This is a genomic window from Achromobacter sp. 77, from assembly GCF_020541125.1.
GTDB classification, from domain to species: Bacteria; Pseudomonadota; Gammaproteobacteria; order Burkholderiales; family Burkholderiaceae_B; genus Achromobacter; species Achromobacter mucicolens.
In genome coordinates, this window is sequence record NZ_CP059848.1 from 1,362,662 (window position 1) to 1,418,943 (window position 56,282).

At 65.6% G+C, this 56,282-nt stretch carries 53 protein-coding genes (2 of these 53 running past the window's edge); 29 read left to right on the top strand and 24 right to left on the bottom strand.

What is annotated here, in order from left to right; all coding sequences use genetic code 11:
- From H4P35_RS06165 to ltaE, 6 genes are all read left to right on the top strand, one after another.
- On the top strand, positions 1-420 hold the 3' end of the coding sequence (locus H4P35_RS06165; RefSeq protein WP_255616265.1) for a propionate--CoA ligase. Its footprint begins 1,470 nt before the window's first position; the window shows 420 of its 1,890 coding nt (coding positions 1,471-1,890); the start codon falls outside the window, past its left edge; its stop codon occupies positions 418-420.
- Entirely contained in the window at positions 417-824 is a 408-nt protein-coding gene (locus H4P35_RS06170) for a heme-binding protein (protein WP_056321988.1), read from the top strand. Before H4P35_RS06165 ends, H4P35_RS06170 begins: the two co-directional genes overlap by 4 nt.
- Complete coding sequence (locus H4P35_RS06175) at positions 821-2,161, top strand: MFS transporter (protein ID WP_226848426.1); 1,341 nt, start codon at positions 821-823, stop codon at positions 2,159-2,161. The genes H4P35_RS06170 and H4P35_RS06175 overlap by 4 nt, the downstream gene beginning before the upstream one ends.
- Positions 2,162-2,488: 327 nt before the next feature.
- Positions 2,489-4,468, top strand: coding sequence for an acetate--CoA ligase (acs, locus tag H4P35_RS06180; protein ID WP_056321994.1), 1,980 nt, complete (start codon positions 2,489-2,491; stop codon positions 4,466-4,468).
- A gap of 166 nt (positions 4,469-4,634) precedes the next feature.
- Positions 4,635-5,483 (top strand): DMT family transporter, encoded by an 849-nt coding sequence (locus tag H4P35_RS06185; RefSeq protein WP_226849442.1) that lies wholly within the window; start codon positions 4,635-4,637, stop codon positions 5,481-5,483.
- A gap of 40 nt (positions 5,484-5,523) precedes the next feature.
- The gene (gene ltaE, locus H4P35_RS06190) at positions 5,524-6,534 is read left to right on the top strand and encodes a low-specificity L-threonine aldolase (RefSeq protein ID WP_226848427.1); all 1,011 of its coding nucleotides are present in this window, start codon (positions 5,524-5,526) and stop codon (positions 6,532-6,534) included.
- A gap of 51 nt (positions 6,535-6,585) precedes the next feature.
- Here ltaE and H4P35_RS06195 read toward each other — a convergent pair whose 3' ends face one another.
- From H4P35_RS06195 to H4P35_RS06210, 4 genes are all read right to left on the bottom strand, one after another.
- Positions 6,586-6,930, bottom strand: a complete 345-nt coding sequence (locus tag H4P35_RS06195) for an antibiotic biosynthesis monooxygenase (RefSeq protein ID WP_152383714.1) — start codon at positions 6,928-6,930, stop codon at positions 6,586-6,588.
- The gene (locus H4P35_RS06200; RefSeq protein ID WP_226848428.1) at positions 6,927-8,087 is read right to left on the bottom strand and encodes a cytochrome; all 1,161 of its coding nucleotides are present in this window, start codon (positions 8,085-8,087) and stop codon (positions 6,927-6,929) included. Before H4P35_RS06200 ends, H4P35_RS06195 begins: the two co-directional genes overlap by 4 nt.
- A 72-nt stretch (positions 8,088-8,159) precedes the next feature.
- Complete coding sequence (locus tag H4P35_RS06205) at positions 8,160-9,011, bottom strand: NAD-dependent epimerase/dehydratase family protein (protein ID WP_226848429.1); 852 nt, start codon at positions 9,009-9,011, stop codon at positions 8,160-8,162.
- Positions 9,012-9,085: 74 nt separating this feature from the next.
- Positions 9,086-10,732, bottom strand: a complete 1,647-nt coding sequence (locus tag H4P35_RS06210; protein ID WP_056322006.1) for an electron transfer flavoprotein-ubiquinone oxidoreductase — start codon at positions 10,730-10,732, stop codon at positions 9,086-9,088.
- Positions 10,733-10,842: 110 nt separating this feature from the next.
- Here H4P35_RS06210 and H4P35_RS06215 point away from each other — a divergent pair, with 110 nt between their 5' ends.
- The 3 genes from H4P35_RS06215 to H4P35_RS06225 all read left to right on the top strand — a co-directional run bounded on the left by H4P35_RS06215 (position 10,843) and on the right by H4P35_RS06225 (position 12,960).
- The gene (locus tag H4P35_RS06215) at positions 10,843-11,295 is read left to right on the top strand and encodes a thioesterase family protein (protein ID WP_108005086.1); all 453 of its coding nucleotides are present in this window, start codon (positions 10,843-10,845) and stop codon (positions 11,293-11,295) included.
- A gap of 300 nt (positions 11,296-11,595) precedes the next feature.
- Positions 11,596-12,294 (top strand): CoA transferase subunit A, encoded by a 699-nt coding sequence (locus H4P35_RS06220; protein WP_056322011.1) that lies wholly within the window; start codon positions 11,596-11,598, stop codon positions 12,292-12,294.
- 12 nt (positions 12,295-12,306) lie between these two features.
- Positions 12,307-12,960 (top strand): CoA transferase subunit B, encoded by a 654-nt coding sequence (locus tag H4P35_RS06225; protein ID WP_056322014.1) that lies wholly within the window; start codon positions 12,307-12,309, stop codon positions 12,958-12,960.
- A 127-nt stretch (positions 12,961-13,087) separates the two neighbouring features.
- On the opposite strand, the gene H4P35_RS06230 is transcribed toward H4P35_RS06225, so the two are convergent.
- Complete coding sequence (locus H4P35_RS06230; RefSeq protein WP_226848430.1) at positions 13,088-13,549, bottom strand: GNAT family N-acetyltransferase; 462 nt, start codon at positions 13,547-13,549, stop codon at positions 13,088-13,090.
- Positions 13,550-13,740: 191 nt separating this feature from the next.
- Between H4P35_RS06230 and H4P35_RS06235 the strand changes: the two genes are divergently transcribed.
- The 9 genes from H4P35_RS06235 (at position 13,741) to H4P35_RS06275 (ending at position 24,933) form a co-directional block, all read left to right on the top strand.
- The gene (locus H4P35_RS06235; protein WP_056322019.1) at positions 13,741-14,616 is read left to right on the top strand and encodes a MurR/RpiR family transcriptional regulator; all 876 of its coding nucleotides are present in this window, start codon (positions 13,741-13,743) and stop codon (positions 14,614-14,616) included.
- Positions 14,613-15,593: an isoaspartyl peptidase/L-asparaginase family protein gene (locus H4P35_RS06240; protein ID WP_063955283.1), complete on the top strand. Its 981-nt coding sequence runs from the start codon at positions 14,613-14,615 to the stop codon at positions 15,591-15,593. The genes H4P35_RS06235 and H4P35_RS06240 overlap by 4 nt, the downstream gene beginning before the upstream one ends.
- 46 nt (positions 15,594-15,639) lie before the next feature.
- Positions 15,640-17,526 carry a dipeptide ABC transporter ATP-binding protein gene (locus H4P35_RS06245; protein WP_226848431.1) on the top strand — a complete coding sequence of 629 codons (1,887 nt, stop codon included), beginning with the start codon at positions 15,640-15,642 and terminating at the stop codon, positions 17,524-17,526.
- Positions 17,527-17,563: 37 nt separating this feature from the next.
- On the top strand, positions 17,564-19,117 hold the full coding sequence (gene gsiB / locus H4P35_RS06250; protein ID WP_226848432.1) for a glutathione ABC transporter substrate-binding protein GsiB: 1,554 nt from the start codon (positions 17,564-17,566) through the stop codon (positions 19,115-19,117).
- Positions 19,118-19,206: 89 nt separating this feature from the next.
- Positions 19,207-20,127, top strand: coding sequence for a glutathione ABC transporter permease GsiC (gene gsiC, locus H4P35_RS06255; protein ID WP_056322028.1), 921 nt, complete (start codon positions 19,207-19,209; stop codon positions 20,125-20,127).
- A gap of 7 nt (positions 20,128-20,134) precedes the next feature.
- Positions 20,135-21,034: a glutathione ABC transporter permease GsiD gene (gsiD, locus tag H4P35_RS06260; protein ID WP_056322031.1), complete on the top strand. Its 900-nt coding sequence runs from the start codon at positions 20,135-20,137 to the stop codon at positions 21,032-21,034.
- 145 nt (positions 21,035-21,179) lie between these two features.
- Positions 21,180-22,274 carry a P1 family peptidase gene (locus H4P35_RS06265; protein WP_226848433.1) on the top strand — a complete coding sequence of 365 codons (1,095 nt, stop codon included), beginning with the start codon at positions 21,180-21,182 and terminating at the stop codon, positions 22,272-22,274.
- Positions 22,275-22,294: 20 nt separating this feature from the next.
- Positions 22,295-23,128, top strand: a complete 834-nt coding sequence (locus H4P35_RS06270; protein WP_179691170.1) for a M55 family metallopeptidase — start codon at positions 22,295-22,297, stop codon at positions 23,126-23,128.
- A gap of 14 nt (positions 23,129-23,142) precedes the next feature.
- The gene (locus H4P35_RS06275) at positions 23,143-24,933 is read left to right on the top strand and encodes an aminopeptidase P family protein (RefSeq protein WP_226848434.1); all 1,791 of its coding nucleotides are present in this window, start codon (positions 23,143-23,145) and stop codon (positions 24,931-24,933) included.
- A gap of 89 nt (positions 24,934-25,022) precedes the next feature.
- Here H4P35_RS06275 and H4P35_RS06280 read toward each other — a convergent pair whose 3' ends face one another.
- Positions 25,023-26,021, bottom strand: coding sequence for a hypothetical protein (locus H4P35_RS06280; protein ID WP_152383722.1), 999 nt, complete (start codon positions 26,019-26,021; stop codon positions 25,023-25,025).
- 222 nt (positions 26,022-26,243) lie between these two features.
- Between H4P35_RS06280 and H4P35_RS06285 the strand changes: the two genes are divergently transcribed.
- From H4P35_RS06285 to ftsB, 4 genes are all read left to right on the top strand, one after another.
- A complete protein-coding gene (locus tag H4P35_RS06285; protein ID WP_056322044.1) occupies positions 26,244-27,896 on the top strand; it encodes a CTP synthase in 1,653 nt (550 codons plus the stop codon).
- Between the two features lie 203 nt (positions 27,897-28,099).
- The gene (locus H4P35_RS06290) at positions 28,100-28,384 is read left to right on the top strand and encodes a DUF1330 domain-containing protein (RefSeq protein ID WP_056322046.1); all 285 of its coding nucleotides are present in this window, start codon (positions 28,100-28,102) and stop codon (positions 28,382-28,384) included.
- A gap of 4 nt (positions 28,385-28,388) precedes the next feature.
- On the top strand, positions 28,389-29,675 hold the full coding sequence (gene eno / locus H4P35_RS06295) for a phosphopyruvate hydratase (RefSeq protein WP_062838541.1): 1,287 nt from the start codon (positions 28,389-28,391) through the stop codon (positions 29,673-29,675).
- A gap of 66 nt (positions 29,676-29,741) precedes the next feature.
- Positions 29,742-30,209 carry a cell division protein FtsB gene (ftsB, locus tag H4P35_RS06300; RefSeq protein WP_062838542.1) on the top strand — a complete coding sequence of 156 codons (468 nt, stop codon included), beginning with the start codon at positions 29,742-29,744 and terminating at the stop codon, positions 30,207-30,209.
- Between the two features lie 41 nt (positions 30,210-30,250).
- Here ftsB and H4P35_RS06305 read toward each other — a convergent pair whose 3' ends face one another.
- The 14 genes from H4P35_RS06305 to H4P35_RS06370 all read right to left on the bottom strand — a co-directional run bounded on the left by H4P35_RS06305 (position 30,251) and on the right by H4P35_RS06370 (position 45,005).
- Positions 30,251-31,003, bottom strand: coding sequence for a pilus assembly protein (locus H4P35_RS06305; protein ID WP_226848435.1), 753 nt, complete (start codon positions 31,001-31,003; stop codon positions 30,251-30,253).
- 91 nt (positions 31,004-31,094) lie between these two features.
- Positions 31,095-32,027: an Hsp33 family molecular chaperone HslO gene (hslO, locus tag H4P35_RS06310; RefSeq protein WP_226848436.1), complete on the bottom strand. Its 933-nt coding sequence runs from the start codon at positions 32,025-32,027 to the stop codon at positions 31,095-31,097.
- Positions 32,028-32,123: 96 nt separating this feature from the next.
- Positions 32,124-32,645: a gamma carbonic anhydrase family protein gene (locus H4P35_RS06315; protein WP_063952693.1), complete on the bottom strand. Its 522-nt coding sequence runs from the start codon at positions 32,643-32,645 to the stop codon at positions 32,124-32,126.
- Position 32,646: 1 nt separating this feature from the next.
- Positions 32,647-34,362 carry an acyl-CoA synthetase gene (locus tag H4P35_RS06320; protein ID WP_226848437.1) on the bottom strand — a complete coding sequence of 572 codons (1,716 nt, stop codon included), beginning with the start codon at positions 34,360-34,362 and terminating at the stop codon, positions 32,647-32,649.
- Between the two features lie 125 nt (positions 34,363-34,487).
- The gene (locus tag H4P35_RS06325; RefSeq protein WP_128827694.1) at positions 34,488-35,360 is read right to left on the bottom strand and encodes a UDP-2,3-diacylglucosamine diphosphatase; all 873 of its coding nucleotides are present in this window, start codon (positions 35,358-35,360) and stop codon (positions 34,488-34,490) included.
- Between the two features lie 103 nt (positions 35,361-35,463).
- A complete protein-coding gene (locus tag H4P35_RS06330; protein WP_226848438.1) occupies positions 35,464-36,369 on the bottom strand; it encodes a DUF2167 domain-containing protein in 906 nt (301 codons plus the stop codon).
- A 147-nt stretch (positions 36,370-36,516) separates the two neighbouring features.
- Complete coding sequence (locus H4P35_RS06335; RefSeq protein ID WP_226848439.1) at positions 36,517-37,038, bottom strand: RDD family protein; 522 nt, start codon at positions 37,036-37,038, stop codon at positions 36,517-36,519.
- Positions 37,039-37,372: 334 nt separating this feature from the next.
- Complete coding sequence (locus H4P35_RS06340; RefSeq protein WP_008161862.1) at positions 37,373-37,561, bottom strand: hypothetical protein; 189 nt, start codon at positions 37,559-37,561, stop codon at positions 37,373-37,375.
- Between the two features lie 200 nt (positions 37,562-37,761).
- Entirely contained in the window at positions 37,762-39,531 is a 1,770-nt protein-coding gene (locus H4P35_RS06345) for a THUMP domain-containing protein (RefSeq protein WP_226848440.1), read from the bottom strand.
- 33 nt (positions 39,532-39,564) lie between these two features.
- Positions 39,565-39,993, bottom strand: coding sequence for a CopD family protein (locus tag H4P35_RS06350; RefSeq protein WP_172802131.1), 429 nt, complete (start codon positions 39,991-39,993; stop codon positions 39,565-39,567).
- A 126-nt stretch (positions 39,994-40,119) separates the two neighbouring features.
- Positions 40,120-41,571 carry a bifunctional 2-methylcitrate dehydratase/aconitate hydratase gene (locus H4P35_RS06355; RefSeq protein WP_226848441.1) on the bottom strand — a complete coding sequence of 484 codons (1,452 nt, stop codon included), beginning with the start codon at positions 41,569-41,571 and terminating at the stop codon, positions 40,120-40,122.
- Between the two features lie 58 nt (positions 41,572-41,629).
- A complete protein-coding gene (prpC, locus tag H4P35_RS06360; protein ID WP_226848442.1) occupies positions 41,630-42,823 on the bottom strand; it encodes a 2-methylcitrate synthase in 1,194 nt (397 codons plus the stop codon).
- Positions 42,824-42,913: 90 nt separating this feature from the next.
- Complete coding sequence (gene prpB, locus H4P35_RS06365; RefSeq protein WP_056322077.1) at positions 42,914-43,804, bottom strand: methylisocitrate lyase; 891 nt, start codon at positions 43,802-43,804, stop codon at positions 42,914-42,916.
- Between the two features lie 211 nt (positions 43,805-44,015).
- Positions 44,016-45,005, bottom strand: a complete 990-nt coding sequence (locus tag H4P35_RS06370; protein ID WP_056322080.1) for a malate dehydrogenase — start codon at positions 45,003-45,005, stop codon at positions 44,016-44,018.
- Positions 45,006-45,362: 357 nt separating this feature from the next.
- On the opposite strand from H4P35_RS06370, the gene H4P35_RS06375 reads away from it, so the two are divergent.
- From H4P35_RS06375 to H4P35_RS06405, 7 genes are all read left to right on the top strand, one after another.
- Complete coding sequence (locus tag H4P35_RS06375) at positions 45,363-46,142, top strand: GntR family transcriptional regulator (RefSeq protein ID WP_056322083.1); 780 nt, start codon at positions 45,363-45,365, stop codon at positions 46,140-46,142.
- A gap of 120 nt (positions 46,143-46,262) precedes the next feature.
- Positions 46,263-46,676 (top strand): succinate dehydrogenase, cytochrome b556 subunit, encoded by a 414-nt coding sequence (gene sdhC, locus H4P35_RS06380; RefSeq protein ID WP_056322086.1) that lies wholly within the window; start codon positions 46,263-46,265, stop codon positions 46,674-46,676.
- Positions 46,677-47,060, top strand: coding sequence for a succinate dehydrogenase, hydrophobic membrane anchor protein (gene sdhD, locus H4P35_RS06385; protein WP_056567857.1), 384 nt, complete (start codon positions 46,677-46,679; stop codon positions 47,058-47,060).
- Between the two features lie 3 nt (positions 47,061-47,063).
- Positions 47,064-48,842, top strand: coding sequence for a succinate dehydrogenase flavoprotein subunit (gene sdhA, locus H4P35_RS06390; RefSeq protein WP_056322092.1), 1,779 nt, complete (start codon positions 47,064-47,066; stop codon positions 48,840-48,842).
- An 18-nt stretch (positions 48,843-48,860) separates the two neighbouring features.
- Positions 48,861-49,577 (top strand): succinate dehydrogenase iron-sulfur subunit, encoded by a 717-nt coding sequence (locus H4P35_RS06395; RefSeq protein WP_056322095.1) that lies wholly within the window; start codon positions 48,861-48,863, stop codon positions 49,575-49,577.
- Between the two features lie 24 nt (positions 49,578-49,601).
- The gene (locus H4P35_RS06400; protein WP_226848443.1) at positions 49,602-49,862 is read left to right on the top strand and encodes a succinate dehydrogenase assembly factor 2; all 261 of its coding nucleotides are present in this window, start codon (positions 49,602-49,604) and stop codon (positions 49,860-49,862) included.
- 19 nt (positions 49,863-49,881) lie between these two features.
- Positions 49,882-51,192, top strand: coding sequence for a citrate synthase (locus H4P35_RS06405; protein WP_180099072.1), 1,311 nt, complete (start codon positions 49,882-49,884; stop codon positions 51,190-51,192).
- A gap of 80 nt (positions 51,193-51,272) precedes the next feature.
- On the opposite strand, the gene H4P35_RS06410 is transcribed toward H4P35_RS06405, so the two are convergent.
- The 4 genes from H4P35_RS06410 to H4P35_RS06425 all read right to left on the bottom strand — a co-directional run.
- Complete coding sequence (locus tag H4P35_RS06410) at positions 51,273-52,298, bottom strand: fimbrial protein (protein ID WP_226848444.1); 1,026 nt, start codon at positions 52,296-52,298, stop codon at positions 51,273-51,275.
- Positions 52,299-52,312: 14 nt separating this feature from the next.
- A complete protein-coding gene (locus H4P35_RS06415) occupies positions 52,313-54,937 on the bottom strand; it encodes a fimbria/pilus outer membrane usher protein (RefSeq protein ID WP_226848445.1) in 2,625 nt (874 codons plus the stop codon).
- Between the two features lie 85 nt (positions 54,938-55,022).
- Entirely contained in the window at positions 55,023-55,724 is a 702-nt protein-coding gene (locus H4P35_RS06420; protein WP_226848446.1) for a fimbria/pilus periplasmic chaperone, read from the bottom strand.
- Positions 55,725-55,839: 115 nt separating this feature from the next.
- On the bottom strand, positions 55,840-56,282 hold the 3' portion of the coding sequence (locus H4P35_RS06425; RefSeq protein ID WP_226848447.1) for a fimbrial protein. The gene runs 97 nt beyond the window's last position; the window shows 443 of its 540 coding nt (coding positions 98-540); the start codon falls outside the window, past its right edge; the stop codon is at positions 55,840-55,842.

Here is a 56,282-nt window from a genome sequence, read left to right on the forward strand (position 1 = left end):
TTCATCCTGGGCCGCACGGACGACGTGATCAACGTGGCGGGACATCGGTTGGGCACGCGCGAAATCGAGGAATCCGTCAACAGCCACAGCGGCATTGCCGAATGCGCGGTGGTGGGGGTGGCCGACCCGCTGAAGGGGCAGGTCGCCATGGCGTTTGCCGTGCTGAAGAATCCCGCCGGCGCCGACACGCCGGAAGCGGCAAAGCAGCTGGAAGGCGATATCATGCGCCTGGTGGAAGAACAGCTTGGGGCGGTGGCAAGGCCGGCCAGGATCCGGTTCGTGGGCGCCCTGCCCAAGACCCGTTCCGGCAAGGTGCTGCGCCGCGCGATCGTCGCGGTATGCGAGTCGCGCGATCCCGGCGACCTGACCACCATGGAAGACCCTAACGCCCTCGAACAGATCAAGGAGTCACTGCAATGAAAACCAAACCCGTGCTGAGCGCCGACGACGTCAAAAAGATCCTGGCCGCGGCCGAAGCACACGCCTTGCAGAACAAGTGGGCCGTCACCATCGCCGTGACCGACGATGGCGGCCATCTGCTGGGCATGCTGCGACTGGACGATGCGGCTCCCATCTCGTCGCACATCGCGCCCGCCAAGGCCAAGACGGCCGCGCTGGGCCGCCGCGAATCGCGCATCTACGAAGAACTTATCAACAACGGCCGCTACTCGTTCCTGTCGGCGCCGCTGATCGAAGGCATGCTTGAGGGCGGCGTTCCGGTCATCGCCGACGGCCAGGTCATCGGCGCGGTGGGCGTCTCGGGCGTGAAGTCGACCGAAGACGTGCAGATCGCACAAGCAGGCATCGCCGCGCTGGGCCTATGAGCCAGGCGCAGCCGCCGGAAACGCCTGCCGGCGTTTCCGCGCAGGACCCCCGGGGGGCGGGCGACGGTCCGCTGAACCCGGGCGTCACCCGCCGCGAAGTCCTGGCCTGGGCCATGTACGACTTCGCGAACTCCGGCTACACCACCGTGATCCTCACGGCGGTCTTCAGCACCTATTTCGTCGGCGTGGTGGGCGGCCGCGCCTCGTGGGCCACGCTGGCCTGGACGGCGGCGCTGTCGCTGTCGTACCTGCTCATCATGCTGACCATGCCCACGCTGGGCGCGCGCGCCGATGCGCGGGCCAGCAAGCGGCGGCTGCTCTACACCAGCACGATCGGCTGCGTGGCCGCCACGCTGGTGCTTACGCAGGCCGGACCCGGCGACGTGTGGCTCGCGCTGGCCGCCATCGTCGTCTCCAACTACTGCTATTGCGTCGGTGAATCCGTGGTCGCCGCCTTCCTGCCCGAACTGGCGCGGCCGCAGGCACTGGGCCGCGTGTCGGGCTGGGGCTGGAGCTTCGGCTATTGCGGCGGCATGCTGACGCTGGGCCTGTCGCTCGTCGTGGTGACGCTGGCCGAGGCCCGCGGCGCCACCGCCGAAGAATTCGTGCCGTGGGTCATCGTGGTCACTGCGTCTGTCTTTGCGCTGGCGGCGCTGCCGTCGTTCTTCCTGCTGCGCGAGCGCGCTCGGCCGCAGCCGGGCAATCCGGCCGCGCTGCACATGCTAAAGCGGCTGGCGTACGCCTGGCGTGAAACGGGCCTGCACTTTCCGGAATTCCGCCGCCTCTTGATGTGCATTGCCTGCTACCAGGCCGGGATCTCCGTCGTGATCACGCTGGCGGCCGTGTATGCGTCCGAAGTCATGGGCTTCACCACGCCGCAGATCATGCTGCTGGTGTTCACGGTGAACATCGGCGCGGCGGCGGGGGCGTTTTCGTTCGGCTACGTGCAGGACCGCATCGGCCACAAACCGGCGCTGGCCATCACGCTGGCCGGGTGGATCGTGATGGTGCTGGTGGCCTACTCGGCCGTGACCGCGCCCGTGTTCTGGGTGGCGGCCGCGCTGGCGGGGCTGTGCATGGGCACCACGCAAAGCGCGGGCCGCGCCATGACCGGCGCCTTGGCGCCCGCGGGACGGCTGGCCGAGTTCTATTCGCTGTGGACCTTTGCCGTGCAGCTTGCCGCCGTGATCGGTCCGTTGACGTACGGGCTGGTGACGTGGGGCACGGACGGCAATCACCGCCTGGCCATCCTCGTCACAGGGTTGTTCTTCGTCGGAGGATTGGCCCTGTTGTCGCGGGTGGACATGAAACGCGGCCTCGCCCGGCAGACCGGCTGAACGCCGTATTCGTCAAGCCTGATGCGGCTGCTATCCTTATGGACTGCCTTGCGCCGGCGCGTTTCGATGCGGCGGCGCATGCTGATTGCTTGGCATTGTTGGCGCGCCGCGTGACGGCGCGCCGTTGGCTTGTGCATGCTGCCCGGTTGGCGCCTTGGGGCGTCTTCCTGCCCGGATCCGGCGCAGACGCATCGCCTTGGGCCTCGTCAATCTGCGGGCTCCGGCCCGCATTTTGCGTAAGGTGCCCGTAAGAGCGCGGCGATACGGTTGCAGGTGGGTAATAAAAAAGCAGCATAAACAACAGAATCACCGTTTGGAGACAAGATCATGTCGAACGCTATTCAGTCCGTCCTGGTGGAAAACCGCGTGTTTCCGCCGCCCGAGCGCGCCGCGCAGGGCGCCGCGATTCCCAGCATGGACGCCTATAACGCGCTGTGCGCGCAGGTCGAGAACGACTTCGACGGATTCTGGGCCGGCCAGGCCCGCGACAATCTGCAATGGACCAAGCCGTTCACGCAGGTCCTGGACGAATCCGACGCGCCGTTCTACCGCTGGTTCGGCGACGGCGAACTGAACGTCTCGGCCAATTGCCTGGACGTGCACCTGACCAACGGCAACGCCGACAAGACCGCCATCATCTTCGAATCCGACGACGGCAAGGTCAACAAGGTGACCTACCGCGAACTGCTGGCGCGCGTGTGCCGCTTCGCCAACGGGCTGGCGGCGCTGGGCTACAAGAAGGGCGACCGCGCCATCATCTACATGCCCATGTCCATCGAAGCCGTGGTGGCCATGCAGGCCTGCGCGCGCCTGGGCGTGACGCACTCGGTGGTGTTCGGCGGCTTCTCGGCCAAGAGCCTGCAGGAGCGCATCGTCGACGTGGGCGCCTCGCTCATCATCACCGCCGACGAACAGGTGCGCGGCGGCAAGACCATCCCGCTCAAGCCCGCCGTCGAAGAGGCCATCGCCATGGGCGGCTGCGAGGCCGTCAAGAAGGTCGTCGTGTACCGCCGCACGGGCGGCAAGGTGCAATGGAACGACAGCCGCGACCTCTGGATGCACGAGGTCGAGGACGGCCAGCCCGACACCTGCGAGCCGGTTCCGGTCAACGCCGAGCACCCGCTCTTCATCCTGTACACCTCCGGTTCGACCGGCAAGCCCAAGGGCGTGCAGCATTCGTCCGCCGGCTACCTGCTGTGGGCGCTGCTGACCGTCAAATGGACCTTCGACGCGCGCAAGGACGACGTCTACTGGTGCACCGCGGACGTGGGTTGGGTCACCGGCCACACGTACATCACGTACGGTCCGCTGGCCGCCGGCCTGACGCAGATCGTCTTCGAAGGCGTGCCCACCTATCCGAACGCCGGCCGCTTCTGGGACATGATCGCGCGCCACAAGGTCACCACGTTCTACACCGCGCCCACCGCGATCCGTTCGTTGATCAAGGCTGCCGAGGCCACGCCGGAAGCGCACCCCAAGAATTTCGACCTGGACTCGTTGCGCATCATCGGCACGGTGGGCGAGCCCATCAATCCCGAAGCGTGGATCTGGTATCACAAGAACGTGGGCCGCGAGCGCTGCCCCATCGTGGACACCTGGTGGCAGACCGAGACCGGCGGCCACATGATCACGCCGCTGCCGGGCGCCACGCCCACCAAGCCGGGCTCTTGCACGCTGCCCCTGCCGGGCATTGCCGCGGCCATCGTCGATGAAACCGGCGGCGACGTCGAAAAGGGCAATGGCGGCTTCCTGGTCATCAAGCGTCCATGGCCGGCCATGATCCGCAACATCTGGGGCGACCCGGAGCGCTTCAAGAAAAGCTACTTCCCGGCCGAACTGCGCGGCTATTACCTGGCGGGCGATGGCGCGCAGCGCGATGCGGACGGCTACTTCTGGATCATGGGGCGCATCGACGACGTCCTGAACGTGTCGGGCCACCGCCTGGGCACGATGGAAGTCGAATCGGCGCTGGTGGCGCACGAAATGGTGGCCGAGGCCGCCGTCGTGGGCCGTCCCGACGACACGACCGGCGAGGCCGTGGTGGCCTTCGTGGTGCTCAAGCGTTCGCGTCCGGAGGGCGAGGAGGCCCAGGCCATCGCCAAGCAATTGCGCGACTGGGTGGCCCGCGAGATCGGCCCCATCGCCAAGCCCAAGGACATCCGCTTTGGCGACAATCTGCCCAAGACGCGTTCGGGCAAGATCATGCGCCGCCTCTTGCGCGTGGTCGCCAAGGGCGAGGAAGTGACGCAGGACGTCTCGACGCTGGAAAATCCCGCCATCCTGGAGCAGCTCTCCAAGCCGCTGTAGTCGCATCGGGCCGGATCCCACCGGCCATTTGCATCGCGACAGGCGCATAATGAAGACGCCCGTGCCGGCATGTTGCGGCACGGGCGTCTTCATTCCTGATCGCCAGATCCCCTTGCATGGAGCCACACTCGTGAGCAGCAGTTTCGATCGCGCAGGGCTTGCCCTGATGTTCAGCACCATCCTGGTCTGGGCCGGTAGCTGGATTGCGATGAAGCTGATCGTCCCCTACATCGGCCCCTTCGACTTCGTGGCGCTGCGCTACGTGGTGGGCAGCCTGGTGCTCTTCGCGCTGGCGATCGCAACGCGCCGGCCGCTGTCGATGCCGCCCTGGAAACTGACCCTCTTGATCGGCCTGACGCAGACCGCGGGATTCCAGGGCTTCGTGCAGACCGCGCTGGTGGACGGCGGGGTGGGCAAGGTGTCGCTCATGGCGTACACCATGCCGTTCTGGGTGGTGCTGTTTGCCTGGTGGCTGCTGGGCGAGCGGCCCACCGCCCGCCACGCGGCCGGCATCGCGCTGGCTGCTGTCGGGCTGGTCTGTTTCGTCGAGCCCTGGAACGGCCTGGGCGACATCCGCCCCGTGCTGCTGGGCCTGGGCAGCGGCCTGTGCTGGGGCGTGGGCACGGTGTTGTCCAAGCGCATGTTCGATCACCACGCGCCGGATGTGATGACGTTCACGGCGTGGCAGATGCTGTTCGGCGGCCTGGTCATGACGCCCGTGGCCTGGCTGGTGCCGCAGATGCCCGCCCATTGGGGTTGGCAGCTTTGGGCCGGCATGACATACATTGTGCTGATCGCCACCGCGGCAGGCTGGCTGCTGTGGCTGCAGGTCGTGCGCCGGGTGCCCGCGTCGATCGCCGGCCTGTCCAGCCTCGGTGTGCCGGTCGTCGCCATGCTGCTCGCGTGGGCATTCCTGTCCGAGCGGCCCACGCCGGTCGAGCTGGGCGGCATGGCGCTGATCCTGGCGGGCATTTTTGTCGTCAGCCGCGCGGCGCCGGCAGCGAAAGCCGATTGACCCTTCCGACTTCCCGTTTTCCCGTTTTCCTGGAACCTTCATGATTGATCTGCGTAGCGATACCGTCACCCGGCCCGGCGCCGCCATGTTGCAGGCGATGGCCACTGCCCCCGTGGGCGACGACGTGATGGGCGACGATCCCACCGTGATCCGCCTGCAAAAAACCCTGGCCGAACGCACCGGCAAGGCCGCCGGCCTGTTCTTTCCGTCGGGCACGCAAAGCAACCTGGCCGCGCTCATGGCGCATTGCGAGCGGGGCGACGAATATCTGGTCGGCCAGCTTGCGCACACCTACAAATACGAAGGCGGCGGCGCGGCGGTGCTGGGCAGCATCCAGCCGCAACCCATCGAGCACGCGCCCGACGGATCTCTGCCGCTGGAAAAGCTGGCCGCGGCCGTCAAGCCCAATGGCGATCCGCACTTTGCGCGCACGCGTCTGCTTGCGCTGGAGAACACCTTTCACGGCAAGCTGATCCCGGCCGCCTACATCCAGGCGGCCACGTCGTGGGCGCGCGAGCAAGGGCTTGGCACGCACCTGGATGGCGCGCGCGTGTTCAATGCAGCGGTCGCAAGCGGCAAGCCCGTGGCCGAGCTTTGCGCGCCCTTCGATACGGTGTCCATCTGCTTTTCCAAGGGATTGGGCGCGCCGATCGGGTCGGTGCTGGTCGGCAGCAAGGAACTGATCGAACGCGCGCATCGCTGGCGCAAGATGCTGGGCGGCGGGCTGCGCCAGGCGGGCGTGCTGGCGGCCGCGTGCCTGTACGCGCTGGAGCATAACGTCGAACGGCTGGCCCAGGATCACGACAATGCGCGCCTGCTGGCCGAAGGCCTGCGCGCCATCCCGGGCGTGGACGTGCTGAGCCAGGACACCAACATGGTGTTCGCGCGGTTCGAGCCGTCGCGCTGCGACGCGCTGACCGAGGCGCTGGGCAAGGAAGGCATCCTGATGCGCGCCGTCTACGGGGGTCCGACCCGCCTGGTGACGCACCTGGACGTGTCGGCCGAGGACGTGCGGCGCGTGGTCGAGACGGTGGGCCGTCTGCTGCGGTAGGCGGCCGGGGGGCAAAGGGATGGCGTCCCGGACGAGCGCGTCCCTGCAGTTTCACCCGTGGCGCTGGCGGCTGTCGGCGGGCGCCTCGTCCCGCTCCTGCATGCCGTAGTCGCGCACCACCTGCGCAACGCGCAGGCGGTAGTTCTGAAACACCCCGCCACGCCCGGCCTGCTGGGCGCGGCGGTGCGATTCCAGCGAACGCCAGCGCTTGACTGCCGCTTCGTCGCGCCAGAATGACAGCGACAGCAGCTTGCCTGGCGTGGACAGGCTTTGAAATCGTTCGACGGAAATGAAACCGTCCACGGTGCGCAGTTCATCGATCAGGCCGGCGGCGATGTCCAGGTACGGGGCAGGGTCGCCATGGGCGGGCTCGACTTCGAATATCACGGCAATCATCGGTTGTGGTCCTCGGGAAAATCAAACTGGGGCACGCGGGCGTTGGGCAGCGGACGATGGCGAAAGCGCGCCGCCAGCGGGGCAGGGTCCATACCCTGCCGCAACACGTGCAGCAGCGCATCGGCTGCATGGCTTCGCGCCAGCGACGCGCCGGGGCAGGCATGGCGGTGCGCGCCAAAGATCCATCCCGCCTCGGGTTCGATCATGGCGGCGGCGGCGAGCACCAGCAGGACGGTCTGGCCGGCTTCGATGCGTTGTCCGCCGACATCAAGCGGCGCAGCCATGAACCGCCGCGTGTTGTGCAAGGGCGGATCGCGGCGCACGGTGTCGTCGATGAGACGCAGGGCGTCCTCGCGTGTCTGCACGCACGCCGCGCCGCGCCGGCCGGCCATGATGAGCGCATTGCCCAGCAGTCCCGCGCCCGCTTCGCAAGATTGGAACAGCAGGCCCGCCAGGTTGGCGGCCAGCTGTTCGGGCGTAATGCCTGCTTGCAGTGCGTCTGCATGCAATGCGCGCAGTGCCGGGGTGGCCTCGGGCCCCGCCAGATGCGCCTGCATGCGGGCTTGCAGGCGCGCGGCGGCGGCATGGCCCGCCGAGGTCCGGTCTGCGCCCGCATCGGCGGGCAGGGCGGAAAGGAAAGCGGCGATATCGGCCGCGCAATCCGCATGAACGGCTTTGGATAGTCCCAGGAATGCTGCCTGCGCGTGCACGGGCGCCGTGTACAGATAGCGGTCGACGGCGGCGGGGTCGTGCGGCGCGGCGGCAAGCCAATCCTGCGATGCCGGGACGGCTGGTTGCAGCGGAAGGCGCGGCAATGGTCCTTCGTGATGCGCTTGCAACGGTTCCGACGCCCGGTGCGCGATGAACCCCGTCAGCAGCGGCTTCAAGCGCGCATGCGCCGCGCCGTCGTTCATGCGCACGAACCGGCCGAACAGGTCTCCCGCAGGACCTGGGCACAAGCCGCGCGGCACGGGCTCATCCGCGGGACGCACCTGTGCGCCGGGATGCCGCAGGATGGTCGCGATGGTGTCGGGATGCGAGGCGATCCACATGCCCAGCGCCGTATCCCGGTACAGCGGACGCTCGCGCGCCAGCTGGGCATAGTAGGGATACGGATCGGGGTGTGTGACGGCGGCCAGGGGATGGGCGGGCGGCATGGTGACGGCGGGCAATGGAGACGGCCACCAGTATCCGCCCGCGCCGGCGGCAACGATTCGGCGAGGACCGAACTATGCCTGCGACGCGCCGTCCTCAGCCAGCAGGGCGGCGTAGCCTTGGCGCGAGTCCGGCCATTGCAGCGACAGGCCGCTGGCGCGCAACCGGGCATTGCTGAGTTTCTTGCTGCCCACGTTGGCCGGCGCGGGCGCCTCGCGCGGCGCGGGGGCGCCGATCAGCGCGGCCAGTTCGGCATACAGCGTGTGCAGCGGCAGGGGCGTGTCGTCGCAGCCCACATACACCGGCGCAACCTGCGGCAGCAGCGCCAGATGCGCCACCGCGGCAGCCGCGTCGTCGATGTGGATGCGGTTGGCCCAGTGTTCGGGCTGTACCGGCGCGCCGGCCGCGCCGCTGCGCAACCGCTCGATGAGCTGCATGCGGCCGGGCCCATACAGGCCCGCCAGCCGCAATGCCGTCGACGAGACCGGCTGCGCCGCCAGCGCAGTTTCGGCTTCGAGCAGCATGCGGCCGTTGAAGCCTTGCGGTGCAGGCGGCGTGTCCTCGTCCACCCAGGCGCCATGATGCTCGCCATACACCGCGCTGGACGAGACGAACACGATGCGCTTGAGCTGGGATCGATCCAGCGCGTGCAGCACGTTTGCCAGCCCCTCCACGAACACGCCGCGGTAGGCCTGCGGATCGCGCGCGCCAGGCGTGGGCAGGTGGATGAGCCGGGTCACGCCTGGCGGCAGCGCGTGCAGCGTGTCGGGGCGGGTGATGTCGCCCTGCAGCCACTGGATGCCGCTCGTGTCGCCGGCGGGGGGATGGCGCCGCAGGGCATGGACCTCGTCGCCGCGCGCCAGAAAGCGTTGCGCCGCGCGCTGGCCCAGGTCGCCGCAGCCGATGAGAAGTACGCGTTCGCGCATGGTGTCGCTCCAGGCAGTCGGAAAAAAGGCGCCCCGCGGGGCGCCTTTCGGGTGGGCGCAATGCGCCCGGGGTATTACATGCCGCTGTAGACCGGCCCTTCACCGCCTTGCGGCGCCACCCAGACGATGTTCTGCGTGGGGTCCTTGATGTCGCAGGTCTTGCAATGCACACAGTTCTGCGCGTTGATCTGCAGACGGTCGTCGCCGTGGTCGTCCTTGACGAATTCGTACACGCCGGCCGGACAATAGCGCGACTCGGGGCCGCCGTACTTGGCCAGGTTCACCTTGACCGGCACGGACGGATCCTTGAGGGTCAGGTGGACGGGTTCGTTCTCGTCGTGGTTGGTGTTGGAGATGAACACCGAACTCAGTTTGTCGAACGTGAGCTTGCCGTCGGGCTTGGGATAGTCGATGCGCGCGCATTGCGACGCGGGCTGCAGACAGGCGTGGTCGGGCTTGTTGTGGCGCAGCGTCCAGGGCATCTTGCCCTTGAGCAGCAGTTGCTCGATGCCGGTCATCAGTGTTGCGACCGTGCGGCCCTTCTTGAACCACTGCTTGAAATTGCGGGCCTTGTTCAATTCCGCGTGCAGCCACGAGGCCTCGAAGGCCTTGGGGTATGCAGTCAGTTCGTCCTGGCGGCGGTCCGCAACCAGGGCGTCGAACGCGGCTTCGGCGGCCAGCTTGCCCGACTTGATGGCGGCGTGGCTGCCCTTGATGCGCGAGGCGTTCAGGAAACCGGCTTCGCAGCCGACCAGCACGCCGCCCGGGAACGTGAGCTTGGGCAGCGCCAGCAGGCCGCCCGCCGTGATGGCGCGGGCGCCGTAAGCGATGCGCTTGCCGCCTTCGAACGTGCCGCGAATGGCGGGGTGCGTCTTGTAGCGCTGGAACTCATCGAAGGGCGACAGCCACGGATTGGCGTAATCCAGGCCGACGATCATGCCCACGGCGACGAGGTTGTTGTCCAGGTGATAGAGGAACGAGCCGCCGTACGTGTCCGAATCCAGCGGCCAGCCGGCGGTGTGGATCACCAGGCCGGGCTTGGACTGGGCCGGATCGACTTCCCACATTTCCTTGATGCCGATGCCGTACGACTGCGGATTGCGGCCGTCGTCCAGCTTGAAGCGCTCGATGAGCTGGCGGCCGAGCTGGCCGCGCGAGCCTTCGCTGAACACGGTGTAGCGGGCGTGCAATTCCATGCCCGGCTGATAGTGGTCGGTGTGGCTGCCATCGCGGGCCACGCCCATGTCGCCCGTAGCCACGCCGCGGACGGCGCCGTTCTCGTCGTACAGCACTTCGACGGCCGCAAAGCCGGGGAAGATGTCCACGCCCAGCGCTTCGGCCTGCTCGCCCATCCACTTGACGACGTCGCCCAGACGGACGATGTAGTTGCCTTCATTGTGAAAGCAGGGGGGCAGCAGCCAGTTGGGCGTGGCGCGCGCGCCGGTCTCGGACAGGAACAGGAACTTGTCCTGCGTGACGGCCACGTTCAGCGGCGCGCCCTTTTCCTTCCAGTCGGGGATGAGCTCGGTCAGCGCCAGCGGGTCCATCACGGCGCCGGACAGGATGTGCGCGCCCAGTTCCGCACCCTTCTCAAGTACGCAGACGCCAATCTCCTGATTCTTCTCAGCGGCCAGCTGCTTCAGACGGATTGCTGTGGCCAGGCCGGCGGGACCACCGCCAACCACGACCACGTCATATTCCATCGACTCGCGTTCAGACATTTGCAAAGCTCCCCGTATGTATTCCATATATGGCTGGAAGTATTATCGGCGATTGTATTGCAGGCGAGGGTCCTGTATGCCTTCGCATTTCTTTTAGCCTTCAGGAGTTATTGGTGAACCCGGACAATCTGTCTGCGCGGCTGCTATCGGTGGGCGACACCCATCAGCTCGAATTGCCTTTGCGCTGGGGCGATTCAGACGCCCTGAACCATCTGAACAACACGCTGTATTTCCGCCTCATGGAAGAGGCCCGCATGCAGATTCTGTATAACGCGGGCTTCAAGCTGCCGGCCGACGATGGCGCGATCCTGGCGCATGCGTCGTGCGATTTCCTGCGTCCGCTGACCTATCCGGCCACCGTGCGCGTGACGCACAAGGTCACGCGCATCGGCCGCTCCAGCGCCGAATTCGAGCTGCTGCTCGAGAAGGTCGGCGACGACGCAGGCCCCTATGCGCGCGGCCGCAATGTGCTGGTCTGGATGGATTACGTGGCCAATACGTCCGCACCGTGGCCGCCCGAAGTCCTGGCGCAGATGGCCACGCAGTTCACGCCGGCCGAGTAAGCGCGCGCGGCCGCGGGCCGCGCACCGGCCAAAATAGCGCGTGCTTTGGCCGGTCATGCCGGTAAAATCTAGCGCAAAATCAGAAAAGCAATGAGGGCGCGCCACCCTCGGCGCCGCCGCTTCACGGAAATCGGGCTTCGCCGCGATGCCCGGGTAGCGGGCGCCAACAGCCGCGCCCCAAGGAACGACTGGGCTTGTCCCGATTCCCCAATTTTTCCGGGGCCCGAATACGCCTGACGGCAAACCGGGTAGCGGCGGGGCGGGCTCACTTTGGTTAGACCTTAACTAGGAGTTGGAGCGATGGACAAGGTTTATGCAAGCGCCCAGGAGGCGCTGGCAGGCATCGTCAAGGACGGTCAGATGATCGCCGTGGGCGGTTTCGGCCTGTGCGGTATTCCCGAGGCGCTGATCGCCGCGCTGCGCGATTCGGGCGTCAAGGATCTCACCTGCATCAGCAACAACGCGGGCGTCGATGGGTTTGGTCTGGGCCAACTGCTCAACACGCGCCAGGTGCGCAAGATGATCGCGTCCTACGTGGGCGAGAACAAGGAATTCGAACGCCAGTACCTGTCGGGCGAACTCGAGCTTGAATTCACGCCGCAGGGCACGCTGGCCGAAAAGCTGCGTGCCGGCGGCGCTGGCATTCCGGCGTTCTTCACCCGCACTGGCGTGGGCACCATCGTGGCCGAGGGCAAGGAAATCCGTGAGTTCGACGGCCAGCAGTACGTGATGGAACGCTCGCTGGTGCCGGACGTGTCGCTGGTCAAGGCGCACATCGCCGACCGCAGCGGCAATCTGGTGTTTCGCAAGACGGCCCGCAACTTCAATCCGAACGTCGCCATGGCGGGCAAGTTCACGGTGGTCGAAGTCGAGGAAATCGTCGACACCGGCAGCCTGGACCCGGATCAGATCCACCTGCCCGGCATCTATGTGCAACGGATCGTGCTGAACGCCACGCCCGAAAAGCGCATCGAACAACGCACCACTCGCCCGGCCTAAGGAGAAGACGACATGGCATGGTCCCGCGATGAAATGGCGGCGCGCGCCGCGCGCGAGCTGCAAGACGGCTTTTATGTGAACCTGGGCATCGGCCTGCCCACGCTGGTTGCCAACCACGTCCCCGCGGGCGTGGAAGTGTGGCTCCAATCCGAAAACGGCCTGCTGGGCATCGGCCCGTTCCCCACCGACGATCAAGTCGACGCCGACCTCATCAACGCCGGCAAGCAGACCGTCACGACGCTGCCCGGCTCCTCGATCTTCTCGTCGGCCGACTCGTTCGCGATGATCCGCGGCGGCAAGATCAACCTGGCGATCCTGGGCGCGATGCAGGTCTCCGAGAAGGGCGATCTGGCCAACTGGATGATCCCGGGCAAGATGGTCAAGGGCATGGGCGGCGCGATGGACCTGGTGGCCGGCGTCGGCCGCGTGGTCGTGCTGATGGAACACGTGGCCAAGAAAAAGGACGGCACCGAGGACATCAAGCTGCTGCCCGAGTGCAACCTGCCGCTGACCGGCGTGGGTGTGGTCGATCTCATCATCACCGACCTGGGCGTGATGGAAGTCACCGAAAACGGCCTGAAGCTGCTGGAAACGGCGCCCGGCGTGACGGTGGACGAGATCAAGTCCAAGACGGCGGCGAAGCTGGACGTGTCTGCGGTGCAGTAACGCTGCTGAACGCCAGGCAGGTCAGGCCGGCTGATGATGCCGGCCGCCGGCAGCCAAAATCAAAGCGCCCGTCCAAGACGGGCGCTTTTTTTTGTTCCTGCTTGATGCAGAGGCGGGGCGCCGCGCGCTACGCCGTCTCCTGCAACAGCATCCCCACATGCGGGATGCCGTCTTCCATGTATTCCACGGTGACCGGCACGAAGCCGTGGCCGCCGTAATAACCCTTCAATCGTGCCTGCGCGCCCAGGTATACGGGCTGATCCGGCCACAGACGCTGCACGGCTTCCTTGGCGCGGCGCATGAGTTCGTGGCCCAGGCCCGTGCCGCGGGCGGCGGGGGCGGTGATCACGCGGCCGATGACGGCGCGGCCGTCGTTCAGGGCCGGCTCCAGCAGGCGGCAATAGGCCACCAGTTCGCCGTCGTGCCAGGCCATCAGATGCTCGGTCTGCCCTTGCAGGTCCTTGCCGTCCATGTCGAGAAACACGCAGTTCTGTTCCACCACGAACACCTCCGAGCGCAGCCGCAGGATGGCGTAGAGCTCGGCGGGGGTCAGGTCGGCGTGGGGCTTGCAGATCCAGGCGGGTGTCATGCGGGTCATTCCAGATAGCGGGACAAAAAACAGGGCAACTAGCGTAACGCAAACCGGCCCCGATTTTTCAGGCCCCATTGTTACATCTATTTACGGGTATACCCTTAGTATGAAAATCTATTTTCTTAATTAAAATTTGTGTGTAAACAGATTTACATAAACCCGCCGCCTGATTTCCACCACGCTGTTCGATGACCAAGTCCGCCATTACGATCGCTGATCGGATCGCCCGGGCCCAGCCCGCGCTGAGCCGGACCCAGCACAAGATGGCCGAGTACGTGCTGGCGCACCAGTTCCGCGTCGCCACCATGACCATCGATGAGTTCGCGGCGGCAGTGGGCGTGTCGGTCGCCACGGCCAACCGGTTTGCGCGCGCCCTGGACCTACCGGGCTATCCGCAGTTCCGCGCCGAACTGGCCCGCGGCTTCGAAGCTGCGCTGGAACCGGTCGAGAAGCTGCGCACCGAGCTGGCCCACTCGGCCAGCGCCGTCCAGATCTTTGCGGCAACCCTCGAAGAAGACATCCGCAACGCGCAGCGCAACCTGCAGGCGTTGGATTCCGCGGCCTGTGAACAGGCAGTCGACGCCATCCTGGCCGCCGATCGCGTCTTCATCATCGGTTTCGGCGCCAGCGGGTTTCTCGCAGGCCTCTTGCAGCGCGGCCTGTGCATGCACCTGCATTCGGTGGAATCGCTGGCGGGTCCCGGCGGCGTGTCGCACGCGGCGCGTCAGATGTCGCGCATGACCAGCAACGACCTGGTGATCGCCATTGGCTTTCCGCGTTATCTGGCCGACACCGTGACGCTGGCCGGCGCGGCCAAGCAGGCCGGGGTGCCGGTGCTGGTGCTGACGGACAAGCCCACCTCGCCGCTGGCGCCCACGGCATCCGTCGTGCTGTACGCCTTCTCGGCGCGCCAGCTCATTCCCAATTCCGAAACCGCCGCGTTGGGGCTCATCGAAGCCCTGTCCGCGGCGGTGGCCTATCGGGCCAAGAATTCCGTTGCGGCCGCCGCTGGGGTGACCCAGTCCGTGATGCCGTGGCTCATCCATGGAGTAGGTAAACGATGATTCAACCCGTGATTGCCATTCACGGTGGCGCCGGCGCGATGTCCCGCGCGGCCATGTCTGCCGAGAAAGAACAGGAATACCTCGCGGCGCTGGAGTCGATCCTGACTGCCGGACAGGCCGTGCTGGCCAAGGGCGGCAGCGCCCTGGACGCCGTCACTGAAGCCGTGCGCCTGCTCGAAGACTGCCCCCTGTTCAACGCCGGCCACGGCGCCGTGTTCACCAGTGCCGGCACCCATGAACTGGACGCCGCCATCATGGACGGCGCCACGCTGCGTTCCGGCGCCATCGCCAATGTGAATCGCGTGCGCAATCCGATCTTTGCCGCGCGCAAGGTCATGGAAAATAGCAAGCACGTGTTCTTCGTGGGCGAGGGCGCTGAAGCGTTCGCCACCCAGGAAGGCGTGGAACTCGTCGACCCCTCGTATTTTTCGACCGAAGCCCGCCGCGAGCAGCTGCTGCGCGTGCAGCGCGAAACGCCGGACGCCGCCGTGCTGGATCACGACGGCCAGGCCATGGTCGCGCGCGGCCAGCCCGCGCCCGCCGATCCGCTGGACGCCGACAAGAAGTTCGGCACCGTGGGTGCAGTGGCCGTCGATGCCCAGGGCAACCTGGCCGCCGCCACCTCCACCGGCGGCATCACCAACAAGCAGGTCGGCCGCGTGGGCGATGCGCCCCTGATCGGCGCCGGCACGTATGCCAGCAACAAGACCTGCGCCGTGTCCACCACGGGCACGGGCGAAATGTTCATCCGCATGGTTGCCGCGTACGACGTGGCCGCCCAGATGGAATACTGCGGCGCCTCGCTGGAAGCGGCGGCGGACCGCGTCGTAATGGAAAAACTGCCCACCATCGGCGGCAAGGGCGGCCTGGTGGCCGTCGACGCCCAGGGCAATGTGGCCTTGCCGTTCAACACGGAAGGCATGTACCGGGGTTACGCCCGCGTTGGCGAGAAGCCGGTAACCGCCATCTACCGATGAGCGGCGGCGGTTTGGATCAGTAGGTTTATTTTGGGAATGAGAAGAGATGGTTGATCGCGCAAACAGCCTGGCGCTGCCGGATAACCGCGTGGTCCAGGTCGACGACCTGACGGTGCGCTTCGTGGGTTCCGAGCGCACGGTCGAAGCCGTGCGCAATCTGTCGTTTCATGTGGACCGGGGCGAGACCCTGGCCATCGTGGGCGAATCGGGTTCGGGCAAATCGGTGACGTCGCTGGCGCTGATGCGTCTGGTGGAACATGGCGGTGGCCGCATCGCCCAGGGCAGCATGGCCTTGCGCCGGCGCAACGGCTCCGTGATCGACCTGGCCAATGCCAGCCAGCGCGTGATGCGCGATGTGCGCGGCGCCGACATGGCCATGATTTTCCAGGAGCCGATGACCTCCTTGAATCCGGTGTTCACGGCCGGCGACCAGATCGCCGAATCGATCCGCGAGCACCAGGGCATGGATGGCGCCTCGGCGCGCGCCGAAGCGCTGCGCATGCTGGAACAGGTCCGCATTCCCGAAGCCAAGTCGGTGCTGGACCGCTACCCCCATCAACTGTCGGGCGGCATGCGCCAGCGCGTCATGATCGCCATGGCGCTGGCCTGCAAGCCGGCGCTGCTGATCGCCGACGAACCGACCACCGCGCTGGACGTGACGATCCAGGCCCAGATTCTGCAGCTCATCCGCCAGCTTCAAGATGAAATGCACATGGGCGTGGTGTTCATCACCCACGACATGGGCGTGGTGGCCGAAGTGGCCGACCGCGTGCTGGTCATGTTCCGCGGCGACAAGGTCGAGGAAGGCCCGTCGTACCGCGTGTTTGCCGCGCCCCAGCACAGCTACACCAAAGCGCTGCTGTCGGCGGTGCCCAAGCTGGGCGCCATGCAGGGCACGGACCTGCCCGCGCGCTTCCCGCTGCTGCAGGTCGATGGCAAGGCCCAGCCCGTGGCCGAGGCCGCCGCCGTCAGCACGCAGGAAGTGCCCGCCGGCAAGCGTGAGCCCATCCTGAGCGTGCGCAACCTGGTGACGCGCTTTGACTTGCGCGGCGGCATCATGAGCCGCGTCCAGCGCCGCGTGCACGCCGTGGAAAAGGTCAGCTTCGATCTGTACCCCGGCGAGACCCTGTCGCTGGTCGGCGAGTCCGGCTGCGGCAAGTCCACGACCGGCCGCTCGCTGCTGCGCCTGGTGGAAAGCCAGGGCGGCGAAATCCGCTTCGGCGGCCGCGACATCGTGCGACTGAAGAACAGCGAACTGCAGTCCCTGCGCCGCGACATCCAGTTCGTGTTCCAGGACCCGTTCGCGTCGCTGGATCCGCGCGTGACCGTGGGCTTCTCGATCATGGAGCCGCTGCTGGTGCACGGCGTGGCCAAGGGCAAGGATGCCGAGCGCCGCGTCGCCGAACTGCTCGAGCGCGTGGGCATGCCACCGGAAATGGCGCAGCGCTATCCGCACGAGTTCTCGGGCGGCCAGCGTCAGCGCATCTGCATTGCGCGCGCCCTGGCCCTGAATCCGAAGGTCGTGATCGCGGACGAGTCCGTGTCGGCGCTGGACGTGTCGATTCAGGCGCAGATCGTGAACCTGCTGATCGACCTGCAGCGCGACATGGGCATCTCGTTCCTGTTCATCTCGCACGACATGGCCGTGGTCGAACGCGTCAGCCACCGCGTGGCGGTGATGTACCTGGGCCAGATCGTCGAGATCGGTCCGCGCCGCGCGATTTTCGAGAATCCCCAGCATCCCTACACCAAGAAGCTGATGTCGGCCGTGCCGATCGCCGATCCGGCGCGCCGCCACATGAAGCGCACCTTGCTGTCCGATGAAATCCCCAGCCCGATCCGCAAACTGAACGACGAACCGGTGGTGCAGCCGCTGGTGCAGGTCGGTACGGATCATTTTGTAGCCCGCCATCCCGTCGGCGGCGCGTATTGACTCAGTAGTTGACCTTTTTTTGGAACCAGGAGTTGCAATGATGAAAGTTCTGCGCCCCACCAAGCTGATGGCCGCTGCCGCGCTGGCCTTCGGCGTGCTCGCCGCGCCGATGGCCCATGCCGCCAAGGACGTGACGTTCGCCGTTTCCATCGCGCTGGAAACGCTTGATCCCTACAACACCAACAGCACGCTGAACCAGGCGGCTGGCAAGGCCTACTACGAAGGCCTGTTCGAGTTCGACAAGGACCTGAAGGTGCAGAAGGTCCTGGCGACCGACTACACGGTCAGCGAAGACGGCCTGGTCTACACGTTCAAGCTGCGTCCCGGCGTGAAGTTCCACGACGGCACCGACTTCAACGCCGAAGCGGTCAAGATCAACTTCGATCGTCCGGCCAACCCCGACAACCGCCTGTCGCGCTACATCCAGTTCAGCGTCATCGAGAAGACCGAAGTGGTCGATCCGATGACCGTCAAGATCACGCTGAAGAAGCCGTTCTCGGCCTTCATCAACGCGCTGGCCCACCCGGCCGCCATGATGATCTCGCCCGCTGCCCTGGCCAAGTACGGCAAGGAAATCGGCTTTCACCCGGTCGGCACGGGCCCGTTCGAATTCGTCGAATGGAAGCCGGCTGAATACCTGAAGGTCAAGAAGTTCGACGGTTACTGGAAGAAGGGCTACCCGAAGGTCGACACGCTGACCTTCCGCACCGTGACCGACAACAACACCCGCGCCGCCGTGGTGCAGACGGGTGAAGCGCACTTCGCCTTCCCGGTGCCGTTCGAGCAGGCCGCCGTGCTGAAGAAGAACGAAAAGCTGGACGTGGTCGATCACAAGAACTCGATCATGGCCCGCTACCTGTCGATGAACACGCAGCAAAAGCCGTTCGACAACGTCAAGGTGCGTGAAGCCATCAACTACGCCATCAACAAGGACGCCCTGGCCAAGGTCGCGTTCTCGGGCTACGCCACCGTCATCGACGGCGTCGTGCCGCAAGGCGTGGACTTCGCGCACAAGATCGGCGCATGGCCCTACGACATCAAGAAGGCCAAGGCCCTGCTGGCCGAAGCCGGCTACCCCAACGGCTTCGAAAGCACGCTGTGGTCCGCCTATAACGACGGCACCTCGGTGAAGGTCGTTCAGTTCCTGCAGCAGCAGCTCGCCCAGGTCGGCATCAAGGTTTCCGTGGAAGTCCTGGAATCCGGCCAGCGCGTGCAACGCGTCCAACAGGTGCAAAAGCCTGAAGACGCCAAGGTCCGCATGTACTACGCCGGCTGGTCGTCCTCGACCGGTGAAGCCGACTGGGGCCTGCGTCCGCTCCTGACCACCGCCGCGTTCCCGCCGGTGCTGAACAACGTGTCGTACTACTCGAACAAGTCGGTTGACGACGGCGTCCAGCAAGCGCTGGCCACGACCGATCGCGCCAAGAAGACCGAGATCTACAAGAACGTTCAGGAAACCATCTGGAAGGACGCCCCGTGGGCCTTCCTGGTGACCCAGAACAACCTGTACGTCAAGTCGAAGAACCTGTCGGGCGTGTACGTGGAACCGGACACCTCGTTCTGGTTCGGCGACATCGACCTGAAGCAGTAAACCAAGCAGTAACTCTCGGGGCCTTCGGGCCCTTGTAAGGCCACATACGGCGGGGACGCGGTGTCCCCGCCGATGTTGCAGGAATTTCAATGCTGACCTACATCGTCAAACGTCTTTTGGGCATGATCCCCACGCTGCTGCTGGTAGCGGTGGTCGTGTTCCTGTTTGTGCACATGCTTCCGGGCGACCCGGCGCGACTGGCCGCCGGGCCCGAAGCCGACCAGCAAACCGTCGAGCTCGTGCGCAAGGAACTTGGGCTGGATCTGCCCCTGCCGCAGCAGTTCGTGCGCTACTTCAGCCACATGCTGCAAGGCGACCTCGGGACCTCGCTGCGCACCAAGCGCCCCGTCTCGACCGAAATCGCCGACCGTTTCATGCCCACCTTGTGGCTCACCCTTGCGAGCATGGTGTGGTCCGTTGGCTTTGGCATGATCATCGGCATTGTGTCGGCGGTATGGCGCAATCGCTGGCCCGACCGTCTTGGCATGACGCTGGCGGTGTCCGGCATCTCGTTCCCCGCGTTCGCGCTGGGCATGATGCTGATGCAGATTTTCTCGGTGAACCTTGGCTGGCTCCCCACGGTGGGCGCCTCGACCTGGCAACACTACATTCTTCCTTCCATCACGCTGGGCGCCGCCGTGGCCGCCGTGATGGCGCGCTTCACGCGGGCGTCGTTCGTGGAAGTCGTGCAGGAAGACTTCGTGCGCACGGCCCGCGCCAAGGGCCTGTCCGAGCGCCGCGTCATCATCAAGCACGCGCTGCGCAACGCGCTGATTCCCGTCGTGACCATGATGGGCCTGCAGTTCGGCTTCCTCCTGGGCGGCTCGATCGTGGTCGAGACCGTGTTCAACTGGCCCGGCCTTGGCCGCCTGCTGGTGGACGCCGTGACCCAGCGCGACTATCCGGTGATCCAGGGCCTCGTGCTGCTGTTCTCGCTGGAATTCATCCTGATCAACCTGATTGTCGACGTGCTGTATGGCGTCATCAATCCCAGCATCCGTTACAAGTGAGGCGGCCATGAGCAATACGACACCCGCCGCAACCATCGCCGCCGTTCCCAAGAACGACGTGCGCACGCCCGCCACCGAGTTCTGGCGCAAATTCAAGAAGCAGAAGCTCGCCGTCGGCGCGGGCCTCTTCGTTCTGCTGCTGGTCATCGTCGCGGTCTTCGCGCCGTGGATCGTGCCGTACGACCCGGAGAACTTCTTCGACTACGACGCGCTGAACGCCGGTCCGTCCCTCGCGCACTGGCTGGGCGTGGATTCGCTGGGCCGCGACATCTTCAGCCGCATCATCATGGGCGCGCGCATCTCGCTGGCCGCCGGCTTCCTGTCGGTCGCCATGGGCGCCATCGTCGGCACGTTCATGGGCCTGATGGCCGGCTACTACGAAGGCTGGTGGGAACGCATCACGATGCGTATCTCCGACGTGCTGCTGGCATTCCCCGGCATGCTGCTGGCCATCGGCGTGGTCGCCATCCTGGGCTCCAGCATGGTCAACGTGATCGTGGCCGTGGCCGTGTTCAGCGTGCCCGCGTTTGCCCGCCTGGTGCGCGGCAACACGCTGTCGATCAAGCAGATGACGTACGTCGAAGCCGTCAAGAGCGTGGGCGCGTCCGACTGGACGATCATCATGCGCCACATCCTGCCCGGCACGATCTCGCCGATCGTGGTGTACGGCACGATGCGGATCGGCACCTCGATCATCACCGCGGCCAGCCTGTCGTTCCTGGGCATGGGCGCTTCGCCTCCCACGCCGGAGTGGGGCGCGATGCTGAACGAAGCGCGCGCCGACATGGTCATCGCACCGCACGTCGCCATCTTCCCGGCGCTTGCCATCTTCCTGACGGTGCTGGCGTTCAACCTGCTGGGCGACGGCCTGCGCGACGCGCTCGATCCCAAGATCGACCGCAAGTAAACCTGCCGCCGGCCTGTTTGCCCAGGCCGGCGTGGAGGGCGATTCTTCCGCCGCCGCCTCCGTCCGCCACGCGCTGCCCCGCGCGTGTCCCGGACCCAGGGTGGCGGCGTTTTGCATTCTGGAGCGTGGCGACACGTAGACGAACATGGACAAACAAGCGCTGGACATCCCGCGGATCGGCGTACTGCCCTCGGGCCCGCTGGACTCGATCTGCGACGTGGGCGAGATCACCGTCGGCCATTGCACGCTGGCCGATGGCCCGCTGCAGACGGGCGTGACCGTCGTGCGCCCGCATGGCGGCGATCCCTTCCTGGACAAGACGCCGGCCGCGGCCACCGTGCTGAACGGCTTTGGCAAGAGCACGGGTCTGGTTCAGGTGCAGGAACTGGGCGTGCTGGAAACGCCGATCGCGCTGACCAATACGTTCGGCGTGGGCACGGTGGCCAATGCGCAGATCCGCGCCGCGGTCGCCGCCAACCCCGGCATTGGCCGCGGCATGGCGACCGTGAACCCGCTGGTGTTCGAGTGCAACGACGGCTTTCTGAACGACATTCAGGCGATGGCGGTCCAGGAATCGCATTACGCCGACGCCCTGGCTGCCGCCGGCAAGCGTTTCGCGCAGGGCGCCGTTGGCGCCGGCCGGGGCATGTCCAGCTTTTCGTTCAAGGGCGGCATCGGCTCGGCCTCGCGCGTGGCGCGGATCAAGGACGGGCCGCAGTACGCCGTGGGCGCGCTGGTGCTTTCCAACTTCGGCCGTTTGCCCAACCTGACGGTGGCGGGCAGGCCGTTTGGCCGCCGGCTGGCGGACCAGCTTGACGGCAAGCTGGCGCAGCAAGGCGAAAACGCGGTGATCGCGCCCGAGAAAGGATCGATCATCCTGCTGGTGGCCACCGACGCGCCGCTCGATTCTCGGCAGTTGCGCCGGCTGTCGCTGCGCGCGGGCGCGGGGCTGGCTCGCACCGGCTCGGTGTTCGGCCACGGCAGCGGCGACATTGCGCTGGCGTTTTCGACGGCATACACGATTCCGCAGCTGGCCGAGTCGCCCATGCCCGCGATCGCCATGTTGCACGAGGCCCGCATCGATCCGCTTTTCGAAGCCGCCGCCGAAGCCTGTGAACAGGCCATCATTGCCGCGCTGTGGCACTCGGAAAGCGTGACCGGGCGCGACGGGAACCACCGCGATTGCATCCGCCAGGCTGCGCCCGATTGGCGCCAGTGGCTGTCCGACACCGAACTCTGAACATTTTCAAGGCCCCTTTCATGAAGATCCTTATTTCCACCGATATCGAAGGCGTCGCCGGCGTCTTCCATGCCGAGCAGGTCCGTGCCGGCAACGGCGAGTACGAGCGGGCCCGCGCCTGGATGACCGCCGAGGCCAACGCGGCCGTGCAGGGCGCCATCGCGGGCGGCGCCGAAGAGATCCTGGTCAACGATTCGCACGGCGGCTTTCGCAACCTGCTACCCGATGGCCTGGACGAGCGCGCCCGCCTGGTGCTGGGCAAGCCGCGCTACCTGGGCATGATGGGCGGGCTGGAAGAGGCGTGCGACGCCGTCTTCATGATCGGCTACCACTCGCGCTCGCAAGGCCGCGGCATCCTGGCCCACACCATCAACAGCTTCGCGTTCGCGCGCGTCGTCATCAACGGCATGGAGCTGGGCGAAGCGGGCCTGTACGGCGCGCTGGCCGGCGAGTTGGGCGTGCCCGTCATCCTGGGCACGGGCGACGACGTGTTCATCGAGGAAACCCGCGACACCTTTCCTGGCGCCGAATGGGTGCAGACCAAGGTTGCGCACGGGCAGGGCAGCGGCATCACGTTGTCGCCCGCCGCCTCGCGCCGCGCGATTGCCGCGGCCGCTGAAACCGCGGTGCGCAATTTCATGCGCGGCGGCGACAAGAAAGCCGTTCCTTTCCGCATTCCCGCGCCTATAGAATGCCGGTTGCAGACGCAGAGCTCGGCGCTCGCCGATCTGTTCTGCATGTGGCCCACGCTCGAACGCGTGGACGGCGTCACCTTGCGATTCACCACGGATAGCATGCAGTCCGCCATCCGCACGCTGAACAGCCTGGCCGCCATGTCTTTCATGTTGCGCTAAGGATCCCATCTTCCATGTCTAGCACCGACGCCCGTATTGCCCAATTGCGGCAGGCCATGACCCGCCGCGGTCTGACTGCCTACGTCGTTCCTTCTTCGGACCCGCACCTGTCCGAATACCTGCCGGCCCGCTGGCAGGGGCGGCGCTGGCTGTCGGGCTTCACGGGGTCGGTGGGCACGCTGGTGGTTACGCCAAGCTTTGCCGGCCTGTGGGTGGACAGCCGCTACTGGGTTCAGGCCGAAGCCCAGCTTGCGGGCACGGGCGTGCAACTGATGAAGATTGCGCTGGCCACGACGCCGGGCCATGTCGATTGGCTGGCCGCCAACACCGGCGCGGGCGACGTCATCGGGGTGGACGGCCAGGTGCTGGGCCTGGGTGCTTTCCGCGCCTTGTCCGCTGCCGCGGCCGCCTCTGGCGCCGTGCTGGAGATCCGCGAAGACCTGCTGGACGAGGTCTGGACCGATCGCGCCGGCCTGCCGGACGCCAAGATCTACGAACACGTCGCGCCCGACGCCTGCGTGACGCGTGCCGACAAGCTGGCTCAGGTTCGCGACGCCATGCGCAAGCATGGCGCCGACGTGCATTTCATTTCCACGCTTGACGATATCGCCTGGCTGTTCAACCTGCGCGGCGCGGACGTGGACTACAACCCGGTCTTTGTCGGCCATGCGCTGGTCGGCCTGGACCACGCCACGCTCTTTGTGGCAGACGGCAAGATCGATGACAGCCTGCGCGCCATCCTGGCCGCCGATGGCGTCGAGGTCGCGGACTACGCCCAGGCCGCGGATGCGCTGGCCTCTTTGGAAGTGGATCAGAAGCTGCTGATCGATCCGGCCCGCGTCACCTGCGGGGTGTTCCATGCCATGGACCCGGCCGTGCCGCGCGTGGAAGCCATCAATCCGTCCACGCTGCTCAAGTCGCGCAAGACCGACGCCGAACTGGCGAACGTGCGTCAGGCGATGGCGCAGGACGGCGCCGCGCTCTGCGAATTCTTTGCCTGGTTCGAAGGCGCGCTGGGCAAGCAAACCATCACCGAACTGACCATCGACGAGCAGATCACGGCCGCCCGCGCGCGCCGTCCGGCGTACGTCTGCCCCAGCTTTGCCACCATCGCGGGCTTTAACGCCAACGGCGCCATGCCGCATTACCGCGCCATCCCGGAATCGCACGCCACGATCGAAGGCGATGGCCTGCTGCTCATCGACTCGGGTGGCCAATATCTGGGCGGCACCACGGACATCACGCGCGTGGTGGCGGTGGGCACGCCCAGCGCGGACCAGAAGGTCGATTTCACGCTGGTGCTCAAGGGCATGATCGCGCTGTCGCGCGCGTCGTTCCCGCGCGGCACGCCTTCGCCCATGCTCGATGCCATCGCGCGCGCGCCCATCTGGGAAGGCGGCGCGGAATACGGCCATGGCACGGGCCACGGCGTGGGCTATTTCCTGAACGTGCACGAAGGCCCGCAGGTCATTTCCTACCGCGCAATGCCGGGTCCGCACACGGCCATGGAGCCGGGCATGATCACCTCGAACGAACCGGGCATCTACCGCCCGGGACGCTGGGGCGTGCGCATCGAGAACCTGGTCGCCAACCGCAGCTGGCTGACCTCGGAGCTGGGTGAATTCCTGTGCTTCGAGACGCTGACAATGTGCCCCATCGACACGCGCTGCATCGAGCCCTCGCTGATGCGCGAGGACGAGATCGACTGGCTGAACGACTATCACAAGACGGTGTTCGAGCGCCTGTCGCCGCTGGTCGAGGGCGAGGCGTTGGCGTGGCTGACGCTGCGCTGCGCGGCGATCTGACCTGACAGTATTGCCGGCAGGGCCGGCGCAAAAAAAGGCCGCGGCGCAATGACGCCACGGCCTTTTTTCATGGCGCGGCGCGCCGCCGGTTACCGCGCCGGCGCGTCCTGCTTGCGGTGAAGCAGGCGTGTGGCCGTCAGGCAACCCAGCGCCAGCAGCGCGCCGTAAGCGAGCAGCGCCAGCGCGGCGGACGCGTGCGATTGGACGGCCCAGGCCAGTTGATCCCAGGTCATGGACTTGAGCACGGCAATACCCAGGCCAATGCCCAGCACCTGGGCGATCCAGAACGCCACGCTGCCCAGCGCCACGGCGCGGCCGATGCCAAAACGTTCCAGCGGGCGCGGCAGCACTTTCAGGCAAACGAGCGTGGTCAGCGCCAGCAGGGCGATGGGCAGCACCCAATATCCCAGCGCATACTGGGCCCAGCCCGCTTCCAGCGTCTGCATCTGCAGATAGCCGCCCAGCATGATCGACACGCTGGACTGCCAGATCAGGATGGTCAGCCCGCTGATCCATGCCGCATGCCGGCGGGTCAGCGCTGAGCCGGCGCCCGGGACGGCCGGGGTGGTGGTCCAGGCGGCGATGCGCAGCGCCAGGCAGATACCGGCGATCTCCAGCGCCACCGTGACGACGCGGATACCCAGGTTCATGACGATGAAACGTCCGGCGACATCCAGGCCGAGGGCCGTCTGGAGCCAGGAACCTTCCTTGATCAGGCCGCTCATCAACAGGTGCTGCGCGTAGGCCATGCCGCTGGACAGGCACAGCGTGTAGAGCGCCTGCAAAGCCAGGAACGTGCCCAGCAGCCTGCCCGGCTGGTCCACGGTTGCCGCATCGCGGCGCGCAAGCCACTGGCGCGTTGCGCCCCATGCCGCGAGTCCGACGATGAGCAGGGTCGAGACGATGTTGGCCAGCAACGGGGCCAGCACCGGCGGCTGCGTGTAGCTTTCACGCAGTTGCTCCACATAGGGCGTCGGGCTCAACAAGGTGTAGGCCTGCACCAGCGCGATATACGTCAGCCGCAACAGGACGGCGGCGACGGCGATGCGCCAGGCAAGGGAGGGAACGGGGCGGGAAAGGGCGGTCATCGGCGCGGGGGCGGGGATGGGAGGGCGCCGCCCGCACGGGCAGCGGTTCAAAATTAGGGAGCGACCATACCATGCGGGCGCCGTGGGGCTTGTGGCAATGGGCTTGCCGAGTGCAGCCAATTGTTACCCGCACAGCGCTAGGGGAAAACCCAAACAAGTCGCGTCGCCCGGCTATAATCCAAATTTCCCGCACGCGCCCGCTCGTCCCGGGTGCTCATTACGATGACCAAATACGTATTTGTCACCGGCGGTGTGGTGTCTTCCCTGGGCAAGGGCATCGCCGCCGCGTCGCTTGCCGCCATCCTTGAGTCGCGTGGTTTGCAAGTCACCATGCTGAAGCTCGACCCCTACATCAACGTCGATCCGGGCACGATGAGCCCCTTCCAGCATGGTGAGGTGTTCGTCACGGAAGACGGCGCCGAGACCGACCTGGACCTGGGCCACTACGAGCGTTTCATTTCCGCTCGCATGCACAAGGTGAACAACTTCACCACCGGCCAGATCTACGAATCCGTGCTGCGCAAGGAACGGCGTGGCGACTACCTGGGCAAGACCGTCCAGGTGATTCCGCACATCACGAACGAAATCCAGGACTTCATCGCCCGTGGCGCCGAAGCCGGCTGGAATGGCAACACCGACGTCGCCATCGTGGAAATCGGCGGCACGGTGGGCGACATCGAATCGCTGCCGTTCCTCGAAGCCGCCCGCCAGATGAGCCTGCGCATGGGCCGCAACAACGCGGCCTTCGTCCATCTGACGCTCGTGCCCTTCATCGCCTCCGCCGGCGAACTGAAGACCAAGCCCACGCAACACTCGGTGCAGAAGCTGCGCGAAATCGGCATCTATCCGAACGCGCTGCTGTGCCGCGCCGACCGCCGCATTCCGGACGACGAGCGCGCCAAGATCTCGTTGTTCTCCAACGTGCCCCTGGACGCGGTCATTTCCGTCTGGGACGCCGACTCCATCTACAAGATCCCGGCCATGCTGCACAAGCAGGGCGTGGACAACATCGTCTGCGAGGCCCTGGGCCTGACCCCGCCGCCGGCCGACCTGTCCATGTGGGACAACCTGGTCGAGGCGCTGGAACACCCCGAGCACCAGCTCACCATCGGCATGGTCGGCAAGTACGTCGACCTGACCGAGTCGTACAAGTCGCTGACCGAGGCCCTGGTTCACGCCGGCATCCACACGCGCTCGAAGATCAACATCGAGTACATCGACTCGGAAGACATCGAAACCCGCGGCACCGATCAGTTGAAGCACCTGGACGCCATTCTGGTTCCGGGCGGCTTCGGCAAGCGCGGCACCGAAGGCAAGATCGCCGCGATCCGCTACGCCCGCGAAAACGGCGTGCCGTACCTGGGCATCTGCCTGGGCATGCAGCTGGCGGTCATCGAATTCGCGCGTCACGTCGCCGGTCTGGGCGGCGCCAACAGCACGGAATTCGATCCCTCCGCGCCGCACCCGGTGGTCGCACTCATCACCGAGTGGATGGACCGCGAAGGCAAGGTCGAGAAGCGCGACACGTCGTCCGACATGGGCGGCACCATGCGCAAGGGCGCGCAACGCGTGCCGATCAAGCCCGGCACCCGTGCGCAGGCCATCTATGGCGACGAGGTGAACGAACGTCACCGCCATCGCTACGAGGTCAACAACGTCTACGTGCCCCGCCTCGAAGAAGCCGGCATGGTGATCAGCGCCCGCACGCCGACCGAGAACCTGCCCGAAATGATGGAACTGCCCAACCACCCGTGGTTCGTCGGCGTCCAGTTCCACCCGGAGTTCACGTCCACCCCCCGCGACGGCCACCCGCTGTTCTCCAGCTACATCCGCGCCGCCATCGAGCAGAAGGCTCGCCGCGGCCAGGAGGCCTGATGCGTGTCCGCGGTCCTGAGTTCCGTAAGCGGATCCTCGGGGCCGCGGGCCGATTCCCCAGCGCCGCCCTATACGGCGGCGCTTCTTTCGGATACAACCGATTAGCATCGGATATGCGTCGCCCGTGCGCCTTGCGCGACACTGGCGGCGGCGCCGTATCCGGCGTCAGACCGAAACCAACGCAACTGCTCTGAAGGAACCCCATGAGTGCCTATCTGATCGCCGACGTCAAAGTGACCAAGCCCGCGCAGTACGAGGACTACAAGCGTCTGTCCACGCTCGCCATGCGCGCGTACGATGCCAAGATCCTGGTGCGCGGCGGCGAATCCAAGCACCTCGAGGGGCGTGAACCCGGCCGCACCGTCGTCATGGAATTTCCGTCCATGGCCGCGGCGCAGGCGTTCTACGATTCCTGGCAGTACCGCCGTGCCCGCAATGCCCGCGAAGGCGCGGCCGTCATGAATATGTTTATCGTTCAGGGAATGTAAAGTCATGAGTGCAATCGTCGACATCATCGGCCGCGAGATTCTGGATTCGCGCGGCAACCCCACCGTGGAATGCGATGTGCTGCTGGAATCCGGCGCCATGGGCCGTGCGGCCGTGCCGTCGGGCGCATCCACCGGCGCCCGCGAAGCCATCGAGCTGCGCGACGGCGACAAGGGCCGTTATCTGGGCAAGGGCGTGCTGCGCGCCGTTGAAAACCTCAACACCGAAATCTCCGAAGCCCTGATGGGCCTGGATGCTCAGGAACAGACGTTCGTCGATCGCACGCTGATCGAACTGGACGGCACCGAGTCCAAGGAGCGCCTGGGCGCCAACGCCATCCTGGCCGCCAGCATGGCCGTGGCCCGCGCCGCCGCCGACGAGTCGGGCCTGTCCCTGTACCGCTATTTCGGCGGCAGCGGCCCCATGAGCATGCCCGTCCCGATGATGAACGTCATCAACGGCGGCGCGCACGCCAACAACACGCTGGACCTGCAGGAACTGATGATTCTGCCGGTGGGCGCGGGCAGCTTCCGCGAAGCCCTGCGTTGGGGCGCCGAAGTCTTTCACATGCTCAAGAAGCTGATCCACAGCCAGGGCATGTCGACCGCCGTGGGCGACGAGGGCGGTTTCGCGCCCAACGTGCCCAGCCATGAAGCCGCCATCCAGCTCATCCTGAAGGCCATCACCGAAGCCGGCTACGAGCCGGGCACGCAGATCGCCCTGGGCCTGGACTGCGCCAGCTCCGAGTTCTACCGCGACGGCAAGTACACGCTGGCCGGTGAAGGCGGCATCTCGCTGTCCTCGCAAGAATTCACGAACCTCCTGGCCACGTGGTGCGACAAGTACCCGATCATCTCGATCGAAGACGGCATGGCCGAAAACGACTGGGAAGGCTGGAAGCTCCTGACCGACCAGCTCGGCAAGAAGGTCCAGCTGGTGGGCGACGACCTGTTCGTCACCAACACCAAGATCCTGCGTGAAGGCATCCAGAAGGGCGTGGCCAACTCGATCCTCATCAAGATCAACCAGATCGGCACGCTGACGGAAACGTTTGCCGCCATCGAAATGGCCAAGCGCGCCGGCTACACCGCCGTCGTCTCGCACCGCTCGGGCGAAACCGAAGACTCGACCATTGCCGACATCGCCGTGGCGACCAACGCCATGCAGATCAAGACCGGCTCGCTGTCGCGCTCGGATCGCATGGCCAAGTACAACCAGCTGCTGCGCATCGAGGAAGAGCTGGCTGAAGTCGCGTCGTATCCCGGCCTGGAAGCTTTCTACAACCTGCGTTGATAAAAAGCGCGGCCCTGGCGTGTTGCCTGGGCCGCATCCACGCCACGACAGTTGAGGTTCCCGCGTATGCGCCTGTTGTTCCTGGTGCTGTTCGTGCTGCTAGGCCTGATCCAATACCCGCTGTGGCTGGGTAAGGGCGGCTGGTTCAAGGTCTGGGATCTGCAACGCCAGGTGGCCGAGCAGCGCGAGACCAACGAAGGCCTGCGCGCGCGCAATGCCGCCCTTGAGGCGGAAGTGCGCGATCTGGAAGGCGGATCGGGGGCCATCGAGGAACGGGCGCGCGGTGAACTGGGCATGATGCGCGACGGCGAAGTGTTCGTGCACATCCTGCCCCAGAACACCCAGCCTCCCGCGGGCGCCTCGCTGTCCGCCGAGGCGCCGCCCAAGCCTGCCGCCACCGGCACGCCCGCACGCGCCAACGCCCCCGCCACCCGGCCGGCCTCTGCAGCAACCCCTTCCCGGCCCGCGGCGGCAACGCCAGCCAGGCCCGCCGCCACCGGCGCCAACCATTCCAATTCCACCGCCCGGCAGTGATGCCTGGCGGTTTTTTTTAGCCTTGCCAGCGGCGGCCCGGCTTATCCCGGACCGCAACGCATCTGGCGGCACGGTCCATACACCACGCCTTCGGGATGTGGGCGCCTGCGCGCCCAGTCCACCGGATGCGTGTGCATTTCCTGCTCCAGCTCCACCACGATCGGCAACACGCCCTTGGCCAGCGCGTGCCCGGCGTAGCTGCCGTCCTGCCGGCCCAGCCCCGCCAGCAGCGCCCGCAACGGCGGCAGCAGCGGTTTGTGCAGATACGTCAGACGCAGCCTGAGCGTGTTGGCCAGGAAGATGTCCTGGCCGCCAGGGCGTGGCGGGCGGCGGGCGTGTTGCAGGTCCTGGTAGCCGTTGTTGATGGCGCGCAAGCCGGGCGCGGCGGCCACCTGCAAGCCCGCGTGCCCGTGCTCGCGGAACGACTGGTCGTCCGGCAGCAGCACTTCGATGCGCCAGGGCGCAACGCCCGTCAACGCCTTCAGATTGGCCATCGCGGTGTCCAGGCGCCGCCGCGCGCCCGACGGGCCCTCGGCGTGGGCGTGCAACGGCAGCAACGCCCGCAGAAAGGCGGCTTGCATGCGGGCCGGGTCGCCGTGGCCCGTGGCGCCGGCGCGCGCTGCTTCTGTCAGCGCCAGATGGGCCATCTGGCGCGCGCCGTGCCACTGGACGGCTTCGATGCACAGCAGACCCAGCAGCAGCACCGCGGCGCCCGCCACGGCAAATTCAAGGGCGGCCGCGCCATGCTGTCGGCGGACGGCGCGAAACACGGCAGGAAAAATAAAGGCGGTCATGGCTGCGCAGTGTGGCGCGCCCATGACCGCCCGTCGATGAGGACAATCCGGTGTGACGAAAACATCCCGGCGGGCTTGCCGCCGGGGGGCATCAATGCACGGTGGGAGGTTCGTCTCCGGCTGCCGGCTGGTTCGCCGAGAAAAGCGCCGCGCAGTCGACGGTGTCGAACTTGTAGGGCTTGCCGCAGAAGTCGCAGGCCACGTCGACCTGTCCACGTTCTTCCAGGATGCTGTTGACCTCGGCTTCGCCCAGCGAACGCAGCATGTTGGCCACGCGCTCGCGCGTGCACGGACAGTGCCAGCTGACGGGCTGCGGGTCGAAGGCGATGAGCGTTTCTTCCCAGAACAGGCGGTGGATCAGTGTGTCGATGTCCGTGGCCAGGATTTCGTCGCGCGTGAGCGTGCCGGCCAGGGCATTGATGCGCTCCCAGGTCTCGGCAGCCACCTGTTCGGTCAGGGCGCGGTCGGTTTCTCCCCCGCCGTGATGCGGCAGGCGTTGCAGCAGCATGCCGGCGGCGTGGTTGGCGTCGGCCGACAGCCACAGACGGGTGTCGAGCTGTTCGGAGGCCTTCATGTAGTGTTGCAGCGCCTCGGCGACCGTGTCGCCTTCGAGCGGCACGATGCCCTGGTAGGCCTGCTGGCCGGGCAGCTTGCGCTGCGGGTCCAGCACCACGATGAAGCGCCCGTTGCCGCCGGGGTTCAACAGACTTTGCATGTCGCCGGCGCTGGGCACCTCGTGGCCTTCGCGCATCTTGACGGTGGCGCGCAGGCTGAGGTCCGAGCGGCATTCCACCACCAGCAGGGCGATGGGGCCATCGCCCTGGATCTGGAGCACCAGCGAGCCATCGAACTTGATGTTGGCGGCGAGCAGGGTGGATGCCGCCACCAGTTCACCCAACAGGTCGGTGATGGCGGGCGGGTAGTCGTGGTTGGCCTGGACGGCCTTCCACGTGTCAGACAGGCGCACCGCTTGGACGCGGACGCTGCGGTCTTCGGTGAGGTATTTCTTGAGCTGATCGGTCATAGCGGAATGTTAGCCGATCGCGGTGGGGTATTCCCCCTGCTGGCAGCAGGGGTTGGGACGGTTGCGGGGGCGGTGAGGGGGCCCTCGGGGGAGCCGTCAGCCGATCCGTTTCAGGGCGGTCTTGTACTGTTGGCCTCGCGCCACGTAATGGGCGGTGTTCTTGTGCATGTTGGCAATTTCGTCGGCGGAAAGCTCCCGCACGATCTTGCCGATGCCGATGACCAGCGAATTGTCCGGGATGACGCGGTCTTCGGGGATGATCGCGCCGGCGCCGATCAGGCAGTTGCGGCCGATGACGGCATTGTTCAGCACGATGGCCTGCATGCCGACCAGCGCCCCTTCATGGATGGTGCAGCCGTGCAGCATGGCCTGGTGACCGACCGTGACGTTCGGGCCGATGGTCATGGGACAGCCCTCGTCGACGTGCAGGACGCTGGATTCCTGGATGTTGGTGCCTTCGCGGATCAGGATGGCGTCGTTGTCGGCGCGGATGGATACATGCGACCAGATGCTGACGCCGGCTTCCAGGGTGACGTTGCCGATGAGATCCGCGCTGTCGGCCACGTAGGCTTGCGGGTCGATGCGGGGGATCAGGTCGCCCAGTTGATAGATGGCCATGCTATGTCTCCGTTTGTCGCGCGGGGGCGGCAACGGGCACGCCAGCGTCGGTTTGGGGCGCGTGGGCCAGCGCGCGTTCTTCTTCGCGCTGCCGCAGGATGCGCCGCTGAATCTTGCCCGTGGTGGTCATGGGCAGTTCGTCCACGTATTCGATTTCCTTGGGGTACTCGTACGGCGCCAGGCGCTCGCGCACGTGCTCCTGCAGGTTCTCGGTGATTTCGCCGTGGTCCCGCTGGGCAAATTCCGGCGTCAGCACCACGTAGGCCTTGACCAGCGCGCCGCGCTCGGCATCCGGCTTGGGCACGACTGCCGCGTTGGCCACGGCCGGATGGCCGATCAGGCAGCTTTCGATCTCGCCCGGGCCGATCCGGTATCCGGCCGATTTGAACACGTCATCGGCGCGGCCGGCGTACCAGAGGTAACCGTCCTCGTCGATGGTGGCGAGGTCGCCCGTCAGGCACCAGTCGCCCTTGAACTTGGCCTGCGTGGCCGCTTCGTTGCGCCAGTACCCAAGGAACATCACCGGGTCGGGAAAGCCGTGGATGTCGAGCCGGTTCACAGCGATTTCGCCGGTTCCGCCCGGGGGAACCGGCACGCCGTCGCTGTCCAGCACCGCCACGTTGTGGCCCGGATACGGGCGGCCCATGGAACCGGGTTTGGCGGGCCAGCGCTTGTTGCTGTTGCCCACCACGTAGTTCATCTCGGTCTGGCCGAACATCTCGTTTGGCGTGACGCCCAGGGCCGTGCGGCACCATTCGAAGACCGTATCGCCCACGCTTTCCCCGGCGCTCATGATGGAACGCAGGGCCAGCTGGTAGCGTTGGCGGGGCTCGGGCACCGCCTTCATCATCATCTTCAGGGCGGTGGGGAACAGGAACGTGTTGGTGACCTGATAGCGTTCCAGGAGCTCGAAGGCACGCTCGACCGAGAAACGCCCGCGCGTGCCGACGATGGGATGGCCGAAGTACAGGGTGGGCAGCAGCGCGTCCATCATGCCGCCGGTCCAGGCCCAGTCCGCGGGCGACCAGAACACATCCGCGGGTTTGGGGAACCAGTCCTGCGAGGCGACGAAGCCCGGCAGGTTGCCGATCAGCACGCTGTGGGGCAGCAGGGCGCCCTTGGGCGCGCCGGTGGTGCCGGAGGTATAGAGCAGGATGGCCGGATCCGACGAGCGGGTCTGGACGGCCTTGAATTCGTTTGGCTGGCGGGCCAGCAGGCTGCGCCACGGCAGCACGCGTTCGTCGGCGAAACCGATGCCGATGACCTGTTGCAGGGCGGGGCAGTTTTCTGTGACGGCCAGCAGATTGGCGCTGGAAGCGTGGTCGACGATGGCGACGCGCGCTTCGGCATCGCACAGGCGGCTTTGCAGCGCCTCGGGACCGAAGAGCGCGGACAGGGGCAGGACCACCGCGCCCACGCTGTAAATGGCCATGTGGGCGACCACGGTCTCAGGGCGTTGCCCCAATACCACACCGACCCTGTCGCCCCGGCCGACGCCCATTTTCACCAGGCCGTTGGCCAGCTGATTAGCGGCTTCCGCCAGACGGGCGAAGGTCCAGACCTCGCGGTTGCCGGACTCATCTTCGTAGTAGATGGCAATGCGCCGCGCATCCGGACTACTGGATGCCCAGCGGTGGCAGCACGCTTCCGCGATGTTGAACTGGGTGGGCACCAGCCAGCGGAATGATTGGTAGAGCGCCTGATATTGGTCGTTCATGGCCCTATGTTGTGAGCATGTTGCAGCGTGAACGGGCCATCACGCCCGCTAACCAGTTGCAAGCATGACCTAGAGGGGCTTGAACTGCAATATCCGCGTTGCGTAACGGGGACGCATAAGGGTTATCACGGGTATTTGCCTTGGCGGCGCAGGGCGGACGGCAGGGCCGGCAAGGTCAGCGACCGGGGCGGGCGGTTGGCCGGGTCGCGCTGGCGTTCGGCCTGCAACACCGCCCAGTCCAGGAGCTGGAGCTGCCCGTCGTGCGTTTCGGCCAGCGCCGTGAGGCTTTCCACCCAGTCGCCGTCATTGCAATACAGGATGCCGCCGACGTCGCGCAGTTCGGCCTTGTGGATATGGCCGCAGACCACGCCGTCCAGGCCGCGGCGCCGCGCCTCGCCGGCCAAAGCCTCCTCGAAGTCGGTGATGAACGACACCGCGTTCTTGACCTTGTGCTTCAGGTACTGGGACAGCGACCAGTAATGCAGGCCCAGCCGGTGGCGCAGGCGGTTGAAGTGGTGGTTGATCCAGAGAGCAAGCTGGTAGAGCCCGTCGCCCAGGTGCGCCAGCCAGCGGCTGTGCTGGATGACGCCGTCGAACTGGTCCCCGTGCAGCACGAGCAGCCGCAGGCCCTTGGCCGTGACATGCACGTCCTCGTCCAGGACCTCGATGTCGCCGAAGGCGAAACCCGCGAACTCCCGGGCGAACTCGTCATGGTTGCCGGGGATGAACACCACGCGGGTGCCGTTGCGGGCCTTGCGCAGGATGCGCTGGATCACGTCGTTGTGCGCGCGGGGCCAATGCCAGTGCTTGCGCAACTGCCAGCCGTCGACGATGTCGCCGACCAGATAGAGTGTGTCCGAATCGTTGTGATCCAGGAAATCGAGCAGGAATTCCGCCTTGCACCCGGCAGTGCCCAGGTGAATATCGGAAATCCAGAGGGCGCGCCAATGCGCGGGTTGGATTTCGTTCACGGTCGCTTCCCTGTGGGCAGTGGTCATGCTTGAGCATGAGACCACCTCGCGATGACGTGTGCGTGACGGATCCGTGACACGGTTGTGACGGCGCGCGCGGGCAGGGGCCGCGCGCCGCCGGTCCGGCGGATCAGGACTGTTCGGTGCCCTTCTTGCCCTTCAGACGCTTCCAGGCCGCGCCGCCCAGCGCGGCCGCGGCCAGGATGCCCACCTTGGCAAACTTGGCCAGGAATGCCGCGATCACCGCGAACAGCCCGAGCTTCTTGGCGGCCACGCCCGCCACGAGGGCCGCCAGACCGTACTCGGCAACCTTGTCGCTCGAGGCGTCGAAATCGGCGTAGCGCTTGCCTTGCACGTAATGCGGGTTGTCCAGCAGGGCCAGCACCGCGGCCTTGTCCGTGGGCACCTTGTTCTTTTCGGTGATCAGATCCAGCGTGATGTAGCCGTCGCGGCCCAGCGCATAGGTGTTGTAGTTGACCGTGCCGTCTTCGTCCGCGGCCGCGCCCTTGTGCTTGGCAGCCACCGACCAGACCAGGCGTTGGTTGTTGCTGTCGTACTTGGGCGTCTCCACCCAGCCGTCCACCGTCAGTTCGGGAAAGCCGCGCTTCTTGCGTTCCTCGTTGGACGCCTCGGTGCCTTCACGCAGGCTGTCCAGCAACTCGCCCACGTTCCAGTTCCGGGCGTCGTCGTCCTTGATATAGCCCGCCTTGTCGAAGTTGATGGTGACGACCCAGTCCTCATCGTCGCTCTTGGGCATCACGACGCCCAGCAGCGAGGGATCCTTGCCGTTGCCGTAGGCCTGCATCAGCCGCTCGGCTTGCGGGCGGGGCACGAAAAACATGTTCTGGGGCAGCTTCAGGGTTGCCTGATCGCCAAGCGTTACGTCGTCAGGGCCTTGCCGGGCCGCGGCAAAGGCGGCTTTGGACGCCGCTTCGATCTCCTGCTGGGCCGAGGCGTTCTGGGCGGACGCGCCTGCGTGCAGGAACAACAGCGCGCTGGCGAAGGCCAGCGACAGGCGGGAAAGGAATGCGCGCATGGTGATGATGAAGCCGTAAATTAATTGGGGCCTCATTGTCCCGGCGTGCGGCTGTCATCTTTCTGAACAGGGGGCGCTAGATGGTCTGCGCCTTGGCCCGCATCAAACCGGGGCGGCGCGCGCATGCCGGCGCACCGTCGGCGCGGCTCAGCGGGCCTTTTTGCCCTTGGCCTGCGGCGCATTGCGCAGGCGCGTGCCCAGGATCCGGTCGTGCAGGAACTGGCCGTCGGGATCCAGCCAGGACCAGATGAAGATGGCAAAGGGGGCGGCGACGATGAACATGTCCACCGATGGCCATCCCGTGGCCAGCGCCGCCGCCCAGACCAGCGCGGCGCCCGCCAGCACCAGCGGCCAGGCAAGGATGTAGCGCAGGATCAGCAGGCCGGTCGACGGGGTGTTGCCGTGGCGATCCACCAGCCGGATGTTCCACGTCTTCATGGGCAGCGTCTGCCCGCGGCGTCGCCAGCACAACACGAAATAGGCACCGATCGCCACGAACAGCCACGCCTGGCGCGCGGCCCGCAACTCCAGCGCGTTGCGGCTCTGGGTAAGCGTGTCCAGCAGGTAGCCCGCCAGAAACACGACGCCGAACAGCAGCACGGCTTCGTACATCATGCAGGCAAACCGGCGCAGCCGGTTCGGAGTCTGGTCGAGGGTGGCGTCATTCATGGACCGGTATTATCCATAAAATGTTGCCCCCACGCCGGAGGTGATACCCCCACGCTGCGCACGCGATGCGTGCTTGCTGCCCCCCGAGGGGGCTGCCCCGCCTTCGGGCGGCCGGGCGGCGGGGCGGCTTTGGTTGTGCCCCCACGCCGCGCACGCGTTGCGTGCTTGCAGCCCCCCGCGGGGGCTGCCCCGCCTTCGGGCGGCCGGGCGGCGGGGCGCCGCCGCTGCGCTTCGGTGTGTGCGCGAAAAAAAACCCGCCGTTGAGGGCGGGTCTATAAAAGGGGCTATGCAGCCCCCAAGGGGAAAATCGTTGGGCCAGCGGCCCAGGCCTTGCTTAGGCAGCGGAATGCGCGTTCTTGGCGCTCGTCTTGCCAGCCAGGGCCTTGATGCCGTGGGCCAGCTTGCGCAGGCCTGCAGCCAACGCCCGCATCGGATGCGGGCGGAATTGTTCTTCGATAGCCTGGAGCATCAGTTGACGCTCGAGTTCGTCGGTCAGGCGAATGGTGTTGTTCGGGTTGATCACTATAGCCTCCACGGGCTTGCACAGTTGTTTGCTACTAGGGATAACCCGGATTATAGGGGTTTACCCTGAAACTATGCAAGTGTCCGATGCAGGCTGGTGCAACTTGGCAACACCTTGGTGCTGATGATGCCCCAAAACCGCGCGGCGGGGCACCATAAGCAAAGATAGGCGCGCCATGTTGCGGCGCTTTTACAACGTGCTCAGGCGTCGCGGTAGCCGGCGGCAACCAGTTCAAAGCCGAACAGGCGGCAGTCCAGCGCCCCGTTGTGCAGCGGGATGCGCCGCTTGGGCTTGAGGCGCATCTGATTGGGCAGCGTCACGTCGCTGGTGATGACATGCAGCTGCCATCCCGCGAAATTACGCTTCAGGCAACTGGCCCAGTCGCGCCACAGGTCTGCGTCCTGTTCCGCGCCCATGCGCTCGCCGTAGGGCGGGTTGGTGACGATCCAGCCGTGGTCGGCGGGCGCCGTCACCTCGCGCGCATCACCCACTTCAAAGCGGATCGAATCGGCCGTCAACCAGGCGCGCTCGGCGTTGTTGCGGGCGTATTCGATGGCCAGAGGATTCAGGTCATATCCGACCAGCGGCGCATCGAGCTGCGGCAGGATGCGGGCGCGGGCGTCGTCCTTCAGGTCGCGCCAGCGGTAGGCGTCGTGGCCGCGCAGGCGCTCGAACCCGAACGGGCGGGAAATGCCCGGGGGCACGCCCAGGGCAATCCAGGCCGCTTCGATCAGGATGGTGCCGGACCCGCAGAAGGGGTCCAGCAGCGGCGCGGCCGGATCCCAGCCCGCCAGCGCCAGCATGCCCGCCGCCAGGTTTTCGCGCAGCGGGGCCTCGCCCTTGTCCAGGCGCCAGCCGCGCTTGAACAGGGATTCGCCCGACGTGTCCAGATACAGCGTCGCCGTGTGGCCCGTCAGAAAGAGGTGCACGCGCGCATCCGGGCGCACCGTGTCGATGCTGGGGCGCTCGCCTTCGAGCTCGCGCAGGCGGTCGCAGATGCCGTCCTTGGCGCGCAGATTGCAATACTGCAGGCTTTGCACCGGACTCTTGATGGCCGACGTGTCCACGCGCAGCGTCTGCTCGGCGCCGAACCAGCGCTCCCAGGGGGTGTCACGGGCCAGATCCAGGATGTCGTCTTCGTGCGAAATCTCGGCATGCGCCACCTGCACCAGAATGCGGGTCGCCAGCCGCGAATACAGGTTGGCGCGCTGGATGCCCGACCAGTCGGACGTGAACGAACAGCCCGCCCGGCCGGCCTTGGCGTCTTCGTAGCCAAGCGCCTGCATTTCGGCGGTCAGCGCTTCTTCCAGGCCTTGCGGGCAGGGCGCGAATACCGTGAAGGTTTCCGCCTGGCGCGGTTCGCGCGGGCGGCGGCTGCGCACGTCGACGCGGGGCGCATCGCGCTCGCTTCGTACATCCGGCTCATGAGCGAAATCGGACTCGCCCGCAAAGTCGGCGTCGTGCGCGTGTTCGGGCGCGAATTCGGGGGCGGGACCGTCGTCTTCGAACGGGTCGTAGAAGCGGCCGGCAGGCGTGGCCGGCGCGATGTACTGGTCGTCCAGGCGCGGCGCGCGCTGCGGCGTGCGTCCGGCGCGCGGGCTGGGGGCGTCATCGCGGCGGGCGTCGCCCGCGCGGTCGCGGTCGGGAGCGCCACGGCGCGGCGCGGGGCGGTCGGACGGACCCCGGTTGGCGGGACCGCGGTCGTACTGGCCGCGTTCAGACTGGCCGGGGCGCGAGGACGTGCCGCGGGCGGGCTTGCGGGCGCCGCGCGCCTCTTCTTCCTGACGCCGCTGGTAGCCGGCGGGGTCCTTCTGGCGTTCGGTGTTTTCGCGGGTGCGCTCGATCTGCGCCACCAGGCGCGCGCGGGCGCCCGTGCGGGTGCGCTTGCCCGCGCCTTCGGCTTGGGCGTCGCGGGCCGTTTTCTTGATCGTCAGCGTCTTGCGCGGGCGGTCCTGTTCATCAGAGGACATACGAATCCTGGCGAATGTGCAAAGGTAGGGGTATCAGAAGGGTTTGACGACGACCAGCGCCACCACCACCAAGAGCAGCAAGACGGGAACTTCGTTGAACCAGCGATAGAACTTGTGCGAACGGGTGTTCTTGCCCTGTTCGAATTTGCGCAGCATGAGGCCACAGGCGTGATGGTAGCCGATGACGAGCAGCACGAAAAAGAGCTTGGCGTGCATCCAGCCATTGCCGGGGCCCACGCCGATACGGTAACCCACGTAAAGCCACATCCCGAAAATGATGGCCACGACCGCCAGAATGGTGGTGAAGCGGTACAGCCGGCGCGCCATGCCGAGCAGCGTCGTCTGCACGGCGGGATCCGACTGCTGGGCCAGGTTCACAAAGATGCGCGGCAGATAGAACAGGCCGGCAAACCAGGAGGCGATGAAGACGATGTGAAAGGTCTTGACCCAGAGCATGGCCATGGCGCGATCCAAATGAGGAAAGCCGCATTGTATGCGCGCCGGTGGCCGATACCCGTGGCCGCCGGTGTCTGACACCCGCGTGCGCGCGGCGTCAGATAGGGCGGCTGCGTCGGGGGCTGGCGCCCCTTAGATCACATAGAGGTCCATGTACTCATGGACCGGCATCGCTTCCAGCGACGCCTGCTCCAGCGATGCGTCCAGGATACGCTGCTGCTGGCGCGGCGGGAATATACGGGCCAGATTGGTGCGGAACTTGGCTTCCAGCAGCGGGATGCCGTCGGCGCGGCGGCGCTTGTGGCCGATGGGGTACTCGCACACGATCTCGTCGAGCGCCGTGCCATCGTTGAACTGCACGGTCAGCGCATTGGCGATCGAGCGCTTGGCGGGGTTGTGATAGTCGCTGGTGAAGGCCGGATCCTCGACGCAGACGATCTTGGCGCGCAGCGCGTCGATACGCGGATCCTGCGCGATCTCGTCTTCGTAGTCGCCCGCCGTCAGGCGCCCGAACAGCAGCGGCACGGCCACCATGTACTGGATGCAGTGGTCGCGGTCGGCGGGATTGTTCAGCGGACCCTTCTTGTCGATGATGCGGATGCACGCCTCGTGCGTGCGTATCCGGATCTGCTTGATGTCGTCGGCCGTCTTGCCCAGCGACTTGAGCAGGCCGTGGATCTGCATGGCGCATTCGACGGCTGTCTGCGCATGGAATTCGGCTGGAAACGAAATCTTGAACAGCACGTTTTCCATCACGTAGCTGCCGTAGGGCCGCTGGAACTTGAACGGCTGGCCCTTGAAGAGCACGTCGTAAAAGCCCCAGGTCTTGGCGGTCAGCACCGAGGGATACCCCATTTCGCCGGTGCGGGCGATCAGCGCCAGGCGCACCGCGCGGCTGGTGGCATCGCCGGCGGCCCAGCTTTTGCGGCTGCCGGTGTTGGGGGCGTGGCGGTAGGTGCGCAGGCTCTGGCCGTCGACCCAGGCGAGCGACACGGCGTTGATGACTTCGTCGCGGGACAGCCCAAGCATTTGTGCCACGACCGCCGTGGAGGCCACCTTGACCAGCACGACGTGGTCCAGACCCACCTTGTTGAAGGAGTTCTCCAGGGCGATGCAGCCCTGGATCTCGTGCGCCTTGATCATGCCGGTCAGCACGTCGCGCATCGTGAGCGGGGGCTTGCCCGACGCGACCGCCGTGCGCGACAGCCAGTCGGCCGTGGCGAGGATGCCGCCCAGGTTGTCCGACGGATGGCCCCATTCGGCCGCGAGCCACGTGTCGTTGAAGTCCAGCCAGCGGATCATGGCGCCGATGTTGAACGCGGCCTGGACGGGGTCGAGCTGGAATTGCGTGCCGGGCACCTTGGCGCCCTGGGGCACCACGGTGCCCGGCACGATCGGGCCCAGCAGTTTGCGGCACGCCGGATACTCCAGCGCTTCCAGGCCGCAGCCCAGGGTGTCGATCAGGCAGTTGCGTGCCGTCTCGTAGGCCAGGTCGCTGCGGACTTCAAAATTCAGAACGTAGTCCGCGATATCGGCCAGGACCTGGTCGGGCTCGGGACGTACGTTCGAGATCGGGGCAGACATAGCAGTACCTCTTCGGAAAAGTGAATACAGGTGGCCATGCCGCGCCCTCGATCGCGTCTTACTTGCGCTTGTCGATGGGCACGAACTTCTGGTCTTCCGGGCCCACGTAGTTGGCGGTGGGGCGGATGATCTTGTTGTCGATGCGCTGCTCGATGATGTGGGCCGACCAGCCCGCGGTGCGCGCAATGACGAACAGCGGGGTGAACATGGCGGTGGGCACGCCCATCATGTGGTAGCTGACGGCCGAGAACCAGTCCAGGTTGGGGAACATCTTCTTGACGTCCCACATGACCGTTTCCAGGCGTTCGGCGATGTCGAACATCTTGGTCGTGCCGGCCTTCTTGGACAGCTTCTTGGCGACGTCCTTGATGACCTTGTTGCGCGGATCGGAAACCGTGTAGACCGGGTGGCCGAAACCGATGATGACTTCCTTGGCTTCCACGCGGCGGCGGATGTCGGCCTCGGCTTCGTCCGGGGTTTCATAGCGCTTCTGCACTTCGAACGCCACTTCGTTGGCGCCGCCGTGCTTGGGGCCGCGCAGCGCGCCGATGGCGCCCGAGATGGCCGAAAACATGTCCGAACCCGTGCCGGCGATGACGCGGGCCGTGAACGTGGAGGCGTTGAATTCGTGCTCGGCGTACAGGTTCAGCGAAATGTGCATCGCCTTGACCCATTCGTCGCTTGGCTTTTCGCCATGCAGCAGGTGCAGGAAGTGGCCGCCGATGCTGTCGTCGTCCGTCTGCACGTCGATGACGCGGCCGTTGTGGCTGTAGTGGTACCAGTAGAGCAGGGCCGAGCCCAGGTTGGCCATCAGGCGGTCGGCGATGTCGCGCGCGCCCGGGGTGTTGTGGTCGTCCTTTTCAGGCAGCACGCAGCCCAGCACCGACACGGCCGTGCGCATCACGTCCATCGGATGGCTGGCGGCGGGCAGGGCTTCCAGGGCGACCTGCAACTGCGTGGGCAGGCCGCGCAGGCTGCGCAACTTTTCCTTGTAGGCCTTCAACTCGGCCTTGTTGGGCAGCTTGCCATGGACCAGCAAGTGAGCAATTTCCTCGAACTCGCTGGTATCGGCGATGTCCAGGATGTCGTAGCCGCGATAGTGCAGGTCGTTGCCGCTGCGGCCGACGGTGCACAGGGCGGTGTTGCCCGCGACCACGCCGGACAGCGCAACCGACTTCTTGGGCTTGAAACCGGCCTTTTCTTCCGGCTTGGCGTCCGATTTGGCTTCTTGCTTCTTGGGAGCCGTGCTCATGTCTCTACTCCTTTCCTTACGCGATGGAAGATGCAATGGGTGGCGGACGGCGCCGCGGGGTTGCCGCGGCGGCGCCTGGACGTTGCGGGATTACGCCTTGCCCTTCTGGAAGAGCGCATCCAGTCTGGATTCGAACTCGTGATAGCCGATGCGATCGTACAGTTCCTCGCGGGTCTGCATCAGGTCGACCACGTTCTTCTGGTGGCCGTCGCGGCGGATCGCGGTGTAGACGGCCTCGGCGGCCTTGTTCATGGCGCGGAAGGCCGACAGCGGGTACAGCACCATGCCCACGCCGACGCTCTTCAGTTCTTCGACCGAGAAGAGCGGCGTCTTGCCGAATTCGGTGATGTTGGCCAGCACGGGCACCTTGACGGCCTTCACGAAGCGGTCGTAGGTGGGCAGGTCGTAGGCGGCTTCGGCGAAGATCGCGTCGGCTCCGGCTTCCACGCAGGCCAGCGCGCGCTCGATCGCGGCGTCCACGCCGTGCGAGGCGATCGCGTCGGTGCGGGCGATCAGGTAGAAGTCGCTGTCGGTGCGCGCGTCGGCGGCGGCCTTCACGCGGTCGGCCATTTCCTCGGTCGTGACGATTTCCTTGCCGGGACGGTGACCGCAGCGCTTGGCGCCCACCTGGTCCTCGATGTGGCAGGCGGCCGCGCCGAACTTGATCAGGCTTTTGACCGTGCGGGCGATGTTGAATGCCGACGGGCCAAAGCCGGTGTCGATGTCCACCAGCAGCGGCACATCGCACACGTCGGTGATGCGGCGCACGTCGGTCAGGACGTCGTCCATGGTGTTGATGCCCAGGTCCGGCAGGCCCAGCGAACCGGCCGCGACGCCGCCGCCGGACAGGTAGATGGCGCGATAGCCGGCGCGCTTGGCCAACAGGGCGTGGTTGGCGTTGATGGCGCCGATGATCTGCAGGGGATTTTCTTCGGCGAGCGCGCGGCGAAAGAGGGCGCCGGGCGAGTCGGGTCTGGACATGGTTGTCTCCTGTTCTTGGTAGCCCACGACGTTATCGCGGGTCCGAAAAATAAATCTGTCCCCTGCGCGACAATCCCGCGGCGCGTACCTTTGCGGCTTGGCAAAGAGACAGGTGTATTTCCCGGTGCTGCCTGCATGGCGGGCCGCGCGTGGCGGACCCGCCTAAGGAATGGGCCCGCATGAACGGGCCCAAACCTTTACTGCGCGCTGCTTACTTCAGCAGGTCCTTGACGCCGTCGCGCTCTTCGAGGAGCTCTTTCAGCGTGAAGTCCAGGCGCTCACGCGAGAAGGCGTCGATTTCCAGGCCTTCGACGCGCTTGTATTCGCCGTTTTCGGTCGTGACCGGCACGCCGTAGATGATGCCTTCGGGGATCCCGTAGGAGCCGTCCGACGGGATGCCCATCGTGACCCACTTGCCGTTGCTGCCCAGGACCCAGTCACGGACGTGGTCGATGGCGGCGTTGGCGGCCGAAGCGGCCGAGGACAGGCCACGGGCTTCGATGATGGCGGCGCCGCGCTTGCCCACGGTGGGGATGAACGTGTCGCGGTTCCAGGCGTCGTCGTTGATGAGCTTGGACAGCGATTCGCCGCCGACGGTGGCGAAGCGGTAGTCGGGGTACATCGTGGGCGAGTGGTTGCCCCAGACGATCAGATTTTCGATGTCGGCCACGGCCTTGCCCGACTTGGCGGCCAGTTGCGACAGCGCGCGGTTGTGGTCCAGGCGCAGCATGGCGGTGAAGTTCTTGGCGGGCAGGTCCGGCGCCGACTTCATGGCGATGTAGGCGTTGGTGTTGGCGGGGTTGCCCACGACCAGCACCTTGACGTTGCGGCTGGCGACGTCGTTCAGGGCCTTGCCCTGCGCCGTGAAGATCTGCGCGTTGACGGACAGCAGGTCCTTGCGCTCCATGCCCGGGCCGCGGGGGCGAGCGCCCACCAGCAGGGCCACGTCGGCGTCCTTGAAAGCGGTGCGCGGATCGCTGTGCGCGGTCACTTCCTGCAGCAGCGGGAAGGCGCAGTCATCCAGTTCCATGATGACGCCCTTCAGGGCCTTTTGCGCTTTCTCGTCGGGGATTTCCAGCAGTTGCAGGATGACGGGTTGATCTTTACCCAGCATTTCGCCCGAGGCGATGCGGAAGAGCAGTGCGTAACCGATTTGGCCGGCGGCGCCGGTGACGGCGACACGCAAGGCAGGCTTGGACATGAACGTTCTCCGTAATGGTTTGGCGAGAAAGAAATCTCACCAATCAGTGTAATCGTTGGGCGCGGAAATTCAGGCGGCCGGCAGGGCCGCCGCGCGTCGCGCGGGCAGCTTTGAATCCTAGATCGAATTAACGTAAGCGTCAATCGCTCTTCTATCTTATATAAGACATAAGACGTTGGACAGCTCGCCTCCCGATATGCCACAATAGAGCGTTTATTCGAATGCGCCGCGGCCCCGCTCGGCCGTGCGTCTGCATCAAGCCTGAAGACCGGCGGCAGCAGCGCATGCGGATGAGTTTGCATCCCTGGCGTTGTCTTCTCATTCATCCGGATAAACATGACACTCTCAAGAAGATCCATGGCAGAGCCTCGGCCCGAAACCTCCTTACGCAATCGCGCCGCCCGTCCGACGGGCGAGGGAGCCGCTTTCAGTCCGCTCTACCGCCAGATCAAGGATCTGCTTGTTCAAAGCCTCGAACGCGGCGAATGGAAGCCCGGCGAGCTCATCCCCAGCGAAATCGATCTGGCCGCCCGTTTCCAGGTGAGCCAGGGCACGGTGCGCAAGGCGGTCGATGAGCTGGCGGCCGAGCACATGCTGCTGCGCCGCCAGGGCAAGGGCACTTTTGTCGCCACCCACCACGAAGCCCGCGTGCGCTACCGTTTCCTGCGCCTGGCCCCCGACGAAGAGGGCGAGGCCGGCCGGGCGGAAAGCCGCATCCTGGAATGCCGCCGCACGCGCGCGCCCGCCGAGATCGCCCGCGCGCTCGATCTGCGCGCCGGCGAAACCGTCGTCATGATCCGCCGCCTGCTGTCCATGGGGCAGACACCCACCGTGCTGGACGACATCTGGCTGCCCGGTTCCATCTTTCGTGGTCTCACCCTGGAGCTGCTGACCGCCAACAAGGCGCCGCTCTATGGCCTTTTTGAATCCGAGTTCGGCGTCAGCATGGTGCGCGCGGACGAGAAGCTGCGTGCGGTCGCCGCGCCGGCCGAAGTCTGTACGCTGCTTAATGTTGCCGCCGGAACGCCGTTGTTGCAGGTAGACCGGGTGTCTTACACGTACGGTGACCGCCCCATGGAAATCCGCCGGGGGTTGTACTTGACCGATCGATACCACTACCGCAATAGTCTGAATTGATGAGCTTTTTACCTACGATTTGATACCAACCCGTCTCTGGGCGAAAATACCGCGTTTGCCCGCAAGGGCCGCGGCAATTTTGCCGTAACGATTCCCTAGTTCCGAAACACCGAGGCCGTCATGTCCGACACCGCTGCCAAGCCACGTCCGCAGTTTCGCAATATTGGTATTGCGCAACTTGCCAGTTACCGCCTGCCCCTGGCCGGCAAGCTGTCCATTCTGCACCGCGTCAGCGGCGCGTTGTTGTTCCTCTGTCTTCCCTTGGTCATCCTGCCGCTGTTCGCGGCCAGCGTGGCCGCGCCCCAGACGTTCGCCGCCGTGGCCGCGTACGCCGGCAACCCGATCGTCAAGCTCGTTTTCCTCGTCCTCGTGTGGGGCTACCTGCACCACTTCTGTGCAGGCATCCGCTACCTGATGCTGGATCTGCACATCGGCATCGACAAGCAATCGTCCAAGAAGAGCGCCGGCGTGGTGTTCGGCGTCAGCCTCGCGCTGACCCTGGTGTTTGCTCTCAAACTGTTCGGAGTGCTGTAAATGGCCGCCGCTAAAAACTACGGACCCAAGCGCCTGGTCGTCGGCGCGCACTATGGCGTCATGGACTTCATCATCCAGCGCATCACCGCCGTCATCATGGCCGTGTACACGCTGGTGCTGCTCATCGGCATCCTGATGATGCCTGCCTTCACGTACGAGCACTGGACCGCGCTGTTCAATTTCTACGTGGGCGTTCTTCCGGTTGGCCAGATCCTGGCCACCCTTGCATTCATTGCGCTGGCCTGGCATGCCTGGATTGGCGTGCGCGACATCTGGATGGACTACGTCAAGTCGGTGGGCGTGCGCCTGCTGCTGCAAGTGCTGACGATCCTCTGGCTGGTCGGTTCGGTCGTTTACTTCGCGCAAATCCTCTGGAGCATCTAAGCCGTGGTCTCTGTCATGAAATCCCTGCCGCGCCGCCAGTTTGATGTGGTGGTCGTTGGCGCCGGCGGAGCCGGCATGCGTTGTTCGCTGCAACTGTCCCAAGCGGGGCTGTCCGTTGCGGTGCTCTCCAAAGTGTTCCCCACGCGCTCGCACACCGTTGCCGCGCAGGGCGGCGTCAGCGCCTCCCTGGGCAACATGAGCGAAGACAACTGGTACTGGCACATGTACGACACCGTCAAGGGTTCGGACTGGCTGGGCGACCAGGACGCCATCGAATTCATGTGCCGTGAAGCCCCGAACGCCGTGTACGAGCTCGAGCACTTCGGCATGCCGTTCGACCGCAACCCCGACGGCACGATCTATCAGCGTCCGTTCGGCGGCCATACCGCGAACTTCGGCGAAAAGCCCGTCCAGCGCGCCTGTGCCGCTGCTGACCGTACCGGCCACGCCCTGCTGCACACGCTCTATCAGCGCAACGTTGCCGCGCGCACCCAGTTCTTCGTCGAATGGATGGCGCTGGACCTGCTGCGCAACGAAGCCGGCGACGTCGTGGGCGTGACCGCCCTCGAAATGGAAACGGGCGAGATCTACATCCTGGAAGCCAAGACCACGGTGCTGGCCACCGGCGGCGCGGGCCGCATCTGGGCCGCTTCCACCAACGCGTTCATCAACACCGGCGACGGCCTGGGCATGGCTGCCCGTGCCGGCATCCCGCTGCAAGACATGGAATTCTGGCAGTTCCACCCGACCGGCGTGGCCGGCGCGGGCGTGCTGATCACGGAAGGCGTGCGCGGCGAAGGCGGCATCCTCTTGAACAAGGATGGCGAGCGCTTCATGGAGCGCTATGCGCCCACCCTGAAGGATCTGGCGCCGCGCGACTTCGTGTCGCGCTCGATGGACCAGGAAATCAAGGAAGGCCGCGGTTGCGGTCCGGACGGCAGCTACGTGGTGCTCAAGCTTGACCACCTGGGCGCCGACGTCATCAACAAGCGCCTGCCCTCGATCCGCGAAATCGCCATCAAGTTCGGCAACGTGGACCCGATCAAGGAACCGATCCCCGTCGTTCCGACCATCCACTACCAGATGGGCGGCATTCCGGCCAACTACCACGGCCAGGTGCTGACGCGCGAAAACGGCGAGAACAAGATCGTCAACGGCCTGTACGCCATCGGCGAATGCGCCGCGGTGTCGGTCCACGGCGCGAACCGCCTGGGCACGAACTCGCTGCTGGACCTGATCGTGTTCGGCCGTGCCACCGGCAACCACATCGTGAATTCGCATCCTGAGCGCCAGCGCGCGCACCAGGACCTGCCGCAGCAGGCCGTCGAATTCTCGCTGGACCGCATCAACAAGCTGGAATCGCGCACGTCCGGCGAAAAGACGCAAGACATCGGCAACGCCATCCGCTTCTCGATGCAGCGCCACTGCGGCGTGTTCCGCACGCTGGAGCTGCTGAACGAAGGCGTGACCCAGATCGAAGATCTGGCCAAGCAAGCCGACAGCATCTACTTCAAGGACAAGTCCAAGGTGTTCAACACCGCCCGCGTCGAGGCGCTGGAACTGGCGAACATGACCGAAGTGGCCCGCGCCACCATCAAGTCGGCCGCCGCCCGCACCGAAAGCCGCGGCGCGCATGCGCTTGACGACCACCCGACCCGCGACGACGAGAACTGGCTGAAGCACACGCTTTGGTACTCCGAAGGCAGCCGCCTGGATTACAAGCCTGTTCAGATGAAGCCGCTGACGGTCGAGTCCTTCCCGCCCAAGGCGCGTACCTTCTAAGTCCGGATTGAGCCTACTATGAGCACCAAGAGAATCGTCAAGTTCGAAATCTACCGCTACGATCCGGACAAGGACGAGCGTCCCTACATGCAGAAGCTGGACGTCGAACTCCAGCCCACCGACAAGATGCTGCTTGATGCGCTGGTGCGCATCAAGAACGACGTCGATGACAGCCTGGCCCTGCGCCGCTCGTGCCGTGAAGGCGTGTGCGGTTCGGACGCCATGAACATCAACGGCAAGAACGGCCTGGCCTGCACCACGAACCTGCGCGAACTGAAGGAACCGATCGTCCTGCGTCCGCTGCCTGGCCTGCCGGTCATCCGCGACCTGATCGTGGACATGACGCACTTCTTCAACCAGTACCACTCGATCCGCCCGTACCTCATCAACGACACGCCGCCGCCCGAAAAAGAGCGCCTGCAGTCGCCCGAGGCGCGCGAGGAACTCGACGGCCTGTACGAGTGCATCCTGTGCGCGTGCTGTTCCACTTCCTGCCCGTCGTTCTGGTGGAATCCTGACAAGTTCGTCGGCCCGGCCGGCCTGCTGCAAGCCTACCGTTTCATCGCCGACAGCCGCGACGAAGCCACCGGCGAGCGCCTGGACAACCTGGAAGACCCGTACCGTCTGTTCCGTTGCCACACGATCATGAATTGCGTCGACGTCTGTCCCAAGGGACTGAACCCGACCAAGGCGATCGGCAAGATCAAGGAACTGATGGTCCGCCGCACGGTCTAGTTTTTGTGTATTTGAGGTGTACGAATGAGCAGGCTGACTGAACTGGAGCGGGCGCGACTGCGTTGGCGGGCGCGCCGCGGCCTGCTCGAAAACGACTTGATCATCACCCGGTATCTGGATGCCCACGAAGCTGAGCTTACCGATGATGACGTGGCCGCATTGACCCAGCTTTTCGAGATGGGAGACAACGATCTTCTCGATCTGCTGCTGGCCAGAAAGGAACTCGAAGGCAAATTGGACACCCCCAAGCTTCGGGCGATTATTGGCCAGATGCGCTCGCTCTGATTAATTGAGAGGAATAAACATGAACCTGTCTGACAAAAAAGCCACTCTATCCTTCTCGGATGGCAGCGCACCCATTGAGTTCCCTGTCTACAAGGGCACGGTCGGTCCGGATGTGATCGACATCCGCAAGCTGTACGGCCAGACGGGCATGTTCACGTTTGACCCCGGCTTCATGTCGACGGCCGCGTGCGAATCCGGCATCACGTACATCGACGGCGACAAGGGCGAACTGCTGTACCGCGGCTACCCGATCGAACAGCTGGCCGTGAACTGCGACTTCATGGACATCTGCTACCTGATCCTGAACGGCGAACTGCCGAACCAGGAACAAAAGGCCGATTTCGACTCGCAAGTGACCCATCACACGATGGTCAACGAGCAACTGCACTTCTTCCTGCGTGGCTTCCGCCGCGACGCCCACCCGATGGCCGTCCTGACGGGCCTGGTGGGTGCGCTGTCCGCGTTCTACCACGACTCCACCGACATCACGAACCCGCAGCATCGCCACATCTCGGCCATCCGCCTGATCGCCAAGATGCCGACGCTGGTTGCGATGGCGTACAAGTACTCGCAAGGCCAACCGTTCATCTACCCGCAAAACGATCTGTCCTACACGGGCAACTTCCTGCGCATGATGTTCGCCACGCCGTGCGAAGACTACAAGGTCAATGAAGTCGTCGAGCGCGCGCTGGACCGCATCTTCATTCTGCACGCCGACCACGAGCAAAACGCGTCGACCTCGACCGTCCGCCTGTGCGGCTCGTCGGGCACCAACCCGTTCGCGGCCATCTCGGCTGGCGTGGCTTGCCTGTGGGGTCCGGCCCACGGCGGCGCCAACGAAGCTTGCCTGCAGATGCTCGAAGAACTGCAAGCCAACGGCGGCATCGACAAGGTTGGCGAGTTCATGGAGAAGGTCAAGGACAAGAACTCGGGCGTGCGCCTGATGGGCTTTGGCCACCGCGTCTACAAGAACTACGACCCGCGCGCCAAGCTGATGCAGGAAACCTGCAAGGAAGTGCTGGCCGCCCTGGGTCTGGAAAATGACCCGCTGTTCAAGCTGGCCATGGAACTGGAACGCATCGCCCTGTCGGATCCGTACTTCGTGCAGCGCAAGCTGTACCCGAACGTGGACTTCTACTCGGGTATCGTCCAGCGCGCCATCGGCATCCCGACCTCGCTGTTCACGGCCATCTTCGCGCTGGCTCGCACGGTGGGCTGGATCGCCCAGTGGAACGAAATGCTGTCGGATCCCGATTACAAGATCGGCCGTCCGCGTCAGCTGTTCACCGGTTCGGTCACGCGCGACGTGCCCCCGATGGACAAGCGTTAATTCGCAATGCGCATCCGGAAGGCAACGCCTTCCGGCAAAACGCCAGTCAGCCTTGCGCCGACTGGCGTTTTTCTTTGCGGCTACAGGTAGTTCATCGTGAAGGTGACTGCCGTGTTTGCCGAGCCCGGCGTGACGTTGTCGCCGGTTTGACGATATCTCGCCCGCAAGGGGATCTTGAAGCTGCCGCCGGCTGCGCTGTTGTATGCAGCAAACGGCAGTCTCCTTCCCAGAACGGCCGGATTGCCATCGGCGTCCAGCAACTGGACGCCGACGCCCGTTGCCGATGAACTCGCGTCCAGACCGATGACTGCATTTGCGGCGTCCACAACGGGAGTGACGGCGTCGATCCGGTAGTGGATGGTGCTCATCCCCGCCGGGCAGCCATTCAACGAAATATCGAATGCAACAACCTGACTGGACGAATCCTTGCCCGTGAAATCCGAGGACTTGGGGGTTCCGAGGAATACGGAAACGTCGGGCGTGGTGCACGCCTGTGACGTCACCGCCATCGCCATCGTGACGAACTGGATTTCGAGGTTCGGATTCGTGACGATACCGCCACCCCCTTCATTCGATGACGACGCCGCGGCGGCAAGGGTGATCGGTGCGAGAACGCCGGTGGCCACCGGTCCGATTTTGACGAACATCGCGCGTAGCTGGCCGCCGTTGGTGACTGCGCCTGCCGTGTTGCATGCGCCGCCTCTCCAGATCGGCGTCAGGGCCTGGAATGCTGCCCACCCGCAGCCGTTGATGTAGCCTCTGCCACCCAGGATGATGCCTAGACCATCGACGCCGGTCGCGTAAACCGTGTAGGTGATTCCATCAACCACCTTGGTCCAACCCGAGCTGGGAATGAGTGTGCGCATACTCGTGCCGGTGCCGATGCCCGCGGGAACATTGCAATTGAACCAGTTGGTGGTGGCGTCGGTTTCCAGCCAGCCGGTCAGCGCGGTGCCGTTGGTCGCATCCCGGGGAATCGTGATGTGGGGCGGTGTGTTCACGGCAACCGAGCTTGTCGTCTGGGTGCAGATCGAGGCGGCCCACGAAGACGTGGAACCGAGCAAGGCAAGCAGCAAAATCGCCGCATGCAGGATGGCTTTTTTCATCAGTGTTCTCATCATCAGTTGATGGCTATCCGGGTAAGCGCCGACCCCTCGCAGAGCAGTCCGCTTACCCGCGGCAGCGCTGCGTCCTTGGGAGGCTGCGCGGGAAGGGCGTAGCCGAACGTGCAGGCTTGCCCATCGTTCGCGCCCCATTGCACGGTCAGGATGCCCTGCGTGTCCTTCAGTCCGCGCGCAAGGACGCGGCCGCCTTGCGCCACGACTCCCACGCTGTTTCCGTCGGCGTCCCGCACGTCGGCGCCAAACGGAAGGGGTTCGCCGCCGGGCGTTGCCACGGTCAGCAGCGCGGCACTGCCGGCGTTTTCGGTTTCGAAGCTCAGCCGAACCACCGCGCCGGCGGTAGGGGCCACGTGTTGTTCGGTCGCCTTGAGCTCGACATTGAACGGCAGACCCTTGGGATCGATTTCGATGCCGTTTCTGGCGTAGGGTGTCAACGTCGATACGATCGCGCGGCCCTTGGCGTCCAGGCGCACGCCGCTGCTGTTGAGCACCCGCGCGCCGGCAGCATCTTTCGCTTCGACGATGGCGATCGTTTCGCCAGAGACCGGCGTCATCACGACACCGCCGCCATAGCCCACGACGCCGCCGGAAATGCCCGCGCCGTATTGCGTGTAGTTCGCGCTGGTGCTGGCGTTGGCGGTCACGGCGGTCACTGGCGTGAGGTACGAGGCGTTGGCTGCGATGTTGGTGTTGGCCGGGCCGTTTGACGACACGCCGCGGCCGGCGCTGACGCCATAGTTGAACGCGTTGTCCGCGCCGAGCGAGCCCGCCACGGATTGCTGGACGCTGCCAGATCCATCCGATCCCTTCTGCAGGCTGGTCGATGCGTAGACCGGATTCTGGTTGCGGCCCAGCGGAATGCCCAGGTTGAGCATGACCTGGTTGTCCCATTTCTGGGTGCCCACGTTGAGTTGGCGGGTGGCCGAAACGCTATAGTTCACGCGCTTGTAGCTGTTGCTGTAGGCCGCCTGGATCTGCGAGTCGCGGCCGGACTTGTCCCAGTAGTCCTGGGTCGAACCCGTGAAATGCAGGGATCCATAACCGGCCGGCAGGTTTTGATTGATCGTCGCCTGCAGACGGCCTCGTTGCGTTCCATACGGGCCAGCGCCTTGCCCCAGCTCTTGCCGGGATCTCAGCTCCATGGCGTCGGCCATGCTCAGGTAGCCGCGGCTGGAATAGCGGTAGGCCGCAAGCGTGAGGTTGGTGCGCGTGGGCTCCAGGAACTTGGAGTAGCCCAGTTTGACGCTCTGCCCATTGCGGTTTTTTTCCTTGGGCAGGCGCGTGGCCGCCTGCGTGACGTCCAGGCCAAACGCGCCAAAATCCGTGTTTAGCGCAGCGCCGCCCAACACGGCGCCGTAGCCCTGAGCCCCGGTCAGGCCGCCATAGGCAGTCACCAGGTTGTTGATCCCATGCTGAACGGTCGCTTGCGCCATCAGGGGCTGACCGGCCGTCTGCGGCGTGCGGTACTGGCCCGCGGTGACGCTGTAGCGGGTCACACCCGGGCGCAACGAATTCACCGTGCTGGAGAAAGGAACCCGTGACACCAGGACGCGGCCGTCGGCTTCGTTGACCACCATCTCCAGGTCGCCGCCGTAGCCGGTGGCATACAGGTCGTCAATGATGAACGGACCGGGGGCGACGGTGGTTTCGTAGATGATGTTGCCGTTCTGGCGCACCTGGACGCGCGCGTTCGTGTTGGCGATGCCGCGCAGGGTCGGCGCAAAGCCGCGCTGCGATTCGGGATACATGCGATCGTCGCTGGACATCTGCACGCCGCGGAACCCGACGCTGTCAAAAGTCGACCCGTCCGTGAAGGCATCGCCGATCACCAGCTGGCTCTTCATGCCGGTGATGTTGCGCCGCAGATTGGTCTGCACGCTTTGATACTGCAGGCCGCTCTTGCTGCCCTTTGTTGCGTTGCCGGTGTGGCGCAAGCGCCAGGGGCCCGCGTTCGCGCCGGCGTTCAGACCCGCAAAGCTCTGCGTCGACGTCTTGCCATCGGCGCGGGAGGTGTAGAAGTTCGCGTTGTAATTCAAGAGCGCCGCCGGCACGCCTTCGTCCCAATGCTTGGGGTCCACGAACCCGCGGCCCTGCCGGATCAGCGAGGCCTGGGGCACCGTCACGTTCAGCCGCTGTTCGCCCGCGTCGAACTCCGCATGCGCTTCCTTCACCAGGTCGGTCACCGGGACACATTGGCCGGCGGTCAGCTGCCCGGCTCGCGCGGCGTCGATCTTGGCGAGGTCGATGCCCACCAGTTCGACCAGCGCCGGGTCGAAACAGGCTTGAAGCGGCGCGTTTGAGGTCGAAGGTTTGCCGATGCGCACGTCGGAACGCCCCAGCCAGCGGTCGTTCACCAGCACGTCGAGACGGTAGGTGCCCGGGATGGCGCTGTTCGAGCGCGAGAACTGGCTGACGTCCACCTCCGCGCCGCTCAGGAAGGCGTCGTTGAACTCCACGTCCGCTTCCAACGCGGCGAGCTCGGTGCTGCTGGCGGCCCAGGCAGTTGCGCTGAGCAGGCTTAGCGTGATCGCGGCGAGCGCGAAATGCGGCGTGGTGGCGAGACGTTCCATGATGGGCAGGTGCGTGATGAGGCGCGGCGCTATCGGCTGGCTGATGCCTGCCAATGGCGCCGCCCCTGCAGGCGTCGGGTGGTGGTTTGGTAAGCGGACCGCCGGCCGGTCAGTGCGGGCCGGTCATGCTGATGCCGCGCTAGGCGGGGCTGAGGGCGCGTGTGCCTTTGACTGCGCCGCCGTGGTCATTCAGGAAGCGGTACGTGACTTCGGCGTCTGCGCCCTGGACCACGTCGCCCACAAGGGGAAGGACCTTTTTTTCGCCCGGGGCCAGCATGTCCCCGTCGGTGAACTTGGCGCGCTTGCCGTTGCTTGCCACATTGATTTCGATGAAGGTGATGTGATACGGCGTGGGGTTTGTGGCTTCGATTGCGGTGCGGTTGCCGGACTTGACCAGGCGCCAGCTGACCTGCGCGGGTGCGTCTTCGGCTTTGCCCTTGAGGTCCTTGGGCCGGTAGAACAGCTTGATTCGCGACCGGAACGCCATCTGCAAGAGGTTCTGATTGGCCTTGTCCTTGGGCGGGATTTCCAACACGTTGAGCCAGAACACGGACTCCTTGTCCTGGACCATCGGTTCGCCCGTGTGCATCAGGCGCAGGGTCTGACCCTTGCCTTGGTCGATGCGGGAGACGGGCGGGGTCACGATGAACGGCACCTGGATGGATCCCGGCGCCGCCTTGGCGTCGCCCTTGTCGATCCAGGTCTGGGTGAGCGCGGGCTGGTCGCCCTCGTTCTTGAGCTTGACGTTGACTTCCGCCTGGCCGGCCTCATAGACGATTCGGGTGCTGCCAATGACGACGGATGCGGTTGCCGGCGCGGCGGCGAAGATACAACCTGCCAACGCTCCGGCTGCAAGAGCTACGTTGAATGGGTTCATCGGTTTCCTCGGACTGTAAATGGGGGCTTGACTACTGATCCGGGCGGCTGCAAACGAGCGCGAGGCCAAGCCGGGCGGCTTATTGATAAATGATGGTGTATTTGGCAGTGGCGTTCACGTTGCCCGCGCCTGCCTGGCCGAGCGCGAAATACTGAGCCTGGTAATGAAGCGTGGCCTCGCCGCTGTTCAGGGAGACGGCCTTGGAGTTCTGAGCCTCGTCGGCGACGGTGACGCTGATGGGTGTTGCGTCGCCATTCAGGAGGCGGATCTCGACGTTGGCGGCCCCCCCTGCGGCGATCGTCAGGTTGCCGGTGGCGGCATTGCCGTTGGCGCCGGGCTCGAACAGGGTGTGGACCATGCCCGTACCGGGGGTGCATGCGGTCAGGCGGATGGTGAAGGGCGTGGTGCCGGCCGTTTGGCCCGCGGCCGTCAGTGAATCGACGCCGACCGTGGGCATGAGCACGTTGAAGTTCTTGCTGCCGGTGCCGTTGCCATCGATGGTGCACGTGTTGGCGGATATGG

What these genes read in the sequence shown, in the direction of transcription:
- H4P35_RS06170 (WP_056321988.1), top strand. Translation starts at nt 417, where the DNA reads ATGAAAACCAAACCCGTGCTGAGCGCCGACGACGTCAAAAAGATCCTG.
- H4P35_RS06175 (WP_226848426.1), top strand. Translation starts at nt 821, where the DNA reads ATGAGCCAGGCGCAGCCGCCGGAAACGCCTGCCGGCGTTTCCGCGCAG.
- acs (WP_056321994.1), top strand. Translation starts at nt 2,489, where the DNA reads ATGTCGAACGCTATTCAGTCCGTCCTGGTGGAAAACCGCGTGTTTCCG.
- H4P35_RS06185 (WP_226849442.1), top strand. Translation starts at nt 4,635, where the DNA reads ATGTTCAGCACCATCCTGGTCTGGGCCGGTAGCTGGATTGCGATGAAG.
- ltaE (WP_226848427.1), top strand. Translation starts at nt 5,524, where the DNA reads ATGATTGATCTGCGTAGCGATACCGTCACCCGGCCCGGCGCCGCCATG.
- H4P35_RS06195 (WP_152383714.1), bottom strand. Translation starts at nt 6,930, where the DNA reads ATGATTGCCGTGATATTCGAAGTCGAGCCCGCCCATGGCGACCCTGCC.
- H4P35_RS06200 (WP_226848428.1), bottom strand. Translation starts at nt 8,087, where the DNA reads ATGCCGCCCGCCCATCCCCTGGCCGCCGTCACACACCCCGATCCGTAT.
- H4P35_RS06205 (WP_226848429.1), bottom strand. Translation starts at nt 9,011, where the DNA reads ATGCGCGAACGCGTACTTCTCATCGGCTGCGGCGACCTGGGCCAGCGC.
- H4P35_RS06210 (WP_056322006.1), bottom strand. Translation starts at nt 10,732, where the DNA reads ATGTCTGAACGCGAGTCGATGGAATATGACGTGGTCGTGGTTGGCGGT.
- H4P35_RS06220 (WP_056322011.1), top strand. Translation starts at nt 11,596, where the DNA reads ATGGACAAGGTTTATGCAAGCGCCCAGGAGGCGCTGGCAGGCATCGTC.
- H4P35_RS06225 (WP_056322014.1), top strand. Translation starts at nt 12,307, where the DNA reads ATGGCATGGTCCCGCGATGAAATGGCGGCGCGCGCCGCGCGCGAGCTG.
- H4P35_RS06230 (WP_226848430.1), bottom strand. Translation starts at nt 13,549, where the DNA reads ATGACACCCGCCTGGATCTGCAAGCCCCACGCCGACCTGACCCCCGCC.
- H4P35_RS06235 (WP_056322019.1), top strand. Translation starts at nt 13,741, where the DNA reads ATGACCAAGTCCGCCATTACGATCGCTGATCGGATCGCCCGGGCCCAG.
- H4P35_RS06240 (WP_063955283.1), top strand. Translation starts at nt 14,613, where the DNA reads ATGATTCAACCCGTGATTGCCATTCACGGTGGCGCCGGCGCGATGTCC.
- H4P35_RS06245 (WP_226848431.1), top strand. Translation starts at nt 15,640, where the DNA reads ATGGTTGATCGCGCAAACAGCCTGGCGCTGCCGGATAACCGCGTGGTC.
- gsiB (WP_226848432.1), top strand. Translation starts at nt 17,564, where the DNA reads ATGATGAAAGTTCTGCGCCCCACCAAGCTGATGGCCGCTGCCGCGCTG.
- gsiC (WP_056322028.1), top strand. Translation starts at nt 19,207, where the DNA reads ATGCTGACCTACATCGTCAAACGTCTTTTGGGCATGATCCCCACGCTG.
- gsiD (WP_056322031.1), top strand. Translation starts at nt 20,135, where the DNA reads ATGAGCAATACGACACCCGCCGCAACCATCGCCGCCGTTCCCAAGAAC.
- H4P35_RS06265 (WP_226848433.1), top strand. Translation starts at nt 21,180, where the DNA reads ATGGACAAACAAGCGCTGGACATCCCGCGGATCGGCGTACTGCCCTCG.
- H4P35_RS06270 (WP_179691170.1), top strand. Translation starts at nt 22,295, where the DNA reads ATGAAGATCCTTATTTCCACCGATATCGAAGGCGTCGCCGGCGTCTTC.
- H4P35_RS06275 (WP_226848434.1), top strand. Translation starts at nt 23,143, where the DNA reads ATGTCTAGCACCGACGCCCGTATTGCCCAATTGCGGCAGGCCATGACC.
- H4P35_RS06280 (WP_152383722.1), bottom strand. Translation starts at nt 26,021, where the DNA reads ATGACCGCCCTTTCCCGCCCCGTTCCCTCCCTTGCCTGGCGCATCGCC.
- H4P35_RS06285 (WP_056322044.1), top strand. Translation starts at nt 26,244, where the DNA reads ATGACCAAATACGTATTTGTCACCGGCGGTGTGGTGTCTTCCCTGGGC.
- H4P35_RS06290 (WP_056322046.1), top strand. Translation starts at nt 28,100, where the DNA reads ATGAGTGCCTATCTGATCGCCGACGTCAAAGTGACCAAGCCCGCGCAG.
- eno (WP_062838541.1), top strand. Translation starts at nt 28,389, where the DNA reads ATGAGTGCAATCGTCGACATCATCGGCCGCGAGATTCTGGATTCGCGC.
- ftsB (WP_062838542.1), top strand. Translation starts at nt 29,742, where the DNA reads ATGCGCCTGTTGTTCCTGGTGCTGTTCGTGCTGCTAGGCCTGATCCAA.
- H4P35_RS06305 (WP_226848435.1), bottom strand. Translation starts at nt 31,003, where the DNA reads ATGACCGCCTTTATTTTTCCTGCCGTGTTTCGCGCCGTCCGCCGACAG.
- hslO (WP_226848436.1), bottom strand. Translation starts at nt 32,027, where the DNA reads ATGACCGATCAGCTCAAGAAATACCTCACCGAAGACCGCAGCGTCCGC.
- H4P35_RS06315 (WP_063952693.1), bottom strand. Translation starts at nt 32,645, where the DNA reads ATGGCCATCTATCAACTGGGCGACCTGATCCCCCGCATCGACCCGCAA.
- H4P35_RS06320 (WP_226848437.1), bottom strand. Translation starts at nt 34,362, where the DNA reads ATGAACGACCAATATCAGGCGCTCTACCAATCATTCCGCTGGCTGGTG.
- H4P35_RS06325 (WP_128827694.1), bottom strand. Translation starts at nt 35,360, where the DNA reads ATGACCACTGCCCACAGGGAAGCGACCGTGAACGAAATCCAACCCGCG.
- H4P35_RS06330 (WP_226848438.1), bottom strand. Translation starts at nt 36,369, where the DNA reads ATGCGCGCATTCCTTTCCCGCCTGTCGCTGGCCTTCGCCAGCGCGCTG.
- H4P35_RS06335 (WP_226848439.1), bottom strand. Translation starts at nt 37,038, where the DNA reads ATGAATGACGCCACCCTCGACCAGACTCCGAACCGGCTGCGCCGGTTT.
- H4P35_RS06345 (WP_226848440.1), bottom strand. Translation starts at nt 39,531, where the DNA reads ATGTCCTCTGATGAACAGGACCGCCCGCGCAAGACGCTGACGATCAAG.
- H4P35_RS06350 (WP_172802131.1), bottom strand. Translation starts at nt 39,993, where the DNA reads ATGGCCATGCTCTGGGTCAAGACCTTTCACATCGTCTTCATCGCCTCC.
- H4P35_RS06355 (WP_226848441.1), bottom strand. Translation starts at nt 41,571, where the DNA reads ATGTCTGCCCCGATCTCGAACGTACGTCCCGAGCCCGACCAGGTCCTG.
- prpC (WP_226848442.1), bottom strand. Translation starts at nt 42,823, where the DNA reads ATGAGCACGGCTCCCAAGAAGCAAGAAGCCAAATCGGACGCCAAGCCG.
- prpB (WP_056322077.1), bottom strand. Translation starts at nt 43,804, where the DNA reads ATGTCCAGACCCGACTCGCCCGGCGCCCTCTTTCGCCGCGCGCTCGCC.
- H4P35_RS06370 (WP_056322080.1), bottom strand. Translation starts at nt 45,005, where the DNA reads ATGTCCAAGCCTGCCTTGCGTGTCGCCGTCACCGGCGCCGCCGGCCAA.
- H4P35_RS06375 (WP_056322083.1), top strand. Translation starts at nt 45,363, where the DNA reads ATGGCAGAGCCTCGGCCCGAAACCTCCTTACGCAATCGCGCCGCCCGT.
- sdhC (WP_056322086.1), top strand. Translation starts at nt 46,263, where the DNA reads ATGTCCGACACCGCTGCCAAGCCACGTCCGCAGTTTCGCAATATTGGT.
- sdhD (WP_056567857.1), top strand. Translation starts at nt 46,677, where the DNA reads ATGGCCGCCGCTAAAAACTACGGACCCAAGCGCCTGGTCGTCGGCGCG.
- H4P35_RS06395 (WP_056322095.1), top strand. Translation starts at nt 48,861, where the DNA reads ATGAGCACCAAGAGAATCGTCAAGTTCGAAATCTACCGCTACGATCCG.
- H4P35_RS06400 (WP_226848443.1), top strand. Translation starts at nt 49,602, where the DNA reads ATGAGCAGGCTGACTGAACTGGAGCGGGCGCGACTGCGTTGGCGGGCG.
- H4P35_RS06405 (WP_180099072.1), top strand. Translation starts at nt 49,882, where the DNA reads ATGAACCTGTCTGACAAAAAAGCCACTCTATCCTTCTCGGATGGCAGC.
- H4P35_RS06410 (WP_226848444.1), bottom strand. Translation starts at nt 52,298, where the DNA reads ATGAAAAAAGCCATCCTGCATGCGGCGATTTTGCTGCTTGCCTTGCTC.